The 57,671-nt window shown below is 75.6% G+C and carries 43 protein-coding genes, 3 tRNA genes and 2 pseudogenes (2 of these 48 cut by a window edge); 26 read left to right on the top strand and 22 right to left on the bottom strand.

The features are described from left to right. On the bottom strand, positions 1-2,093 hold the 5' portion of the coding sequence (locus AC067J_RS35805; RefSeq protein ID WP_478306488.1) for an ABC transporter ATP-binding protein. The gene continues 1,984 nt to the left of window position 1, outside the view; only the first 2,093 of its 4,077 coding nucleotides appear in the window; its start codon is at positions 2,091-2,093; the stop codon falls past the left edge of the window. A 465-nt stretch (positions 2,094-2,558) separates the two neighbouring features. After that, the gene (locus AC067J_RS35800; RefSeq protein WP_478306460.1) at positions 2,559-3,341 is read right to left on the bottom strand and encodes an SACE_7040 family transcriptional regulator; all 783 of its coding nucleotides are present in this window, start codon (positions 3,339-3,341) and stop codon (positions 2,559-2,561) included. Positions 3,342-3,476: 135 nt separating this feature from the next. Between AC067J_RS35800 and AC067J_RS35795 the strand changes: the two genes are divergently transcribed. The 4 genes from AC067J_RS35795 to AC067J_RS35780 all read left to right on the top strand — a co-directional run bounded on the left by AC067J_RS35795 (position 3,477) and on the right by AC067J_RS35780 (position 10,107). Then, positions 3,477-5,198, top strand: coding sequence for a carboxyl transferase domain-containing protein (locus AC067J_RS35795; RefSeq protein ID WP_478306459.1), 1,722 nt, complete (start codon positions 3,477-3,479; stop codon positions 5,196-5,198). A gap of 196 nt (positions 5,199-5,394) precedes the next feature. After that, a complete protein-coding gene (locus AC067J_RS35790) occupies positions 5,395-7,770 on the top strand; it encodes an acetyl/propionyl/methylcrotonyl-CoA carboxylase subunit alpha (protein WP_478306457.1) in 2,376 nt (791 codons plus the stop codon). After that, complete coding sequence (locus AC067J_RS35785; protein WP_478306455.1) at positions 7,767-8,774, top strand: hydroxymethylglutaryl-CoA lyase; 1,008 nt, start codon at positions 7,767-7,769, stop codon at positions 8,772-8,774. Before AC067J_RS35790 ends, AC067J_RS35785 begins: the two co-directional genes overlap by 4 nt. Positions 8,775-8,919: 145 nt before the next feature. Then, positions 8,920-10,107, top strand: a complete 1,188-nt coding sequence (locus AC067J_RS35780) for an acyl-CoA dehydrogenase family protein (RefSeq protein ID WP_478306453.1) — start codon at positions 8,920-8,922, stop codon at positions 10,105-10,107. Positions 10,108-10,198: 91 nt separating this feature from the next. Here the strand turns inward: AC067J_RS35780 and AC067J_RS35775 are convergent, their stop codons facing one another. From AC067J_RS35775 to AC067J_RS35765, 3 genes are all read right to left on the bottom strand, one after another. Beyond that, positions 10,199-11,014 (bottom strand): bestrophin-like domain, encoded by an 816-nt coding sequence (locus tag AC067J_RS35775; RefSeq protein WP_478306451.1) that lies wholly within the window; start codon positions 11,012-11,014, stop codon positions 10,199-10,201. A gap of 22 nt (positions 11,015-11,036) precedes the next feature. Continuing rightward, the gene (locus AC067J_RS35770; protein ID WP_478306449.1) at positions 11,037-12,914 is read right to left on the bottom strand and encodes a hypothetical protein; all 1,878 of its coding nucleotides are present in this window, start codon (positions 12,912-12,914) and stop codon (positions 11,037-11,039) included. A gap of 114 nt (positions 12,915-13,028) precedes the next feature. Further along, on the bottom strand, positions 13,029-13,508 hold the full coding sequence (locus AC067J_RS35765) for a universal stress protein (protein ID WP_478306486.1): 480 nt from the start codon (positions 13,506-13,508) through the stop codon (positions 13,029-13,031). Positions 13,509-14,211: 703 nt separating this feature from the next. Here AC067J_RS35765 and AC067J_RS35760 point away from each other — a divergent pair. Further along, positions 14,212-15,645 (top strand): HAD family hydrolase, encoded by a 1,434-nt coding sequence (locus AC067J_RS35760; protein ID WP_478306447.1) that lies wholly within the window; start codon positions 14,212-14,214, stop codon positions 15,643-15,645. A gap of 160 nt (positions 15,646-15,805) precedes the next feature. On the opposite strand, the gene AC067J_RS35755 is transcribed toward AC067J_RS35760, so the two are convergent. Further along, a complete protein-coding gene (locus AC067J_RS35755; RefSeq protein ID WP_478306445.1) occupies positions 15,806-16,612 on the bottom strand; it encodes a GNAT family N-acetyltransferase in 807 nt (268 codons plus the stop codon). A gap of 1,004 nt (positions 16,613-17,616) precedes the next feature. On the opposite strand from AC067J_RS35755, the pseudogene AC067J_RS35750 reads away from it, so the two are divergent. The 5 genes and pseudogenes from AC067J_RS35750 to AC067J_RS35730 all read left to right on the top strand — a co-directional run. Then, positions 17,617-18,622: pseudogene (locus AC067J_RS35750) on the top strand (helix-turn-helix domain-containing protein); the annotation flags it as partial. Positions 18,623-19,403: 781 nt separating this feature from the next. Continuing rightward, on the top strand, positions 19,404-20,006 hold the full coding sequence (gene orn / locus AC067J_RS35745; RefSeq protein WP_478306444.1) for an oligoribonuclease: 603 nt from the start codon (positions 19,404-19,406) through the stop codon (positions 20,004-20,006). Between the two features lie 125 nt (positions 20,007-20,131). Beyond that, positions 20,132-20,207: transfer RNA gene (locus AC067J_RS35740), tRNA-His, on the top strand. Positions 20,208-20,462: 255 nt separating this feature from the next. Further along, positions 20,463-20,909 carry a DUF4442 domain-containing protein gene (locus tag AC067J_RS35735; RefSeq protein WP_478306443.1) on the top strand — a complete coding sequence of 149 codons (447 nt, stop codon included), beginning with the start codon at positions 20,463-20,465 and terminating at the stop codon, positions 20,907-20,909. Between the two features lie 76 nt (positions 20,910-20,985). Beyond that, on the top strand, positions 20,986-22,107 hold the full coding sequence (locus tag AC067J_RS35730; protein ID WP_478306441.1) for a hypothetical protein: 1,122 nt from the start codon (positions 20,986-20,988) through the stop codon (positions 22,105-22,107). Between the two features lie 128 nt (positions 22,108-22,235). Here the strand turns inward: AC067J_RS35730 and AC067J_RS35725 are convergent, their stop codons facing one another. From AC067J_RS35725 to AC067J_RS35715, 3 genes are all read right to left on the bottom strand, one after another. Beyond that, positions 22,236-22,700, bottom strand: a complete 465-nt coding sequence (locus AC067J_RS35725) for a GNAT family N-acetyltransferase (RefSeq protein WP_478306439.1) — start codon at positions 22,698-22,700, stop codon at positions 22,236-22,238. A gap of 111 nt (positions 22,701-22,811) precedes the next feature. Next, a complete protein-coding gene (locus AC067J_RS35720; RefSeq protein ID WP_478306438.1) occupies positions 22,812-23,750 on the bottom strand; it encodes a spermidine synthase in 939 nt (312 codons plus the stop codon). A 143-nt stretch (positions 23,751-23,893) separates the two neighbouring features. Next, complete coding sequence (locus tag AC067J_RS35715; protein WP_478306436.1) at positions 23,894-24,394, bottom strand: hypothetical protein; 501 nt, start codon at positions 24,392-24,394, stop codon at positions 23,894-23,896. A gap of 382 nt (positions 24,395-24,776) precedes the next feature. Here AC067J_RS35715 and AC067J_RS35710 point away from each other — a divergent pair, with 382 nt between their 5' ends. Next, positions 24,777-26,318, top strand: a complete 1,542-nt coding sequence (locus AC067J_RS35710; RefSeq protein WP_478306434.1) for a tetratricopeptide repeat protein — start codon at positions 24,777-24,779, stop codon at positions 26,316-26,318. Positions 26,319-26,416: 98 nt separating this feature from the next. On the opposite strand, the gene AC067J_RS35705 is transcribed toward AC067J_RS35710, so the two are convergent. Next, positions 26,417-27,067: a histidine phosphatase family protein gene (locus AC067J_RS35705; RefSeq protein ID WP_478306432.1), complete on the bottom strand. Its 651-nt coding sequence runs from the start codon at positions 27,065-27,067 to the stop codon at positions 26,417-26,419. A gap of 212 nt (positions 27,068-27,279) precedes the next feature. Between AC067J_RS35705 and AC067J_RS35700 the strand changes: the two genes are divergently transcribed. From AC067J_RS35700 to AC067J_RS35675, 6 genes are all read left to right on the top strand, one after another. After that, positions 27,280-28,563 carry a hypothetical protein gene (locus tag AC067J_RS35700; protein ID WP_478306431.1) on the top strand — a complete coding sequence of 428 codons (1,284 nt, stop codon included), beginning with the start codon at positions 27,280-27,282 and terminating at the stop codon, positions 28,561-28,563. Beyond that, a complete protein-coding gene (locus AC067J_RS35695; RefSeq protein ID WP_478306429.1) occupies positions 28,560-30,203 on the top strand; it encodes a hypothetical protein in 1,644 nt (547 codons plus the stop codon). The genes AC067J_RS35700 and AC067J_RS35695 overlap by 4 nt, the downstream gene beginning before the upstream one ends. An 8-nt stretch (positions 30,204-30,211) precedes the next feature. After that, complete coding sequence (locus AC067J_RS35690; protein ID WP_478306427.1) at positions 30,212-31,567, top strand: AAA family ATPase; 1,356 nt, start codon at positions 30,212-30,214, stop codon at positions 31,565-31,567. Between the two features lie 252 nt (positions 31,568-31,819). Beyond that, complete coding sequence (locus AC067J_RS35685; RefSeq protein ID WP_478306425.1) at positions 31,820-32,227, top strand: hypothetical protein; 408 nt, start codon at positions 31,820-31,822, stop codon at positions 32,225-32,227. Between the two features lie 235 nt (positions 32,228-32,462). Next, entirely contained in the window at positions 32,463-32,993 is a 531-nt protein-coding gene (locus AC067J_RS35680) for a bifunctional DNA primase/polymerase (RefSeq protein WP_478306423.1), read from the top strand. Between the two features lie 220 nt (positions 32,994-33,213). Next, a tRNA-Lys gene (locus AC067J_RS35675) sits at positions 33,214-33,287 on the top strand. 211 nt (positions 33,288-33,498) lie between these two features. Here the strand turns inward: AC067J_RS35675 and pgi are convergent. Then, positions 33,499-35,160, bottom strand: a complete 1,662-nt coding sequence (gene pgi, locus AC067J_RS35670) for a glucose-6-phosphate isomerase (protein WP_478306421.1) — start codon at positions 35,158-35,160, stop codon at positions 33,499-33,501. 312 nt (positions 35,161-35,472) lie between these two features. Beyond that, a complete protein-coding gene (locus AC067J_RS35665; RefSeq protein WP_478306419.1) occupies positions 35,473-37,056 on the bottom strand; it encodes a Na+/H+ antiporter in 1,584 nt (527 codons plus the stop codon). Between the two features lie 184 nt (positions 37,057-37,240). Here AC067J_RS35665 and AC067J_RS35660 point away from each other — a divergent pair, with 184 nt between their 5' ends. Both AC067J_RS35660 and AC067J_RS35655 read left to right on the top strand, forming a co-directional pair. Next, the gene (locus tag AC067J_RS35660; protein WP_478306417.1) at positions 37,241-38,149 is read left to right on the top strand and encodes an NADP-dependent oxidoreductase; all 909 of its coding nucleotides are present in this window, start codon (positions 37,241-37,243) and stop codon (positions 38,147-38,149) included. A 149-nt stretch (positions 38,150-38,298) separates the two neighbouring features. Continuing rightward, positions 38,299-38,372 (top strand) — tRNA-Lys (locus AC067J_RS35655). A gap of 101 nt (positions 38,373-38,473) precedes the next feature. Here the strand turns inward: AC067J_RS35655 and hemC are convergent. Next, positions 38,474-39,409 (bottom strand): hydroxymethylbilane synthase, encoded by a 936-nt coding sequence (hemC, locus tag AC067J_RS35650; protein WP_478306416.1) that lies wholly within the window; start codon positions 39,407-39,409, stop codon positions 38,474-38,476. A gap of 23 nt (positions 39,410-39,432) precedes the next feature. Continuing rightward, positions 39,433-40,221 carry a DUF2306 domain-containing protein gene (locus AC067J_RS35645; protein ID WP_478306414.1) on the bottom strand — a complete coding sequence of 263 codons (789 nt, stop codon included), beginning with the start codon at positions 40,219-40,221 and terminating at the stop codon, positions 39,433-39,435. Between the two features lie 238 nt (positions 40,222-40,459). Between AC067J_RS35645 and AC067J_RS35640 the strand changes: the two genes are divergently transcribed. After that, a complete protein-coding gene (locus tag AC067J_RS35640) occupies positions 40,460-41,662 on the top strand; it encodes a sensor histidine kinase (protein WP_478306412.1) in 1,203 nt (400 codons plus the stop codon). A gap of 14 nt (positions 41,663-41,676) precedes the next feature. Then, positions 41,677-42,342 (top strand): response regulator, encoded by a 666-nt coding sequence (locus AC067J_RS35635; protein WP_478306410.1) that lies wholly within the window; start codon positions 41,677-41,679, stop codon positions 42,340-42,342. Positions 42,343-42,445: 103 nt separating this feature from the next. Here AC067J_RS35635 and AC067J_RS35630 read toward each other — a convergent pair whose 3' ends face one another. Then, positions 42,446-43,645, bottom strand: coding sequence for an MFS transporter (locus AC067J_RS35630; protein ID WP_478306408.1), 1,200 nt, complete (start codon positions 43,643-43,645; stop codon positions 42,446-42,448). Between the two features lie 65 nt (positions 43,646-43,710). Here AC067J_RS35630 and AC067J_RS35625 point away from each other — a divergent pair, with 65 nt between their 5' ends. Further along, positions 43,711-44,073: a MerR family transcriptional regulator gene (locus tag AC067J_RS35625; protein ID WP_478306406.1), complete on the top strand. Its 363-nt coding sequence runs from the start codon at positions 43,711-43,713 to the stop codon at positions 44,071-44,073. A gap of 98 nt (positions 44,074-44,171) precedes the next feature. Here the strand turns inward: AC067J_RS35625 and AC067J_RS35620 are convergent, their stop codons facing one another. Continuing rightward, positions 44,172-45,857 carry a chitinase gene (locus tag AC067J_RS35620; RefSeq protein ID WP_478306404.1) on the bottom strand — a complete coding sequence of 562 codons (1,686 nt, stop codon included), beginning with the start codon at positions 45,855-45,857 and terminating at the stop codon, positions 44,172-44,174. 224 nt (positions 45,858-46,081) lie between these two features. Between AC067J_RS35620 and AC067J_RS35615 the strand changes: the two genes are divergently transcribed. Then, positions 46,082-49,351: a S41 family peptidase gene (locus AC067J_RS35615; RefSeq protein ID WP_478306402.1), complete on the top strand. Its 3,270-nt coding sequence runs from the start codon at positions 46,082-46,084 to the stop codon at positions 49,349-49,351. A gap of 98 nt (positions 49,352-49,449) precedes the next feature. Here AC067J_RS35615 and AC067J_RS35610 read toward each other — a convergent pair whose 3' ends face one another. Further along, positions 49,450-49,716 (bottom strand): hypothetical protein, encoded by a 267-nt coding sequence (locus tag AC067J_RS35610; protein WP_478306400.1) that lies wholly within the window; start codon positions 49,714-49,716, stop codon positions 49,450-49,452. Between the two features lie 123 nt (positions 49,717-49,839). Between AC067J_RS35610 and AC067J_RS35605 the strand changes: the two genes are divergently transcribed. After that, positions 49,840-50,910 carry a helix-turn-helix transcriptional regulator gene (locus tag AC067J_RS35605; protein ID WP_478306398.1) on the top strand — a complete coding sequence of 357 codons (1,071 nt, stop codon included), beginning with the start codon at positions 49,840-49,842 and terminating at the stop codon, positions 50,908-50,910. Here the strand turns inward: AC067J_RS35605 and AC067J_RS35600 are convergent. Beyond that, positions 50,901-51,860, bottom strand: a complete 960-nt coding sequence (locus AC067J_RS35600) for an SDR family oxidoreductase (RefSeq protein ID WP_478306396.1) — start codon at positions 51,858-51,860, stop codon at positions 50,901-50,903. The two genes, AC067J_RS35605 and AC067J_RS35600, sit on opposite strands and share 10 nt — an antisense overlap. Positions 51,861-52,076: 216 nt before the next feature. On the opposite strand from AC067J_RS35600, the gene AC067J_RS35595 reads away from it, so the two are divergent. Then, on the top strand, positions 52,077-52,874 hold the full coding sequence (locus AC067J_RS35595) for a phosphoribosyl-dephospho-CoA transferase MdcG domain-containing protein (protein ID WP_478306394.1): 798 nt from the start codon (positions 52,077-52,079) through the stop codon (positions 52,872-52,874). Positions 52,875-52,924: 50 nt separating this feature from the next. Here the strand turns inward: AC067J_RS35595 and AC067J_RS35590 are convergent, their stop codons facing one another. The 4 genes from AC067J_RS35590 to AC067J_RS35575 all read right to left on the bottom strand — a co-directional run bounded on the left by AC067J_RS35590 (position 52,925) and on the right by AC067J_RS35575 (position 57,364). Beyond that, entirely contained in the window at positions 52,925-55,057 is a 2,133-nt protein-coding gene (locus AC067J_RS35590) for a phosphocholine-specific phospholipase C (RefSeq protein WP_478306392.1), read from the bottom strand. A 165-nt stretch (positions 55,058-55,222) separates the two neighbouring features. Beyond that, entirely contained in the window at positions 55,223-55,882 is a 660-nt protein-coding gene (locus AC067J_RS35585) for a pentapeptide repeat-containing protein (protein WP_478306390.1), read from the bottom strand. 337 nt (positions 55,883-56,219) lie between these two features. Continuing rightward, positions 56,220-56,846, bottom strand: coding sequence for a snapalysin (snpA, locus tag AC067J_RS35580; RefSeq protein WP_478306388.1), 627 nt, complete (start codon positions 56,844-56,846; stop codon positions 56,220-56,222). A 230-nt stretch (positions 56,847-57,076) separates the two neighbouring features. Beyond that, the gene (locus AC067J_RS35575; RefSeq protein ID WP_478306386.1) at positions 57,077-57,364 is read right to left on the bottom strand and encodes a hypothetical protein; all 288 of its coding nucleotides are present in this window, start codon (positions 57,362-57,364) and stop codon (positions 57,077-57,079) included. A gap of 214 nt (positions 57,365-57,578) precedes the next feature. Between AC067J_RS35575 and AC067J_RS35570 the strand changes: the two are divergent. Then, positions 57,579-57,671 (top strand): annotated as a pseudogene (locus AC067J_RS35570) (LysR family transcriptional regulator) (its annotated part continues 900 nt past the right edge of the window); the annotation flags it as partial.

Below are 57,671 nucleotides of genomic sequence, written 5' to 3'. Positions count from 1 at the left end.
GTCCGGGCCTCGGTTCCGGTACCCGATTCGGTTCCGGCGTCGGTACCCGATTCGCTACCGGCCGGGTCTTCGGCGTCGGTTCCGGCCGGGTCTGCGGCGTCGCCCCGGGTTCGGGCGTCGGTTCCGCCCCGTGCCTCGGCCGCGACCTTGGCCTCGGCCTCGGCGGCCGGGTCGGTGCCGTGCTCGGCGTCGGTGGCGCGCTCGGCGGCGGTGGCGTCCGGGGTGGCGGTGGAGTCCGGGGTGGCGGTGGAGTCCGGGGTGGCGGCCGTGGACGGGGTCCGGCCGGCCTCGGGATCGGAGATCAGGGCCCGGTACTGGGGACATCGGGCGTCGAGTTCCTCGTGCGTACCGATGTCCAGCAGCCGGCCGTGCTCCAGGATCGCGATCCGGTCGGCCAGCTGCAGGGTGGAGCGGCGGTGGGCGATCAGCAGGGTGGTCCGGCCGGCCATCACCGAGCGCAGCGCGTCGTGGATCTCGGCCTCGATCTGCGGATCGACCGCCGAGGTGGCGTCGTCCAGCAGCAGGATGCGCGGGTCGGTGAGGATCGCGCGGGCCAGGGCGATGCGCTGGCGCTGGCCACCGGACAGGGTGAGGCCCTGCTCGCCGACCTTGGTCTCGTAACCGTCGGGCAGCCCCCGGACGAACTCGTCCGCCTGGGCCGCGCGGGCCGCCGCCACGATCTGCTCGTCGGTGGCGTCCGGCCGGCCGTAGGCGATGTTGGTGCGGACCGTCTCGGAGAAGAGGAAGCTCTCCTCGGGCACGATGCCGACGGCCGCCCGGACCGAGTCGAGCGTCAGGTCGCGCAGGTCGTGGCCGTAGAGGCGGACGGCGCCGGCCGCGGGGTCGTAGAACCTCGGCACCAGCTGGGCCACCGTGGACTTGCCGGATCCCGAGGCGCCGACCAGTGCCAGGGTCTCGCCGGGGGCGAGCCTGAGGCTGAGCCCGTGCAGCACGGGCGCGGGGTGCTCGGGGTCGTAGCGGAACTCGACCTGGTCGAACTCCAGCGCCACGTCGGCGGTGCGGGGGCCGACGGCGGCCGGGCTGCCGGCAGCCGGGTCGTCGGCCGAGTCGTCGGCGGTCGGGGCGGCGGCGACGGCCTCGGGGGTGGCGGGAGGGGCCTCCAGGGTGAGGTCGAGGGTGACCGCGTCCGGCCGCTCCTGGACCAGCGGACGCTCGTCGACCAGCTGGAGCACCCGCTCGACCCCCGCCCGGGCCTGCTGCCCGACCGTGATGACCATGGTCAGCATCCGCACCGGGCCGGTCATCTGCGCCACGTACGTGGAGAAGGCGACGAAGGTGCCGAGCGTGACCCGGCCGTCGACCGCCAGCCAGCCGCCGAAGGCCAGCACGGCGACCTGGGCCAGCGCCGGGATCGCCTGCATCGCCGGGTTGTAGCGGCTGTTCAGCCGGATCGACCGCAACCGGGCCGCGAAGAGCCGGTGCGAGGCCGTCTCCAGCTTGTCGAGCTCCTGGGCCTCCTGACCGAAGCCCTTGACCACCCGCACACCGCCGATGGCCTCGTCGACCACGCCCGCGACGGCCGCGGCCTCCTGCTGGGCCGCCCAGGTGGAGGGGAACAGCCGCTTCCGGCTGAGCACCGAGATCCACCAGAGGGCGGGGCCCATGACCAGGGCGATCAGGGTGAGCGGCGGCGAGAGCCAGATCATCACGCCCAGCGACATGACGAACATGAGCAGGTAGCCGGTCATCATGGGCAGCATCGAGAGCAGCCCGTTGATCAGCTGGAGGTCGGAGGTGGCGCGGCCGACCACCTGTCCGGTGTCCAGCCGGTCCTGCCGGTGGCCGTCCAGCCGACCGAGCGAGCGGAAGAGGTCGCTGCGCATGTCGTGCTGGACGTCGAGGGCCAGCTGCCCGCCGTAGTAGCGGCGCACCTGCGTGCAGCCGAACACCACGGCGGCGGCCAGCAGCAGGACGCCGGCCCACGGCGCCAGCGAACGGGTGTGCGCGGTGATGACGTCGTCGATGATCAGCTTGGTGACCAGTGGCACCAGTGCGGTGACGGCCATGCCGAGCAGCGAGGCGCCGAAGGCGAGCAGCACGCTGCGCCGCGACCGCCAGCAGTAGCCGAGCAGCCGTCGGAGCCAGCCCCGCTCGTCGGCCCCGCCCGCAGGGTCGGCACCGTGCGGACCCGCCGCCGGGCCGGGGTCCTGGCCCTGTGCGGCGCGCCCGGTGCCGTTCGACGTGCTCGTGTCGCCCCGTGCGCCGTCGGTCGTGTCGGCCGCGCCCCGGGAGCCGGTTCGGGTGCCGCTCGGGGAAAGCTCCACCGTAGATCCGTGAGTCTCAGGCATATTTAGGGATGCTAACCATTCCGTCGGGTGGCCGCCATGGAGTTTCAGGCCGGGGCGGGCCGGGAGTCCCGGCCCGGCGGAGGGGCCAACAGCCCGCAACCTGCGGCGATTCCCACACCGGCCGGTCCCCCGCACCCCTACCAGGGTCGCCGACCGCGCCCGGAACCGCCCACCGCCCGCCGACGCAGCGGGCGCACCTCCATTGGTCCTAGGCCGGACGACCGACCCCGGACACCGCGGGCCGCACGGTCAGGCCCGCGCGACAGCGGCTTCGGCAGCGGCTTCGGCGGCCGCTTCGGCAGCAGCGGCAGTGGCCGCGGCGGATTCGACGACGGCGTGGGCCCGGACGTCCGCGTCCGCCCCGGCACCGGTGTCGGCGCCCGGAGCCGGAGCCGCCACCACCGCAGCGCCGGCGGCGGCGGCCGCGAAGGCGCCGTGCGCGAGACGGTGCAGCAGGGCGGCCATGGCGTCGCGCTGGAGCCCGGCCCGCTCGTCCTGGGCGGGGTTCGGGCCGAGACTGTGCGGCGTCGAGTTGATCAGCCCGAAGACGGCGTGCACGGTCGCCCGGGCGACCGGCTCCGCCACCAGGGTCGCGAGCGGGGGGTAGGCCTGGCGGACCACGTCCACCCAGAGCTCCACGTAGCCGCGCTGGAGCCGGCGGACGGTCCTGCGGTCCTCCGTCCGGAGGTTCAGCAGCTCGCGGTCGTGCAGCGTGATCAGGTCGCGGTCGTCGAGCGCGAAGTCGACGTGCCCGCCGATCAGCGCGTCCAGCGCGGCGGCCGGGCCGTCGTTGCCACCCGCACGGCGGCGCCCCTCCTCAAGGAGCCGCTCGCTGATGCCGATCAGCAGGTCGGCGAGCATCGCGTCCTTGCCCGCGAAGTGGCGGTAGAGCCCGGGGCCGCTGATGCCGACGGCCTTGCCGATCTCGTCCACCCCGACGCCCAGGAAGCCGCGGGCGGCGAACAGCCGGGCGGCCTCCCTGCGGATCTGGTCGCGGCGCGGGAGTCCTGAGGCGGATGGGGCGTTCGACATGCATCCCATCGTAGACAGTGGGGTTATCGGTCGTTAACCTGGGCGACAGAAGTTAACGTTCATTAACGTGTGGGGGCCGCAGGCTCACCCGGCTCTGCCGGCCCATCTGCCACCGAGGGCAAGGGAGCTCTTGGAATGGTCATCTCCACCGCCGGAGTACCCACCGGCGTCAACGGCGGCACGGCGGCCGGCACCCCGGCGACCGGCGCGGCCCGCGGATCCGTCCCACCCGGCACCGCCGCGCCGGCACCCCGGCTGGGCACCGCCGCCGATCCCGGTTCGGAGGCGTACCGGGCCAACAGCGCGGCACACCGCGCACTGGTCGCCGAGCTCCGCGAGAAGCTCGGCACGGCCGCGCTCGGCGGGGGTGCCAAGGCCCGGGCCCGGCACACCGCACGCGGGAAGCTCCTCCCCCGCGACCGCGTGGACACCCTGCTCGACCCGGCCTCCCCCTTCCTCGAACTGGCCCCGCTGGCGGCCGACGGGATGTACGACGGCGCCGCACCGGCCGCCGGGGTGATCGCGGGCATCGGCCGGGTCGCCGGGCGCGAGGTCGTCGTCGTCGCCAACGACGCCACCGTCAAGGGCGGCACCTACTACCCGATGACGGTCAAGAAGCACCTGCGCGCCCAGGAGGTCGCGCTGGAGAACCGGCTCCCCTGCATCTACCTGGTCGACTCCGGCGGCGCCTTCCTCCCGATGCAGGACGAGGTGTTCCCGGACCGCGACCACTTCGGCCGGATCTTCTACAACCAGGCCCGCCTCTCGGCCGCCGGCATCCCGCAGATCGCCGCCGTGCTCGGCTCGTGCACGGCGGGCGGCGCGTACGTCCCGGCGATGAGCGACCAGGCCGTCATCGTCCGCAACCAGGGCACGATCTTCCTCGGCGGGCCGCCGCTGGTGAAGGCCGCGACCGGCGAGGTGGTGACCGCCGAGGAGCTGGGCGGCGGCGACCTGCACTCCCGGACCTCCGGCGTCACGGACCACCTCGCCGAGGACGACGCCCACGCCCTCTCCATCGTCCGCACCATCGTCGCGGGGCTCGGCCCCCGCGCGGCCCGGCCGTGGTCGCTCGCCCCGGCCGAGCCGCCGGCCGTCGACCCGGCCGGCCTGTACGGGGCCGTCCCGGTCGACCCGCGCACGCCCTACGACGTGCGCGAGGTGATCGCGCGGCTGGTCGACGGCAGCCGGTTCGCCGAGTTCAAGGCCGAGTACGGCGCGACCCTGGTGACCGGCTTCGCCCGGATCCACGGCCACCCGGTCGGCATCGTCGCCAACAACGGCGTACTGTTCGCCGAGTCCGCCCTCAAGGGCGCCCACTTCATCGAGTTGTGCGACCAGCGGGGCATCCCCCTCCTCTTCCTGCAGAACATCACCGGCTTCATGGTCGGCCGGCAGTACGAGGCGGGCGGCATCGCCAAGCACGGCGCCAAGATGGTCAACGCCGTCGCCTGCACCCGCGTCCCGAAACTGACGGTGGTGATCGGCGGCTCGTACGGGGCCGGCAACTACTCGATGTGCGGCCGGGCGTACTCACCCCGCTTCCTGTGGATGTGGCCGGGCGCCAAGATCTCCGTGATGGGCGGCGAACAGGCGGCGTCGGTGCTGGCCACCGTCCGCCGCGACCAGCAGGAGGCGCACGGCGAGGAGTGGCCGGCCGAGGCGGAGGAGGAGTTCAAGCGCCCCGTCCGCGAGCAGTACGAGCGCCAGGGCAACGCCTACTACGCCACCGCCCGGCTCTGGGACGACGGGGTGATCGACCCGATGGACACCCGAACCGTCCTCGGGCTGGCCCTGACCGCCTGCGCCAACGCCCCGCTGCCCCCGCCGGGCCCGTTCGGCGTCTTCCGCATGTAGGTCGTCCGCATGCGCGCCTTCCGCCCACGGACCGCCCGCGCCCAGCCGTGCGGACCGTCGGCCCGGTGGGCGGGCCCGCCCACCGGCGGGCGGCGCCGCGCCGGCACCGGCGCGCTCTGACCGCCACCCGTTCGAGCGCCCCCGCTCGACCACCTCCTCACGTACGGCTCCCCCTCGACCCGGAGGAACGCCTCCCATGTTCGACACAGTTCTGGTCGCCAACCGCGGCGAGATCGCCGTCCGGGTGATCCGCACCCTGCGGCGGCTCGGCGTGCGCTCGGTCGCCGTGTTCAGCGACGCCGACGCCGACGCCCCGCACGTCCGCGAGGCCGACGTCGCGGTCCGGCTCGGCCCCGCCGACCGCAGCGACAGCTCGGCCGCCGAGACCTACCTGCGGACCGACCAGATCCTCGCCGCCGCCCGCCGGACCGGCGCCCAGGCCGTCCACCCCGGCTACGGCTTCCTCGCCGAGAACGCCTCCTTCGCCCGCGCCTGCGCCGACGCCGGCCTCGTCTTCATCGGTCCTCCTCCCGCCGCGGTCGAGCTGATGGGCGACAAGATCAACGCCAAGGAGGCCGTCCGGGCCGCCGGCGTGCCCGTGGTCCCCGGCAGCCGGGCCACCGCGCCCACCGACGAGGAACTCGTCGCGGCCGCCGACGGGATCGGCTACCCGGTCCTGCTGAAGCCGTCCGCCGGCGGCGGCGGCAAGGGCATGCGGCTGGTCCGCGACCCGGCCGACCTCCCGGCCGAGATCGCCGCCGCCCGGCGCGTCGCCCGCACCGCCTTCGGCGACGACACCCTGTTGCTGGAGCGCTGGATCGACCGGCCGCGCCACATCGAGGTCCAGGTGCTGGCCGACGCCCACGGCACCACCGTCCACCTCGGCGAGCGCGAGTGCAGCCTGCAGCGCCGCCACCAGAAGCTGATCGAAGAGGCTCCCTCCGTCCTGCTCAACGCCGAGACCCGCGCCGCGATGGGCGCCGCCGCCGTCCGGGCCGCCGAGTCCTGCGGCTACACCGGCGCCGGCACCGTGGAGTTCATCGTCCCCGGCATCGACCCGGACTCCCCCGGCCCCGCCGAGGGGGTGCACGACTTCTTCTTCATGGAGATGAACACCCGTCTCCAGGTGGAACACCCCGTCACCGAACTCGCCGTCTCCGTGGGCGGCCCCCGCCCCCACGGTTCGTCTGCGTCAGGTTCGACCGCGGGTGATCAGGCCACGGACGGTCCGATCACCGACGGTCCGGCCGACATCGGCCCGGCCGCGGGCCGGCCCCGGCGGCTGGACCTGGTCGAGTGGCAGCTGCGGATCGCCGCGGACGAACACCTCACCTTCACCCAGTCCGACATCTCCTTCCTGGGCCACGCCATCGAGGCCCGGATCTGCGCCGAGGACCCGGAACGGGACTTCCTGCCCACCGGCGGACGCATCCTGCTCCTCGACGAGCCCCAGGGCGAAGGCATCCGGGTGGACTCCGGGGTGGCCCCGGGGACCGTCATCACCAGCTCCTACGACCCCATGCTCGCCAAGGTCATCGCCTACGGCCCCGACCGGCCGACCGCGCTGCGACGGCTCCGCGCCGCACTGGCCGACACCCGGATCCTCGGCGTCACCACCAACACCGGCTTCCTGCGACGGCTGCTCGCACACCCCGAGGTCGCCGCCGGCCGGCTCGACACCGGCCTGGTGGAGCAGACGGCGCAGCAGCAGCCCGGGCTGCTCGCCTCGCCCTACTCCCCGGCCGCCGCACCCGGCACCGAAGCCCCCGACGCCGGAACCCCGGAGGCCGTGGCCCCCGGCACCGTGCCGCCCGAGGAACCGACACCCGCCCACCTCCTCTACTACGCCGCCGCGCTGGCACGGCACCTGGACCTCACCCCCGCCGCCGACGGCGACGGCTGGACCGACCCCTTCTCCCTTCCCTCCGGCTGGCGCCTGGGCGGCGACCCGGCCTGGACCACCCACCGACTGCGTGCCCCCGGCCAGGACCCGGTGTCGGTGCGCATCCGCTCGATCACTGCGGGCAACGTAGCCGAGGCCACTGACAATCCGCCCGGCGTCACCCCCGAGGTGGAGATCCGGCTCGGCACCGGACCGGTCCACCGCGCCCGGGCCCTCCGGTCCGGCGACCGCCTCCGCCTCACCGTCGACGGCCTGCAGACGACCTTCACGCTGACCGCCGACCACGCCCCCGGCACCGCCGCCGGCCCGGTGACGTGGCTCGGGATCGACGGCGACGCCTGGCCGGTCCACGGCCACGACGCCGTCGGCGAGGGCGCCACCGCCGGTGCGGCCCACCACGGCGCCCTGACCGCGCCGATGCCGGGCACCGTCACGGTCGTGAAGACCACGGCCGGCGAGACCGTCCGCAAGGGCCAGCCCCTGCTCGTCCTGGAGGCCATGAAGATGGAACACGTGATCGCCGCTCCGCACGACGGGACGGTGAGCGAGCTGCGGGCCACCGCGGGCGCCACCGTGGCGATGGAGGAGCTGCTGGTCGTGGTCGCCCCCGCCGAGGCCGAACCGGCCGCCGCCGAGGGCGCCGGGGCCGTCGCCGGGGTGCGGTCGTGACCGCCCCCGCCCCGGCCCCCGGGCACGAGCCCGACGCGCTCGACCTGGGCCTGCCGGCCCCGGTCCGCGCGCCCGGCCTGCCCGAGGAGGTCCGGATCCACGAGGTCGGACCGCGTGACGGGCTGCAGAACGAGGGCGCCCTGGTCCCGGTCGAGGTCAAGGCCGAGTTCATCGCCAGGCTCGCCGCCGCCGGCCTGCGCACCGTCGAGGCCACCAGCTTCGTTCACCCGAAATGGGTACCCCAGCTCGCCGACGCCGAGGAGCTGATGCCCCGGCTCGCCGGCCTGCCGGCCCGTCACCCCGGGCTGCGCCTGCCGGTCCTGGTGCCCAACGAGCGCGGGCTGGACCGCGCGCTGGCCCACCGCACCGAGGACGTCGCGGTCTTCGCGAGTGCCACCGAGACCTTCGCCCGCCGCAACCTCAACCGTTCCGCGGACGAGGCGATGGCGATGTTCCGGCCCGTCGTGGAGCGCGCCACGGCGGCCGGGGTCCGGGTCCGCGGCTACCTGTCGATGTGCTTCGGCGACCCGTGGGAGGGTCCGGTCCCGCCCGCCCAGGTGATCGGCTTCGGGGTGCGGCTGCTGGAGATGGGCTGCACCGAGCTGAGCCTCGGCGACACCATCGGCGTGGCCACCCCCGGCCAGGTCACCGCCCTGCTGGACGGTTTCGCCGCGGCGGGGGTGCCGGCGGAGCGGCTCGCGGTGCACTTCCACGACACCTACGGCCAGGCGCTCAGCAACACGCTGGCGGCGCTCCGCTCCGGGGTCACGACGGTCGACGCATCGGCCGGCGGCCTCGGCGGCTGCCCGTACGCCAAGAGCGCCACCGGCAACCTGGCCACCGAGGACCTGGTGTGGATGCTGCACGGACTCGGCATCCGCACCGGCGTCGACCTCCGCGCGCTGGTCGCCACCAGCGGCTGGATGGCCCGGCGGCTCGGCCGCCCGAGCCCGTCCCGGACGGTCCAGGCCCTGCTGGGCCCCGGCGCCGCCGAGCAGGACTGACCCCGGCTCCACCCCCGGCGGCCCGACCACCCCTCCGGACCGCATCCGCCCCTCTCACCACACCGCACGTCCGCCACACCATCGAACGGACGGCGGTCGTCCCGCTCAAGCCCGCGCCCACCGGCGGGGCCTCAGGAGGATCACCATGCTCGACCACCGGTTGGACACCGAGTACGAGGAACTGCGGCGCACCGTGGCCGAATTCGCCCAGGACGTGGTCGCCCCGAAGATCGGCGAGTACTACGAGCAGGGCGAGTTCCCCTACGAGATCGTCCGGGAGATGGGGCGGATGGGCCTGTTCGGCCTGCCCTTCCCGGAGGAGTACGGCGGCATGGGCGGCGACTACTTCGCGCTCTGCCTGACGCTGGAGGAGCTCGCCCGGGTCGACTCCTCGGTCGCGATCACCCTGGAGGCGGCGGTCTCGCTCGGCGCGATGCCGATCCACCGCTTCGGGACCGAGGAGCAGAAGCGCGAGTGGCTGCCCCGGCTGACCTCCGGCGAGCTGCTCGGCGCGTTCGGGCTGACCGAGCCCGAGGGCGGTTCCGACGCCGGCGCCACCCGCACCACCGCCCGGTACGACGAGGCCACCGACGAGTGGGTGATCAACGGCACCAAGTGCTTCATCACCAACTCCGGCACCGACATCACCGGTCTGGTCACCGTCACCGCGCTCACCGAACCGATCGCTCGTTCGAGTGAAGAGAGCGAATTCTCCTCGCCACGGCGCGAGATCTCCTCCATCATCGTGCCCACCGGGACCCCCGGGTTCCACGTGTCGAAGAAGTACTCGAAGGTCGGATGGAACGCATCCGACACCCGCGAACTGTCCTTTACCGACTGCCGCGTTCCCGCGGCCAACCTGCTGGGCGAGCGTGGTCGCGGCTACGCCCAGTTCCTGCGGATCCTCGACGAGGGCCGCATCGCGATCGCCGCCCTGGCCACCGGCCTGGCCCAGGGCTGCGTCGACCAGTCCGTTTCCTACGCCGGTACGCGCCGGGCCTTCGGCCGGACGATCGGCACCAACCAGGCCATCCAGTTCAAGCTCGCCGACATGGAGATGCGTGCCCACACCTCCCGCCTCGCCTGGCGGGACGCCGCCTCCCGGCTGCTGCACTCGGAACCGTTCAAGAAGGAGGCCGCGATCGCCAAGCTGTACTCGTCGGAGGCCGCCGTCGACAACGCCCGCGAGGCGACCCAGATCCACGGCGGGTACGGCTTCATGAACGAGTTCCCGGTCGCCCGCTTCTGGCGCGACTGCAAGATCCTCGAAATCGGCGAAGGCACCTCGGAGGTCCAGCGCATGCTCATCGCGCGCGAGCTCGGCGTCTCCTGAGCCGACCCCCGCACCACACCGCACCGCATCCGAACACCGCGGCGCACCCACGTCCGTCGACTCCCCCGCGCCCCGCCCGTCGAGCACTCGCTCACCGGCGGGCGGGGCCGGAGGACCACGGGAAAGGCGGCCCCATCGCACCACCGTCACCTGTGTCGATCTGCTCGTACCGGCTGAGCGCGAGTTCGAACGCCGTCGGCTCGACCTTCACCGTGCCGTCGAACGGACCGCTGAGCTGGAACACCAGGCAGACCGCGAACGCCACCGAGGCGCCCATGAAACCCATCAGCACCAGGTTCCGCGCGCCGGCGGTCAGGCCGACCAGCGGCGGAACGGCCAGCACGGCCACCGCTCCCACCACCAGGGCCCACAACTCCAGGGCCGGCGCCCGTGAATCAACGTCGGCCAGCCGCGCGGTCCGCCGCGCGTAGACGTCCTCCAGCCCCCTCAACGTATCCGCCTTGGCGGCGAGTTCGACCGGGTCCACGGTCCGTACCGCGTCCGCCGCACCCCGGACCCGGTCGATCGACACCCACGCCTCGGCACTGCCGTGCCCCCGGCCCAGTTGCACCCACTCCTCGTCGATCACCTGCCGGGTGTACGCCTGGAGCCGCTGCCGCACCACCGGGCGGTCCGGCCCCGGGAGCATCCGGGCGGACCAGTACACCTCGGTGAGCGCACGGGACTCCTCGTAGGTGTGCTGGCGTGCTTCGCTGAGCTCCTGCCAGGCGCCGGCGACGGCGAAGCCCGTGAAGAGGGCGAAGAAGCCGAGCACCGCCGCGCTCACGAAGCCGACCGCGGAGGAGTTCCCCTCGTCGTCCGGGGAGGAGCGGAGCCGCCCGATGACGAGACCGATCAGCAGAGCGAGAAACGCACCGGCCAGCACCGCGACGACGTTGACCCACATCTACCGGGTCCTCCTCAGGAGTTCATCGTCCACTGCGGCCTCCGGGGCCACCGCGCCGGCGCTTCCGCGCCATCACCGCGGCGGCCAGGACGACGAGGACGGGAAGCATGATCGACAACAGCAGCATCATCACTTCGCGGGTGCCCCATGCGTCCCCCCAGTCGAACGGCGAGCCCTGAGCCTGCCGGGCGACCCCGGCCGCGCCCCCTCCCGGGTTGCCGGAACCCGTGCCCGCAGCGTCAGCCCCGGGATTCTGGGAGCCGGTGCCCACGGAATCCGCACCGCTGCCGACAGCACCCGGGCCACCACCCGCGGCAGCGGCTCCGCCACCCACCCCGGCCGCGGCGCCCGCCGCGGCATTCCCTGCAGCCCCTGCAGCTCCTGCCGACGTGGTGGCCGACACGGCCTGGAAGGGGCTCGCCGGAAGTCCGAACAGCGCGGTGCCCGGGCGGTAGGGCACCGCCGAACCAGCTGCCGCTGCTGCGGCAGCGGCTGCGGCAGCGTTCTGGGCGCCGGCGGCCTGCCCTGCGGCTGCTGCAGCAGCAGCCGCAGCAGCAGCGTTGGCGGGCGCCGCATTGGCAGCCGCCGCAGCATTCGGAGCGGCGGCCGAACCGGCCGGCGGAGCAGCGGGGTTGGGCGGCGGAGCGTTGACAGCGGCGTTGGCGGGGTTGGCGGCTCCACCGGCAGCGGCCGCCGGATTGGCCGCGGCCACGGCTCCACCGGCCGCCGACCCGCCCGGAGCGCCCGAAGCACCCGGAACAGCCGGAGCACCGGGAACAGCCGGCCCACCGGGAGCCCCCGCGGTGCCCGGCGGCACCGGATTGCCGGCCGCACCGGGCTGGGCACCCGTACCCGGCGGGGCGGCCGGAGCGGGGCCCTCACCCTCGTACTCGCCCGGGGCCTCCGCGGTGAGCGGCCGGGGGGCCAGCGGGCGCCCGTCCTGACCGACCGCCCCGTCCAGCGCCAGGCCCTCGGCCCGCGCCACAGCGGTGTGCCTGCCCGGCTGCGCCTCGCCCGAGGCGGTGCAGTCCAAGGGTCGGCCCGGCTCCAGCAGGCCGGCGGCGGACTGGCCGACACAGCTGACCTGCCCCACCCCGGGAAGGAGGTCCACCACACTGACCGCGCTGATCGGCGAGTCCCCGGCGGCGTCCACCCGGTACCTCAGTCGGACGTCGCCGCCCACCCGCGCCACCACGGCCCGGCGCCCGGGAAGCACCTCGGAGGAGTCCGGGGAGGAGGAAGGGCCGGTCGGAGGAAGCGGCAGGCCGGTCGCCGGCTCCCCGGCCCCGACCCGGTCGGCGGTACGGACCGCGGCACGACCGGCGGCGCGGGTCACCACACCCGAACCCGTGGGAACTCCCACCCTGGTCAGCGTCATCGCGGCGTCCAGCCCCTGGTAGCCGGCCTCCGCGGTCGCCACGGCCTTGGGAATGCCCTTCGGGGCGTCCGCCTCGGCCCGGACCTCGGTCCGCTGCCGTCCGCTCCGCGCCGGCAGGGTGGCGGAGCACTCGACGACGCCCAGGGCGGGGAGCACCAACGGCTGCTGCCCGCCGCAGGCCACCGCCGCCCCGGAGACCTGGGCGTCCTTCAGGACCGTGACGGTCAGCGGGTACTCCGCCTGGTTCGCCAGCCGGTAGACGCGCAGCAGCTGTTCGCCGGACCGGACCCGGACTCCGGCGGCCGCAGCCCCGTTGGTGCGGACCTCCAGCCGCACGGCGCCCCGGGCCTCCCCGCCCGCCGGGCTGAGCGCCGACGCTCCGGGGGCGTCGGCGAGGACCGCGACCGGCAGGAGCACCGGCAGGGCCGTCGAGAGGGCGAGGAGGGCGACGGCGCGACGGGACGCGCGGTGGAGGGGACGTCTCGACGGCCCGGGGCCGGGCGAGGTGGGCCGACTGATCACCTTGTCATTCTTCGCACCGCGCCCCCGGCCGGACCGGAGCGAGGCGTCGACCCACCGGCGCGGTTGACACGTTCGGCCCAGCGGAAGGCCCACCGGCGAAGGGCGGACGATCCGTCAGGGAATCACGATCACCGGGCGGTTGGCCCTGCGGGCGAGGCGTCCGGACACGGATCCGAAGATCTTGCCGAGCAGGCCGTGCGTGCTGCCGACCACGATCGCGTCGGCGGCGTACTCGCGGCCGACCTCCTCGATCTCGTGGCAGATGTCGCCGCCGCGCTCGACCAGGATCCACGGAACGCCGGCGAGGAAGTCCGCGCAGGCGAGCTCCAGGCCGAGCACCTCGGTCCGGTGGTCGGGGAGGTCGACGAAGACGGGCGGTTCGCAGCCCGCCCAGACGGTGGCGGGCAGGCGGTTGGCCACGTGCACGATCACCAGGCCGCACTGCGAGCGACGGGCCATGCCCACCGCGTAGGCGAGGGCGCGCTCGCTCGACAACGAGCCGTCGAAGCCCACCACCACGCCGTGCTGGAAGGCCGGATCGCAGGAACGGCCGGGTGCCTGCCGGACCGCCGGTTCGCCCGGCGCGCTGGGCAGGCCGGACGTGCTCGGGCGGTCGGCGCCCGGACCGGGGCGGCCCGTCACCGGGGGCTCCGCACCGTCGGCCCGGTGTCCGTCCCGTCGTTGGCGGGAGCCGGAACCGGGGCGGCCGCGGCGCGCGATGTTGCGGAGGGGCCGGGTGAGACCACCGCTCCGGGCGTCCGCATCCGGTTCCACCGGTCGGTAGGACTCAGAACCAGCCATGGCACAAGGCTCTTCGAAGGGGATGGGTCGACAGGAGAGGACAACGCTGCCCGGGCAGCAGGCCCGCCCACGGGACGACGTCGGTCTGCGCCGCGCACCACCGTTTGTGACCTGTTCCTTTCAGAGTACGACGGGCCGGGGACTCAGCCCAGCCACGAGGCCTCGGGACGACGCTCTTCCCGCGAACGGGGGATGCGCCCGCCGTCGGCCGTGCGCCCCCGCCCGCGCGCGGACGCGCCCCTCCGGCGAGAGAGGTTCTCTGGAGCTTGACTGAGCGGGCCGGGCGGCGCAACAGGCCACCGGGACACCGTGACCGGACTGTCATGGATCGACGACGATCCGTTGCCACCCGGTCACCGGACAACGGGCCTCACCCGTCACGGCCGTGCCCCGGCGCCACGGCGCCCGGCATCCGTTCCGGCCATTCCGCACGGGTTCGCGACGGCCTCTGGCATTTGCCAGGTGCATAGGTGAAGCCGCTGGCACCATGCTCGGCATGCCCCTGCTCCTGCTCGACCTCGACAACACGCTGCTCCCCAGGGACGCCGCTTTCCGGGCCTGGGCTCAGGACTTCCTGACCGAACGCGGGCTGCCGCCCGGCGACGTCGACTGGCTCGCCACCATCGACGGCGGCGGCTACGTGCCGCGCAGCACCGTACTGTCCGCCGCCCGGCGCCGCTACGGACTGGACGAGTCGCTCGACCGCCTGCTCGCCCACTACCGGCGCGGCATCAACTCCCACATCCACTGCCCGTCCCGCAACATCGACGCGCTGCGGGCGGCACGGGACGCCGGATGGACGCTCGGGATCGTGAGCAACGGCGGCACCGGGCCGCAGCTGGAGAAGATCCGCCGGACCGGGCTCGGTCCGCTGGTCGACGGCTGGGTGATCTCCGAGGAGGCGGACTGCCTCAAACCGGACCCGATGATCTTCGAGATCGCCGCGCAGCGGTGCGGCATCGCGCCCGTCGGCGACTGGACCGACCACACCTGGATGATCGGCGACCACGCCCCCGCCGACATCGCCGGGGCCGAACTGGCCGGGTTGCGCAGCGTCTGGCTGCACCACGGCCGCCCGTGGGCCGAGCCCGGCTACCGGCCGACGCTGAAGGCGGGCGGCCTGCCGGAGGCCGTCGGGCAGGTGCTGTCGGCCCGCGGTGCGCCGTCCTCGCGGCCGGGGATCCGGGCGGACGGTCCGGTCCGGCGGCGGAGCGCCGGCGATGCGGGCGCCGTGGGCGGCCCCCGCTCGCGGGAACGCGGGCCCCTCGGCGTCCGGGCCGCCTCGGTGCCGGCCGGGACCGTCGTGGCTCCCGGCGGAGGCGTCGCGACGCCGATCGGAGCCGTCGTGGCGGCCGTGGGCGGTTCGGCCGCGGTGAGCAGTGCTGTCGCGGTGAGCGCCCCGGTCCCTGGAGCGGTCACCGCGTTCGGGACCGCCGGACCGGCCAGGGCCACGGTGCCGCCCGGGACCGTCGTGGTGCCGATCGGCCCGTCCCCGGCGGGCCAGGGGGCAGCGCACCAGGGGGCGGCCGGGCCGGAGGCGGCGGGGCCGGGGGCGAGGGCGCAGACCAGCGCGCGGCCCGGCGCGCAGTGCCGGCTGTCCGCCCTGGACGGCGGGCATGCGCCTGTTGCCGCGAACGCCACGGGCGGTGCCCCCCGGAGCCCGGGAGCAGGTTTCACTGTCCGAAACCGGCCCGGCGAGTTTGCCGCCGACGGCGCCGACCGTCCCACGCCCGGGGCCGCCACCGGGTCGGTCGAGCCGCCCGTCGCGTTCCCCCCGCCCGCGCCCGCGCTCCCGCCCGCGGGCGAGCCACCCGCGCGGACGAGGTTCGCGGTGCCGCCCGCCCGGTCGGCCACACCTCCGGCCGCGGCCTTCCCGGGCACCGCCGGAACCGTGGACGGGCCCGCGCACCGCACCGCCCGGACCGGCTAGGGGTTGTCTGACGATTCGCGTCGCATCAGCGCGGCGTCCGGGTGCGCGCATCGCAAGGCGGAGGATGGGGGCACCTCCCGACCGAAGGCTGGGGGCGCGTCGCGGACCCGGGCCGATCCACACGAGATGCGCCCGGGGGCGGCGCCGCGCGCGAGGCGGCTCAGCGCGTCCACCACCGGGTGCGGCCCAGTTCCGTGAAGCCGAGCTTGCGGTAGAGCGGCTCGCCGAGGGCGGTGGCGACCAGGGTGGCCGGACGGGCCGGGTGCGCGGCGGCCAGCGCCGTCCGCAGCACCGCCCGGGCCACTCCGCGCGAGCGCTGGGCGGGGAGGGTGGCGACCCAGTAGACGCCGGTCGCCCGGCCGTCGTCATGGGTCAGGCAGGCGCCGGCGGTCACGCCGTCGACCCGGCCGAGCCAGGCCCGGCAGCCGGGCTCGCCCAGGAGCGACTCGGGCAGGTGGACGCCCCTGGTCCAGGGCCGGCGGGCCGGGATCGGGAAGCCGTCGACCACCGCGCGCTCGGCTTCGGCGAAGGCCTCCGCGTCCAGGACCTCATCCACCGTCAGCACCCTTGCGGAGCCCGCGCCCCCGTTCCCGTCTACGCCCGCGCCCGCCGCCGGCGGTATCGACGGCGCCGGCGGCAGCGGGCCGGGTTCGCGCACCATCACCGCCATCTCGTGCCCGTGGCTGCAGCCCTGGCGGGTCAGGTCCAGGCCGCCGTACGGGTCCTCGACGGTGAGCCGTACGGTGTCCCATGCGGCGAACACGTCCGTCAGTTCCGCTTCCAGCGAACCCGGTTCGCCGTATGGCCTGGTCACCACCACGCGGTGGGCGTCGTCGGGGGTGCGGTCGCAGCGGACCGCGGTGAACCCCGGGCGGACGAGGTGCCGCCAGCCGTGCGCCCGTGCCTGGGCGAGCCAGAAGGCGGCGGCGTTGTCATTGGCCTGTTCGAGCCGGCTGAGGATCTTCACGGCAGGACGGTAGTCTCTACGGCCCGCCCGTGCCGTCCGGCCCCGACACTGGCCGGATGAGGCCTGGGAGGCGCACACTCGGCGGCCGTGCGCCCTCGCGTGCACCGCCGATTTTCGGTCAATCTCGCGCGGCTCCCCCGTCCTTGGGCAAATCCGCAGCCCAGACGCGCCGGCCGGGCGCGCCGGAGCCGGACGTCCCAGGACCCGTCCCGCGACAACCAGCCACCGTTGCACCGGCCCCCTTCCCAGAAGGGTCGACGGGTGCCACGCTTCGTGATCGAATGCATCACGCCAAATTGCCATGTCGACATAGCGTCGGATGGTGAACTTGTCACAACGGCAACGGTCCACCCGATAGATTCGATCTTGGCCAGCAGTGCCGCACCACCACACCACACCACCGAGGGGGCTTGAGCGCCTTGAGCAGGGTGAGCAGGAGCGACGCGGGTCCTGACAGCGGCCAGACCGCGGCCGGTATCGCGGGTCGTTCCGCGAGAGGCGCCGGCACCAAGGCCCCCGCCGCCAACACCCGCACCTCCGGCACCGCCTCGTACCCCTCCTATCCCTCGGCGGCCTCACCGGCCCCCGGCGCCACTTCCGCACCAGCCGCCCCCGGCGGCGCAGGTGTCTCCGGCGCCCCGGGGGCCCCGTCCTTCCCGGCAGCCCCGGAGCACGGTGGACGCACCGTCAGCCGACCCACCGTCAGCCACGGCGCCGGGTACGGCTCCGGACCGGACGGCCGGACCGGGCAGTCGGTTACCGGCCAACCTGGCGGCCATCCCGGCGGACACCCGGGTGGAGTGGAGAACGGGTTCACGACCTTCGCCGCCGCCCCGGCCGCCACGCTCTCCGGCCCGGCGGGCCCGGCGCTGGCCGGCACCGGAGCGGCCGGCGGGCTCCCGGGCGGACCGCTCGGCCTCGGGGCGTCCGGCCACGGCGCGCCCGGACACGGCCCCGGCGGCCACGGCGGAGGCTCCGGCCTCAACGGCTCCTCGGCGCCGGTGATGGCGGCCGCGCCGCGCAAGCTCTCCGGCCGGCGCCGCCGCGAGACCGTCGCCGTCCTGATCTTCGGCGGCGCACCGATCTTCGAGAGCTCGATCCCGCTCTCCGTCTTCGGCGTCGACCGCCAGGACGCCGGGGTGCCGCGCTACCGCCTGCTGGTCTGCGCCGGTGAGGAGGGGCCGCTCGCCACCACCGGCGGCCTCACCCTCTCCGCCCCGTACGGACTGGAGGCGCTCGCCCGCGCCGGCACGATCGTCGTACCGGCCTGGCGCTCGATCTCGCAGCCGCCGCCGGTCGAGGCGATCACGGCGCTCCGCAAGGCGCACCACGAGGGCGCCCGGATCATCGGCCTCTGCACCGGCGCCTTCGTGCTCGCCGCCGCCGGCCTGCTGGACGGCCGTCCGGCGACCACCCACTGGATGTACGCCCCGACCCTGGCCAAGCGCTACCCGCGGGTGCACGTCGACCCCCGCGAGCTCTTCGTCGACGACGGCGACGTGCTGACCTCGGCCGGCACCGCCGCCGGGATCGACCTCTGCCTGCACGTGGTCCGCAGCGACCACGGCGCCGAGGCGGCCAACGCGCTCGCCCGCCGGCTGGTGGTGCCGAGCCGCCGCAGCGGCGGCGGACAGGCCCAGTACATCGATCAGTCTTTACCGGAGGAGATCGGCAACGACCCGCTCGCCGAGGTGGTCACCTGGGCGCTGGAGAACCTCAACCAGCAGTTCGACGTCGAGGTGCTGGCGGCCCGTGCCTACATGAGCCGGCGGACCTTCGACCGGCGGTTCCGCACGCTCACCGGCAGCGCGCCGCTGCAGTGGCTGATCACCCAGCGGGTGCTGCAGGCCCAGCGGCTGCTGGAGACCTCGGAGCTGTCGGTGGACGACGTCGCGCGCCGCTGCGGCTTCCGGTCGCCGGTGGCGCTGCGCGGGCACTTCCGGCGCCAGCTCGGGGTCTCGCCGGCCGCCTACCGGACCAGCTACCGGGCCCGCCGGCCGGGCAGCGCCTCGGCCGGGCAGGTCTCGGCGCAGACCGGCGACCTCCGGCTGACCGGGGCCGTGCCGCAGCCGAGCGGGGCCCCGGCCCCGGCGGGCGGGGTGGTCCCGGGCCAGCACGGCGGGCACGGAGCGGCGACGGTGCCGGGCTTCCCCGGCGGGGCGGGCGGCGGCACGCACCCGGGCCAGCACGGGCAGCCTTCCGGGCAGGGAGTCCACGCCCGGGCCGGGCAGCCGTACCCGCACCAGTCGGCGGGGCACCAACAGCACCCCGGCCAGCCCGGGACCGGGCGCGGCCCGCGGCCGCCGATGGTCCCGGCGCAGCCCGGTCCGAACGCCGGCCGGCCGCCCCGGACGGCGGAGCACGCCGCGGCCGAGGACGGGCACCCGCAGCCGGGTGCCCGCGGCCAGGGTCAGGGTCACCGGACGTCGGCCGACCGGCCGCAGGACGAGGCCCCGTCGACCGGACGGAGCCACGGCGCGGCCGGCGGACGGTTGCCGGCAGCCGCGCCGGCCGGGACGCCCGAGGCCCGGGCGCGGCAGGCCCGGGCCGGCCAGGTCCGCCCGCAGGGCGGCCGGGCCCCCGCGCCGGACGGCGTCCGGGAGCCCCGCGACGCCCGGACGGCACGGGACGGCCGCCCCACGCACCCCGTCCACCCCGGCCGGGAGACCCGGGAAACCCGGGAAACGGACGGTCACACCCAGGACGAACACGGCTCCGAGGCGTGCGCCCCGGCGCCCCGCCCGGCTCCATCGGTGCCCGTGGCGCGTGATCGCGCCGTAGGGTGAGTGGCGTGAATGACCGTTTGGTATGGATCGACTGTGAAATGACAGGCCTCGACCTCGACCGGGACGCCCTGGTCGAGGTCGCGGCGCTGGTGACCGACTCCGAGCTGAACATCCTCGGCGAGGGTGTCGACGTCATCATCCGCCCGCCCGCGGAGGCGGTGGCGAACATGCCGGAGGTGGTGCGGGCCATGCACACCTCCTCCGGGCTGCTCGACGAGCTGGAGCACGGGGTGACGCTCGCCGAGGCGGAGGCGCTGGTCCTCGCGTACGTGCGCGAGCACGTGCCGGAGGCGGGCCGGACGCCGCTCTGCGGGAACTCGGTCGCGACCGACCGCGGCTTCCTGGCCCGGGACATGCCGGCCCTGGAGAGCCACCTGCACTACCGGATCGTGGACGTCTCCTCGATCAAGGAGCTGGCCCGCCGCTGGTACCCGAAGGCGTACTACAACAGCCCGCAGAAGGGCGGCAACCACCGGGCGCTCGCCGACATCCGGGAGAGCATCGACGAACTGCGGTACTACCGCGAGGCGGTGTTCGTCGCCCAGCCCGGCCCGGACACCGACACCGCGCGCGCGATCGCGGAGAAGTACCAGCCGCCGACCGGCTGACCCGGGAACCGTGGAGGTGCCCGCGTCCGGCTGATCGAATCCCTGGCGCGAGCACCCTCCCGGATCCTGTATTGTTCTTCCTGTCGGAACGGGAACGCGAAGAGCGCGAACGGTCCGGACAGATGGTGGGTGTAGCTCAGTTGGTAGAGCACCTGGTTGTGGTCCAGGTGGCCGCGGGTTCGAGTCCCGTCACTCACCCCAGAGTCCTCAGGGGCCGGTCTCGTCAAGAGACCGGCCCCTGAGGCGTTTTCGCGTCCCCTTCTCCCTCCGCCCCTCGCCGTCCCTCTCCGCTCCGCACTTCTCCGCGTTCCGGCGACGCGCGGCGGGGGTGGAAGGGGACGGGGGACGCCTGCGCCGGGCGGGGACCGCGGAGCCGGTCCGACGTGGCCTCCGTCTCACCTTTTTCTCCGTCCGCGGAGCTCCCGCCGGAAGCTACTGGCTAGTAACGTTGCGGCCATGACCACACCTTCGATCGGCCAGCTCCTCGACTCCACCGTGCCGATGGCACGGACCCTCAAGCTGGAGTACCTGGAGACCACCCCCGAGCGTGCCGTGCTCCGGCTGCCCGACCAGCCCGAGTACCACAACCACGTCGGCGGGCCGCACGCCGGCGCGATGTTCACCCTCGCCGAGTCGGCCAGCGGGTGCATCGTGCTGAGCGCCTTCGGCGACCAGCTCTCGCGCGCGGTGCCGCTCGCGGTGAGTGCCGAGATCTCGTACAAGAAGCTCGCCATGGGCGTCGTCACCGCCACCGCCGTCCTCGGCCGGCCGGCTTCCGAGATCGTCGCCGAGCTCGACAAGGGCGAGCGTCCGGAGTTCCCGGTGACCGTCGAGATCACCCGCGCCGACGGGGCCGTGACCGGCGTCATGACCGTGATCTGGACGCTTCGCCCCAACTCCTGAGCCTCCCGGGGGCGCCGGCCGCGGGCCGCACGTGAATCGAGGACGAGCCGACGGCCCGCGGGCACGATGACCGTCCGTGACGGCGACCGTGTCCTCACGGGCCGTCCGCTCGTTCTCGATTCACGTGCGAGCCAAACACGCGAGCAAGGACCTGTCGTCAGAGTCCCGCCGTCCGCCCGAAGGGCGGGCCGGACGCGGCGGGTGGTGGCTCCCCCGGCTGCCGCGGGCGGTCGCTGCCGCCGGGGCGCTCCTCGCGCAGCTCTGGGGGATCGGCGCGCCGGGCGCGTACGCCGCCGGCGCCGAGCCGCTCCCGGACCCGATGAGCCGGACGGCCGTCGGCCGGGCCCTGGCCGACGGGTCCGTGCCGGACGGGCCGTCAGCGGGGCGGACCACCGGAACCCCGGAGGAGGACGCCCGGACCGCGGGCGAAACGACCGGCCGGGCGACAGCCGAGGGCGCGCCCGACCCGGGGCACCCCTCGTCGGCGGAGCCGCCGCAGGACCGGCCCCAGGACCGACCGCACTCCCCCGCGCAGCAGGACGGGCCGGGCGGCGCCACCGCACCGACCACGCCCCCCGGACTCCTCGGGCACCTCGCCGGCGCCACCGCCGTGGTCGTCCCGGCGGCGCAGCTGGACAGCGCGACCACGTCCGTCAGCGGCGCGCTCCAGGACCGGATCAGGGCGGGCGGCCTCCCCCTGCCCGGGCAGCGGGCCGCCGTGCCGGACGCCTTCGCGATCGCCTCCGGGTTGCTGGGCACGGTACCCGCCCAGCCTCGCGCGGGCGGGACGCGCGCCTCGCGGGAGGGGGCGCCCGACGGGCCGTCCACGCTGGCCGGTCCGACCGGCACCGGCCCGCGGGCCACCCGGCCGGACGGGGGGCGGCGAGGGCCGGCCGCCCCGCCGCCGGCCCAGGAGGCACCGGGTCGGCCGGCCCCTGCCACCACCGACCGCACGGGTGCGGGTGGCACCGGCGAGAGCGGTCGGACCGGCGCGGAGCGGCACCGGTCGGCGCGGTCGGAGGGATCCGCCGTCAACGACCCGGCCGCCCCCGTCGTCACGGCCGCGACGACGGCCGCCGTCACCGTCGCGAACGACGCCTCGGGCACCGCCACCGCCGTCCTCGCCCCGATCGCGGCCGGGCTGGCCCTGACCGGAGCCGCGATGTACAAGCACCGGGGACTGCCGAAGGGGCACTGACCCGGGCGTGAGCCGGCCGCGACCGGATGCGGGCCGCGCCGGCCCGCGCGGGCGGCGGGAGTTCACGGCTCCGCAGACGGACCGGGAGGCGGGCGCGGGCCGGGCCGTGCACGGCGGCGGCCCGGCGGTCAGCCGTCCGACGGCCCCGTGGTCAGGGCGAGCAGCGGCAGTTCGCGGCCCGGTATCGACCCCGAGGGCACGGCGCCGACCCGGACGGCGCCCATGGCCGCGTAGAACGGCTCCGCGTTCGGGTCCGCCGCGACGAGGAGCCGGCGGAAGCCCAACTCCTCGGCCTGGTTCAGCAGGTGCTCCATCAACCGGCGGCCGACACCCCGGCCGATCGCGTCCGGTTCGACGAAGAGCATGTCCAACTCGCCCTCCGGCGGAGCCCCGACGAGGGTGACGAAGCCCAGCACCCGGCCGTCGGCCTCGGCGACCGCCGCCCGGTCGGCCTCGATCCGGTCCGGGTCCAGGGTGAGTTCGGCGCGACAGGCCTCCAGGAACTCCGCGTCGTAGCCCCAGTACCCCTTGGACCGCAGTGCCAGGGCGCTGAGCAGCCCCGCCTCGCTCGGTCGGGCCGGTCTGATCCGCATGGCGTCCACCCCTCCGGTCGGTCCCGTCCGGAATCCGGACGGGGTGCCCATTGTCAGCAGTCCGGCCGCCGCCGCCAAGCGGTTTTCCGGCGGCCGGGCGCGGCCGCCGGATCAGCGGAAGACCCCCGGGGGCGGGGCCGGGGAGGGCGCCGCCGTGGCGTCGGTCGCCGGGGTGGCCCCGGCGGCGAAGTCGGCCAGGGCGCGCCCGTGTTCGACCCGGCCGAGGGCGGCGTCGGAGGCCACCTTGCGGGTCAGTTCGGCGAGCGGGAGCGGGGTGTGGGCGGCGGCCAGGACCAGGTTCCCGAACCGCTTGCCGCGCAGCACCGCAGGATCCGCGACCAGGCAGAGCTCGGGGAAGACGGCGCCGAGGGTGGCCACCTGGGAACGGGCGAAGGGCAGCGCCGAGCCGTCGGCGATGTTGACCGCGTACCAGCCGCCGGGCGCCAGGGCGCGGGCGGCCAGGGTGGTGAACTCGACGGTGGTGCAGTGGGCGGGCACCCGCGCGCCGGAGAAGACGTCGGCGATCACCAGGTCGACGGTGCCCTCGGGGGTGCGCTCCAGCACGCTGCGGGCGTCCGCGCCGCGCACCTTGACCTGCCAGCCGCGCTCCAGCGGGAGCTCGGCGCGGACCAGTTCGGTCAGGGCGGTGTCGATCTCGGCGACCTGCTGGCGCGAGCGGGGCCGGGTGGCGGCGACGTAGCGGGCCAGGGTCAGGGCGCCGCCGCCGAGGTGGAGGACGGTGAGCGGACGGCCGGGCGGGGCGGCCAGGTCGATCAGGTGGCCGAGCCGGCGCTGGTACTCGAAGCCCAGGTGGGTCGGGTCGGCGAGATCGACCAGGGACTGCGGCGCGCCGTCGATCAGCAGCGACCAGGCGGCGGGGCGGTCCCGGTCGGGGCGGAGTTCGGCGAGGCCGGAGTCGACGGGACGGGTGAGCGGCCCCTGGGCGTGCGCGCGCCCGCCGGGGCCGGTGGCGGCCGGCCGGCCCTCCGGCTCGGTGCGGCTGCGGTCCGTGCTGCGGCCGGCTCTGCTGCTTCGTCCCATACCGGCCATTATCGCCGCCGCGCGGGGCACCACCGCAGCTCAGCGCCACCGGGACGGCCGGCGGGGGCCGGGGCCGAGGGGGGCGACGGCGCGGCGCGGGCGTGCCGGGGCGGTCGGACGGGACGAGCCGGGGCGGGGCGCTGCCGGGGCGGTCAGAACGGGCCGAGGCCGCCGGCGGTGAGGGTGCAGGCGGCCTCGCAGAGCGCCGAGCGCAGCACCCAGGCGTCGGTGGGGCGGGCGGCGCAGTCGGCGCCGGCCGGCGGCATCACCCAGCGCGGGTCGGTGGGGGGCAGCAGGAGGGCGCCCGCGGTACAGGAACTGCCGGGCAGGTGCCAGGTCGCCGAGGTGCCCGCCGGGACGAGGAAGGCGACGGTGGCCCCGCTGCGACTCTGCAGCACCGCGCCGCAGGCCCGGCGCAGCCGCAGGATGTCGACCGCCTCCAGGCCGTGCCGCAGCGCGACCGTCACGGTGTCGTACGCGGTGGCGACGGTGCCGCCGGGGTCGGCGCCCAGGCGGCGGGACGGTCCGCCGCCGTACGGGGCGCGGCCCGGGCCCCGCTCGTCGGCCGACTCGGGGAGCAGGGCGGGGGCGGCGGCGGCGAGCACCCCTCCGGCGACCAGGCGGTGGTACTGCGGCACTCCGGTGGCCGTCATGGGGCCCTCCTGTCACCTCGTCGGGATGGAAGCCGAGCCGCCCGGGGTGGGGGCGCCGCTGGGGGGCGGCGGGGGCGGCGGGGCCGGGCCACGGCCGGGCTTCCACGTATCAGGACAACGCCGAGGGTGCTCCTCAGGCCACGGGGCGCCTTACAGCAAGGCATGGCATTTCATGGCGGATCCAGGCAACAGTGCCCGCTTTGACCCCAATTGACCACACATCATCCACAAACTCGCTGTGCCCGTCCGGTGACTCCCGGTACTGTCGGTGGCGCCCGGCGACCACCGGGCCCCACCGGACCCACCCGTGGCCGGGCGCCACCGCCGCCCCACCGCCGCCCGAGCCCTCGCACCACCACCCCGCACGACCACGGAGCGCACCATGGCAGCCACCCCACCGGCCAAGCCGAACCGCCCGTCACCCAACACCGTGATGCGCGCCCTGCGCGGCGACCGCTCTCCGGGCGAGTTCGCCATGGCCGTGCGCCGGGCCGCCCGCGAGATCGGCGAGCACGTCTCCTGCGACGCCCGCTACGTCGGCCGGGTCGAGTCCGGCGAGATCCGCTGCCCCAACTACGCGTACGAGCGGGTGTTCCGGCACATGTGGCCGGACCGCTCCCTCACCGACCTCGGCTTCGCCCCCCGGGACGCCGTCCGACGCCGCCCGACGGACGGCGTCGGTGCCGAGGACGGGGCCTGGACGCCACCCCCGCTCCACCCGCCGTTCCCGTCCGTGCCCGCCCCGCGCACACCGCTCTCCATCCGACTCCCGTACGCTGCCTCGCCGTACGCGGAACCGCCCCCACCGGTCGGAGCCCCGGTGCCGAGGTTCGCGGCGGTGCCCGGGAGGCCCGACGAACCGCACCATTCCGACGAGGAGAACGACGACGTGCGTCGCCGTACGTTCCTGGCCGGCGGCCCTGCCGCGCTGGCCACCGCGGCAGGCATCGACCGCCCCGGCACCCCCTTGGCCGCAGTCGCCTTCGTACCCGGCCGCCCGGGTGCCGTTCCGCCGCCCCGCAAGGTCGGCACGGCCGAGGCGCTCGGCGTCGAACAGGCGGTCCGGGAGATCCGGTTGGCGGACGACGCGCACGGCGCCGACGCCCTGTTCGAGCTGGCCGGGCGGTCACTGCGGACGGCCTACCTGCTGCTCGACGCATGCGAGTACTCCACCGAGACCGAGCGGAGGCTCCAGGCCGGAGCCGGCGAACTGGCCGTCTCGGTCGGCTGGTTGGCGCACGACTCGAACCGGCTGGCGGACGCCCGCTCGTTCTACGCGGAGGCGCTCGCGACCGCCCGGATGGCGGGCGACGCCGCGCTGGAGGCGCACGTCTTCTGCAACAGCGCCTTCCTCGCCCGGGACGCCGGCCGCCCCCGCGAGGCCCTGCGGGCCGCCCAGGCCGGGCAGTCCGCGGCCCGTCGGCTCGACTCCGACCGGCTGCGCGCCCTGCTCGCCATGCGCGAGGCCGGCGGCTGGGCCCTGCTGCAGGACCGCGCCGCCTGCGAGCGGGCGGTCTCCCGGGCCTGCCTGCTGTTCGACCGCGGCCCCTCCGAGGCGGACCCGGAGTGGATGTCGTTCTTCGGCGAGGCCGAACTCGCCGGGCTGCGGGCCCAGTGCTGGTCCGCCCTGGGTGACTGGGACCGCGCCAGCGAGCAGGCGGGGCTGGCCATAACGCTCCAGGAACCGCACTTCGTCCGCAACCGGGTGCTGTACACCGCCGAGCTGGCCCACGACCGGCTCGGCCGGGGGGACCTCTCCGGCGCGGCCGAGCACGGGTCGGCCGCCGTCGCGCTGTTCGACGAGGTCCGCTCGGCCCGGATCCGCTCCATGCTGGCGGACACCGCGCAGCGGCTGCGCCCGCACCGGGGCGTGCCGGAGGTGGGGCGGTTCCTGGCCGAGTACGACGTGGCGACTGCGGCCTGACCCGGAGGCGGCCCGACCCGACGGCGGCCTGACCCGACGGCGGCCTGACCCGGAGGCGGCCTGACCCTGCGTCGGCCCGCCGCCGGCCCGGCGTCAGGTCAGTGCTTCAGGCCCTCCAGGTGCCCGAGGTCGTTCCAGACCTCGACGGCCGGCGCGCCGTACTCCCAGGAGAGGACGCAGAGCGCGGCGGTGCCGAGCTTGAACCGCTGGGCGTACTCGGGCGGCAGGCCCAGCCAGCGCGCGGTCAGGATGCGCAGCAGGTGACCGTGGGCGAAGAGCACCACGTCGCGGTCGGCGCAGTGCATCACGGTGGTGTCCGGGTGCGGCACGCCGTGCGTCTCGTTGAGGTCGGCGAGGAGGGCGTCCACCCGGGCCGCGACGTCGGAGAGCTTCTCGCCGCCGGGCACGCCGTCGCGCCAGATCAGCCAGCCGGGGTGGTCGGTGGCCCGGATGTCGGCGCCGGTCCGGCCCTCGTACTGTCCGTAGTCCCACTCCAGCAGTTCGGGGCGCTCCACGGCGCGGTCGCCGAGGCCGGCCAGCGCACAGGTCTCCTTGGCGCGGTCCAGCGGGCTGGTGTAGACGAGGGCGTCGGGCAGACCGCCCCAGGGGGCCTTGGCCAGCCGGGCGCCGAGCGCCCGGGCCATCGCCCGGCCCTCCTCGGTCAGCGGGATGTCGGTACGGCCGGTGTGGCGGCCGGTGGCGGACCACTCGGTCTCGCCGTGGCGGACCAGCAGGATTCGGGCGGGCATGGCAGGCTCCTCGCGCACGGGACGGAGTCGACGGTCGGCCTCACCATTGAGCACCGGTCTCCATGATCCCTCACCCGTGCGCCGCCCACGATCCCGGCCGCCCCGCAGGACTCCCCGGGCCCCGGGCCCGACACCGCCCGGATCCGGGTCGCGGCCGCCAACGGCCGGGCCCCGCCGCTTTGTCGGACCCGGATGCGACACTGGGCCGCACCATGAACGTCTCGACGAACGCCCCGTCCGGCGGGCCCGCGGAGCCGCTCGCCCAGCGGCTCGCCACGCTGCGCGGACCGGCGCCGCAGCGCAGTCTGAACGCCCGCGCCCTCGCCGCGCTGGCCGCCAACCCGGGGTGCCACCGCCGGGCCGTGCTGGACGCGGCCGGGGTGGACAAGTCCGCGCTGGCCGCCCGGCTCGGCCACCCCACCCCGTTCGGACAGTCGCCGTTCGCCCTCGCGCGCGGCGTCATCTTCGAGTCCCGGCTGAAGGAGGACGGTTACGCGGCACTGCTGGAGCCGCTCCGCCACCGGCTGGGCCTCCCGGACGACGGCGGCACCCCGCTCGCCGTGCCGGACCTGCTGCGCTCCTCCGGTCCGGCGGTCCGGGCCGACCGGACGGCGGCGGCGCTGGCGGAGGCCGCCGCCGACCCGGACGCCTGGACCCTGCTCGACCACCCGCTGCTGCGGCTCACCGTCGCCGGATCCACCGCCTACCTGGAGCCGGACGCCGTCGTGGTGCACGGCGGGCGGTGCACCGTCGTCGAGATCAAGTCCTTCCCGGTGCTGGACGGCAGCGCCGACCCGGCCAAGGTGGGCGCCGCCGCCCGGCAGGCCGCCGTCTACGTGCTGGCGCTCCAGGAGACCGCCGCCGCGCTGGCCGGGCTCGACCCCGACCCCGACCCGTACGCCGAGCAGCGGCTGCCGGGCAGCCCGCGGTCGACCGTGCTGCTGGTCTGCCCCAAGGACTTCGGCAACCGGCCGACCGCCGTCCCGGTGGACGTCCGCCGGGAGCTGGCCACCACCCGCCGCCAGCTCAGCCGGATGACCGGCATCGACCGGCTGCTGGACGCGCTGCCGCCCGGGGCGGACTTCGACCTCTCCCCCGACGGGAGCGGCGCCCCGGTGCGTTCGGCCGAGGAGCTGGCCGGGTCGGTCGAGGCGGTGCCCGCGGCCTACAGCCCGGACTGCCTCTCCGCCTGCGAACTGGGGTTCCACTGCCGTGCCCGGGCCCGCTGCGACGACCGGGTCGAACAGCTGGGCCGGGGTGTGCGCGGCGAGCTGGGCACCATCCGCACGGTCACCGAGGCACTGACCGTCGCCCACGACGGCCCGCCCGCCGGGCGCGGCGCCGAGGCCGGGGGCTCCCGCGACGGAGCCGCCGGGGGCGGCGGCACCCGGGACGGGCACGCGGAGGACGAGGCCGCCGCCCGGCTGGCCTACGCCGCCGCGCTGCGCGCCGAGGCCCTGGGCCGCCCGCTGCCCGCCGCCGGAGGCGCCCGGTGAGCCTGCTGACCACCCTCGCCCGGCTGGAGGCCGTCCGCAGCAGCCGGGCCGAACCGCTGGCGACCGTCCGCCACCGCCACCTGTCCGACCGGCCGATGGTGGTCGTCCCGCTGACGGCGGCCGGCGAGGCAGGCGCGCCGCTGGCCGTGCTGCTCGGCACCGACCGGGACGCACCGCGGCTGCACATCGTCCCGCAGCCGCTCAACCGCACGCAGCGCTTCGACTTCCTCGCCGAGCTGGCCGCCGACCTGCTGCCCTACCTGGAGTCCTTCGGCGACGACGTGGAGCAGATCGAGGGCTCCGAGAAGGACCCGGAGACCGGGGAGAAGACCCAGGTCTTCCGCGAGCTGTGCGCGGACGCGCCGCAGGTGATCGTGCCCAACACGGGCGGGGTCCGCCACCTCGCGCTGCTCGGCCGTTCGACCCGGTTCCGGCGCACCGCCGAGGACGAGGAGCCCGGCCCGTACCCGGCGCCGGTGCGGGTGCCGCTGCTCGGCCGCTGGCTGACCCACCTCACCGACCGCGCGATGGTCCCCGGCTCCAGCCTGCTGCTGCCGGTGACCGGCCTGCTCGCCCGGCACTGGGCGACCGGCCAGAGCCACCTGGAGGACCAGCACCTGGCCGCCCTGCTCGCCTGGCACGCGCCGCCGCCCGGGCTGACCGGCGCCGAGGCGGCCGAGCGGGCCGAGACCGCGCGGGACGCCGAGGGCCGGCTGCTCCACCCGCCCGCCGGCCCGGCCACCGACCCGGTCTTCGACGCGAAGGCGCTCGCCCCGGCGATCGCGCGCTACGACGCCGCCGCGGCGGCCCTGGCCGCGCTGTCGGACGGCCCGGCGGCCGGCGACCCGGCCGCCGCCGAGCGGGCCCGGGAGGCCGTCCGGGTCGCGGTCGAGCAGCTGCGCGCCGTGCACGCCGAGCAGCTGCTGCCCACCTGGCACGACGTCTGGCACGGTCTGGACCTGCTGCGCACGCTGCCCCCGGGGGGCCACCTGGCGGAGCGCTGGACCGGCGACCGCTGGTCGTACACCGGCCACCGGGACCGGCTGGCGGCCGGCGAGCCGCCGCAGCCCCGGGTGGACGACGCCGTGACGGCCGCCCGGAAGCTGGCCCAGCGCGAGCGCGAGCAGTCCCGGCTGGACGTCCAGGAGGCCCTGGACGACCCGCTGGCGATGGCCGAGCACCGGCTGGCCGGTGAGGCGTTCACGGGCGTGGTGACCGAGGTGGTGCCGGACTACGACACCTCGGGCCGGTCGCCGAAGCCCCGTCCGCTGGTGACGGTCCGCACCGACGACCGCCCGCACGCCGACCTCGGCCGGGAGGCGCACCGGGTGCGGACGTCCCCCGGGCCGGAGTCCGGGGGAGGACCGGCGGCGCAGAAGGCGCAGATCGCGGCGGTCGACCGGACGGCGGGCACGATCACCGTGCGGATGCTCTCCGGGATGGGGCGCAGGAAGGAGCCCGAGCCGGGGAGCCTGCCCGAACCGGGCGAGCGGGTCACCTTCACCCTGTTCGAACTGACGGTCCGGCAGGCCGCGCCGCTGCCCGATCCGGACGACACCCCGTGGACGCACGGCGGCCCGCCCGGTGCCACCGTCACCCTGACGGCGGCCGCCCCCGCGGCCACCGAGGATTGGGAGTGATCCGGCCGATGAGTACCGAGCAGACCCCCGGCGCGGCCGCCGACGCCGCGGTGGCGCGGATCCTGGCGGCGACGATCCACCCGGCCGTCGGCGCACCGCGCGGGGTGGTGGTGGACTCGCCGCCCGGCGCCGGCAAGTCGACCCTGGTGGTGCGGGCCGCCCGGGAGCTGGTCGCGTCCGGCGAGCGGCTGATGATCGTCGCCCAGACCAACGGCCAGGTCGACGACCTGGTGGACCGGCTGGCCGCGAAGGCGTCCGACCTGACGATCGGCCGGCTGCACGCGGCGGACTCCCGGCCGGGGCCCGAGGTGCTGCGGCACGCCAACGTCACGCCCTCCGACAAGGTCGCCGACCTCGCCGAACTGGACGTGGTGATCTCCACCTCCGCCAAGTGGCAGTGGGTGCGGGCCGAGCAGCCCTGGCGGCACGCGATCGTCGACGAGGCGTACCAGATGCGCTCGGACGCGCTGCTCGCCGTGGCCCGGCTGTTCGAACGGGCCCTGTTCGTCGGCGATCCGGGCCAGCTGGACCCGTTCACGGTGGTCGGCACCGAGCAGTGGGCCGGCCTGTCGTACGACCCGTCGAGCAGTGCGGTGGTCACCCTGCTGGCGCACAACCCGCAGATCGAGCCGCACCGGCTGCCGGTGTCCTGGCGGCTGCCCGCCAGCGCGGCGCCGCTGATCTCCGGCGCGTTCTACCCGTACACGCCGTTCCGCTCGGGCACCGGCCCGGAGGACCGCCGGCTGACGGCGGCGGTCCGCCCGGACGGCACCCCGCTGGACGCGGCGATCGACCGGGCCGCCGAGCACGGCTGGGCACTGCTGGAGCTGCCGGCCCGGCACACCGTGCGGACCGATCCGCAGGCGGTCGCCGCCGTCGCGGCGACCGTCCGCAGACTGCTGGAGCGCGGGCTGACGGCCCACTCCGAGCAGGGGTCCGCGCCGCTCACACCGGGCCGGATCGCGGTCGGCACCGCCCACCGGGACCAGGCGGCGGCCGTCCGGGCGGCGCTGGTCCGGGCCGGGGTGCCGGTCGACCCGACGGCCGGGGCCGCGGTGACGGTGGACACCGCCAACCGGCTGCAGGGGCGGGAGTACGACGTCACCGTGGTGCTGCACCCGCTCTCCGGGCGGCCCGACGCGACCGCGTTCCACCTGGAGACCGGCCGGCTCTGCGTCCTGGCCTCCCGCCACCGGCACGCCTGCATCGTGGTGGCCCGGGCCGGGATCGCGGAACTGCTGGACGAGCACCCGGCCACCGAACCGGTGCAGTTGGGCGTCCCGGTCACCTTCCCCGACGGCTGGGAGGCCAACCACCGGGTGCTGCACCACCTGGCCGACCACCGGGTGCGGCTGGGCCGCTGAGCTCCCCCGCACCCGATCGCCCGCACCCGGGCGCGGCCGCCGGGGAGGTCGCCGGAGGTCACCGAGGAGGGTCGCCGGGCGCCGGCACCGCAGGTGCACGCCCCCGGCGCACCCGGTGGGAATAGCGCCCGGACTCGCACCGTTCCGTTACCGGCCGCCGCCGCGAGACAATGGACGGCGGCCACGACCGGGCGGCGCCCGTCCCGAGCAGTCCGCCGCCCGCCCCTACCGAGCACCCGGAGGTGTCCGTCCATGCCCGACTCCCATGCGCAGGCGTCCGACCCGAGCGGCCCGGCCGCGGCGGCCGGTCCCGGCGCGGGTGCCGGTACGGCGCCCGGCCGGCGGCAGCGCCCGGTGCAGCTGCTGTTCGAGCCGCAGGCCGACGAACCGGAGCCGGAGCGCTTCTTCGATCTGGAGTCCATAGACGACCCGGCCGAGCTGCTGCGCCGCTCCACCGAGCTGGCGCTGGCCTTCCGCGCGGCCGCCGAGCGGGCCACCGACTTCCAGGCGGTCGCCGCGGCGCAGCTGGCGGACCCGCGCCGGTTCGACGCGCTCTCGGAGGCCGAGATCGCGGGCCGGGCGGACTGGACGCCGGACTACGCGGCGAAGATGGTCGAGTACGGCCGCAGCCTGCTCCAGCCCCGCCGGCACGAGGACTGAGACCGGTCCGGGCCGGGGGGACACCGGCCCGGACCCGCGCCGCGGGCCCCGTTCCGGGCCTCGTTCCGGGCCACGTCCCGGGCCGGATCCCCGGCCCCGCGCGTCGGCGCCGCCCTCCCCGCCGCCGCTGGCATATGCCCGGGGAAAGCGGAAGAGTACGCCCCCGGCCGCTCCGCTGTCCGGTAAACCGCGCTTTCCCTCCCGGCCACGCCGCGGACACCCCACCCTGCTGTGCGTGGACATCTGGACGTATCAGTCGGTGGAGTACGTGACCGTGGCCGGGGAGGCCTGGCTCGCCTCCGCCAGCGAGTACCCGCGCAGCATGCGCGCCCTCTGGGAGTCCCGCCCGTGGGCGCCCTCGGTGCTGCCCTGCGGGCGTGCCTTCGACGTGATCAGCATGCCCGCCCTGTTCGGGCGCCGGGTGCTGGACGAGCTGTGGGCCTCGGGGCCGGGCTGCGGTCCGGTGGCCGCCTACCGGGGTCGGACGCTGCTGTTCGTCCGGCCGGGGGCGGCGGCCCGGCTGCGCCGGCTGCTGGCCTGGGAGGAGTGGGCCCGGGACGTACCGCCCCTGCTCTGCCACGGGCAGGGCGACGCGGTGACCGTCCCGCCGGTGCAGCGGATGGTGAACAGCCCGGACTCCCCCGGGCTGGGCGCCGGCCGGTGGATCGTCGCCCCGGACAGCCGGGAGCCGTGGCTGCCGGGCGCCCCGGTGGTGCTCTGGGCCTGTGTCCGGGCGGCCCGGGAGCCGGCCGCCGCCCTGCGCTGAGGTCGCGGAGGCGGCCGCGCCCCGTCCCCGGGCGCGAAGCGGGGCCTCTCGGGGCGGGGCCAGGCGAAGCGGTGCCTCTCAGGGCGGGGCGGGCACGGTCCCGGGCGGCACGGTCCCGGGCGGCGCGGTCCCGGGCGGCGCGGGGCGGGCCCGGCGCCGGGTGCGGGTATTCGATTTTGGCCGGGCCGCGCCCCGCTGCTAAAGTCTTCTCTGTCAGCAGGCGCCGCTAGCTCAGTTGGTTAGAGCAGCTGACTCTTAATCAGCGGGTCCGGGGTTCGAGTCCCTGGCGGCGCACAGACAGCCGGAAGGCCCTTCGCGAGAGCGAAGGGCCTTCCGGCGTTTCCGGACACCGCCGGGCCCAAGCCGGGCCCACCCCGCGCGGGCCTCCGGGGCGCGGGCCTCCGGGGCGCGGGCCTCCGGGGCGCGGGCCTCCGGGGCGCGGGCCTCCGGGGCGCGGGCCTCCGGGGCCGGCCGGGGTGGAGCCCCCGGCCGGCCCCGGGCGGTGTCAGCGCCCGCGCAGCGCGCGGTAGCGGGCGACCAGCTCGGCGGTGGAGCTGTCCAGCGCCTCCGCGCCCTCGCCGGTCAGCAGCACCGGCTCGATCCGCTTGGCGAGCACCTTGCCGAGTTCGACGCCCCACTGGTCGAAGGAGTCGATGTTCCAGATCGCGCCCTGGACGAACACCTTGTGCTCGTAGAGGGCGACCAGCTGGCCGAGCACCGACGGGGTCAGCTCGCCGGCCAGGATCGTGGTGGTCGGGTGGTTGCCGCGGAAGGTCTTGTGCGGGACCAGCTCGGCCGGCACGCCCTCGGCCGCGACCTCCTCCGGCGTCTTGCCGAAGGCCAGCGCCTGGGTCTGCGCGAAGAAGTTGGCGAGCAGCAGGTCGTGCTGGGCGACCAGGCCGGGCAGGAGGTCGGCGACCGGCCGGGCGAAGCCGATGAAGTCGGCCGGGATCAGCTTGGTGCCCTGGTGGAGCAGCTGGTAGTAGGCGTGCTGGCCGTTGGTGCCGGGGGTGCCCCAGACCACCGGGCCGGTCTGCCAGTTCACCGGGTTGCCGTCGCGGTCCACCGACTTGCCGTTGGACTCCATGTCCAGCTGCTGGAGGTAGGCGGTGAACTTCGACAGGTAGTGCGAGTACGGCAGCACGGCGTGCGCCTGGGCGTCGAAGAAGGCGCCGTACCAGACCCCGAGCAGGCCGAGCAGCAGCGGGACGTTCTCCTCGGGGGGCGCGGTGCGGAAGTGCTCGTCGACCAGGTGGAAGCCGTCCAGCATCTCGCGGAAGGCGTCCGGGCCGATGGCGATCATCAGCGAGAGGCCGATCGCCGAGTCGTAGGAGTAGCGGCCGCCGACCCAGTCCCAGAACTCGAACATGTTGGCGGTGTCGATGCCGAAGTCGGCGACGCCCTCGGCGTTGGTGGAGAGCGCGACGAAGTGCTTGGCCACCGCGTCGGTGTCGGCGCGCAGGCCGGTGAGCAGCCAGTTGCGGGCGGAGACCGCGTTGGTGATGGTCTCGATGGTGGTGAAGGTCTTCGACGCGACGACGAAGAGCGTCTCGGCCGGGTCGAGGTCGCGGACGGCCTCGTGCAGGTCGGCGCCGTCCACGTTGGAGACGAAGCGGACGTCGATGCCGCGGTCGGTGTAGGAGCGCAGCACCTCGTAGGCCATGGCGGGGCCGAGGTCGGAGCCGCCGATGCCGATGTTGACGACGGTGCGGATCCGCTCGCCGGTGTGGCCGCGCCAGGCTCCGCTGCGGACCTGCTCGGCGAAGGCGGCCATCTTGTCGAGCACGGCGTGGACGCCGGGCACCACGTTCTCGCCGTCGACCTCGATCACGGCGCCGCGCGGGGCGCGCAGCGCGGTGTGCAGGACGGCCCGGTGCTCGGTGGTGTTGATCTTCTCGCCGCGGAACATGGCGTCCCGCAGGGCCGCGACGCCGGTGGCGTCGGCCAGCTCGCGCAGCAGCGCCAGCGTCTCGTCGGTGACGAGTTGCTTGGCGTAGTCGACGTGCAGGTCGCCGACCTGGAGGGTGTAGCGGCGGCCGCGCTCCGGGTCGGCGGCGAACAGGTCGCGCAGGTGCGTCTCGCCGAACTCCTCCCGGTGCTTGGCGAGGGCGGCCCACTGCGGGGTGCGGTCCAGCGGGGTTCGGGCGTCGGCGCGGGTCTCCGACATCGGTTGCTCCTCGTTTCGTCTGGGTGCGGATACCGGCAGGGCCAGGCGGGAGGGTTTCGCGAGGTCGTGCAGGTTCCGGGGGTGCGCCGACTCCGTTGGCGGCCTTGCCCGGGGCAAGCCTATGCAACGTCGGGACCCGGGGTGCGCATTCCGTTCGTCGGCGTCCGGTCGGCGGTCGCCGCTGTTCAGGCGCGCGCCGCGGTGCGGCCGCCCGGATGTCACGGCCCGTCCGACCGGGCGTCACGGCCCCGGTGTCCGGGCTTCACGGCCCCCGGCGTCCGGGCGGGCGGCGGGGCCGGCCCGGACGGCCCGTCACTTCCGTTCGGAGCGCAGGTCCAGGCCGCGGAGCACCTGGTCGACGAGTTCCGGGTCGGCGCCGGTCTCGGCGCGGGCGACCAGCATCTCGCGCCGGGAGGCGGCGATCATCTCCTGCTCGACGCTGTGGGCGGCGCGCCACTGGGCGAGGCGCTGCTTGGCCTCGGTGGCCTCCTCCTCCGCGTAGTTCTCGGGGCAGAGCCGGGCCAGCCGGTCGTGCTGACGGTCCCGCAGTCGGTCGGCGACCTCGGCGGGCAGCTTGTCCTCGTCCTCCAGTTCGCCGAGCCGGACGAGGCCGGCCTTGGCGGCGCGCCACCAGAGCAGGCGGACCTGCTGCTCGTGCTTGTCGTGGTCGAGGTCGAGGTGGAGCCACTTGGCCAGCCAGGGCAGGGTGAGGCCCTGGACCAGCAGGGTGAAGAGCACCACGCTGAAGGCGATGAAGACCAGCCGGCCGCGCTCCGGGAAGGCCTCGCCGGAGTCGAGGGTGAGCGGGACGGCCAGGGCCAGCGCGACGGTCGCCACCCCGCGCATCCCGGACCACCAGAGCACCACGCTCTCCTGCCAGCTGATCGGGGTGTCCTCCTCGGAGCCGGCCCGCAGCTTCTGGGAGAGCCAGCCGGCCGGCAGCAGCCAGAGCAGCCGGACCACGACGACCACGGCGATCACCACGGCGGCGTCGCCGAGCATGCTGGTCCAGCCGGAGCCGGCCTCCTTGAGGACGGTGGCCAGTTCGAGCCCGATCAGGCCGAAGGCGACGCCGGTGATCAGGATCTCGACGATCTCCCAGAACGCGTTGCCGACCAGCCGGTAGGAGACGGCGTCGGCGTCGGCGGCCCGTTCGGCCAGGTAGAGCCCGCAGACCACGACGGCGAGGACGCCGGAGCCGTGGATCTCCTCGGCCAGGCTGTAGGCGGCGAACGGCACCAGCAGGTTGAGCGCTACCTGCTGGGTCGGGTCCTCCAGGTAGGAGGCGAGCTTGGTGTTGGCCCACCCGAGGGCGATGCCGATGAGGACGGCGAGCACGGCCGAGAGGACGAACCGGAGCACGGCGTGGCCGGCCGAGAAGTCGCCGCCGACGACCGCGTCGATGGCCAGCGAGTAGATGACGATCGCGGTGACGTCGTTGAACAGGCCCTCGCTCTCCAGGATCGCCACCAGGCGCCGGGGCAGGCCGACGCTGCCGGCCACCGCGACGGCGGCGACCGGGTCGGGCGGTGAGACCAGGGCGCCGACCGCGATGGCGGCGGCGACCGGGAGCGCGGGCAGCAGCCAGTGCACGGCGCCGGCCACCGCGGCGGTGGTGACCACCACCAGGGCGACGGCGAGCAGCAGGATGGAGCGGATGTTGGCCTTGAAGTAGCGGACCGAGGAGCGCCGGGCGACGGCGAAGATCAGCGGCGGCAGGACCAGCGGCAGGATCAGGTCGGGGTCGATGGCGATGTCGGGGATCTGCGGGACCACCGCCATGACGATGCCGAGCAGGGTCATCAGCACCGGTTGCGGCACGCCCGTCCGGCGGGCCAGCGGCATGGTCACCACGGAGGCGAGCAGCACCAGGAAGAGCAGGGGCAGCTGGCCCACGGGGAGGTTCCTCTCGGCGGCGGACGGGTGCGGCGGCGGTTCCGGACGTGATCCGGGCCGCCGTCGAGGATAAATCTGACAATGCTCTCAACTGTGGCAACGCGCCGGGGATAGGGGTTGACCTCAAGCAGGCTTCATGTCTGATGATCGAGGCCCGATGACCGAGCAGGCAGGAGCTCCCCCCATGAAGGCAGTCACCGTCCCCCGGTTCGGCGGTCCCGAGGTGCTGCGGGTGACCGAGGTGCCCGACCCCGTCCCCGGGCCGGGCGAGGTGCGGGTCCGGGTCTACGCGGCGGGGGTGCAGCCGGTCGACCTGTCCATCCGCGAGGGCCACGCCCCGGTCGGTGTCGACATAGCGCCCGGACTCGTCCCCGGCAACGAGTTCTCCGGGGTGATCGACCGGATCGGCCCCGGCACCGAGGGCTGGGAGACGGGTGACGAGGTGCTCGGCTTCCGGCTGCTCGGCTGCAGCGCCGAACTGGTCGTCGCGGACGCCGCCCGGCTGGTCCGCAAGCCGGCCGGGATGCCCTGGGAGCAGGCCGGGGCGCTCTCCGCCTCCGGGCAGACCGCGCACATCGCGCTCGGCCAGCTGAAGGTCGGCGAGGGCGACACCGTGCTGGTCCACGGCGCCGCCGGCGGCGTCGGCACGGTCGCCGTCCAGCTGGCCCGGGCCTGGGGCGCCACGGTGATCGGCACCGCGAGCGAGCGCAACCACGACTACCTGCGGGAGCTCGGCGCGATCCCCGTCACCTACGGCGAGGGGCTGGTCGAGCGGGTCCGGGCCCTCGCCCCGCAGGGCGTGGACGCGGCCTTCGACGCGGCCGGGCGCGGCGCGCTGGAGGCCTCCGTCGAGCTGGTCGCCGACCGGGACCGGATCGGCACCGTGGTCGACTACCCGGGCGCCGGGCGGCTGGGCGTCCAGGGGATCCGCGGGGAGCGGACGGCGGCCCGGCTGGCCGAACTGGTCGGCCTCTGGGAGTCGGGCGTGCTGCGGGTGGAGATCGCCGACGCCTTCCCGCTGGGGCGGGCGGCCGACGCCCACCGGCTGGTCGGCGCCGGGCACGTCCGGGGCAAGGTCGTCCTCGTGCCGTGACGGCGGGGAGCCGGGACCGCGGCCGCCGCGGGTGCGGGGGGCCGGGACCGCGGCCGCCGCGGGTGCGGGGTGCTGCGGGTGCCGGGGGCGGGCGCCGGGCCGATTGTGCGTTTCGGCCGCTGACCAGGTAATGTTCCTGCCGTCAGCAGGCGCCGCTAGCTCAGTTGGTTAGAGCAGCTGACTCTTAATCAGCGGGTCCGGGGTTCGAGTCCCTGGCGGCGCACAGACAGCCGGAAGGCCCCTCGTGAGAGCGAGGGGCCTTCCGGCGTTTCCGCGCCCCGCGGCCGCCGGGCGCCCCCGCGGGGGCGCGGCCCGGCGCCGGGGTCAGTGCGGGATGGCGGCGATCAGCTCGGAGGCGCCCTGCCGCTTCAGGGCGAGGGCGGTCGCCGTGCCGAGGTCCTCCGGGCTCAGCGAGCCGGCCCACTCGTGGGCGTCCAGGATCTGCTTGCCGTCCGGGGTGAAGACCCGCCCGCGCAGCGAGAGGCGGCCGTCCGCCTCGGCCCGGGCGTAGCCGGCGATCGGCGAGTTGCAGTGGCCCTGCAGCACGTGCAGGAACATCCGCTCGGCGCTCGCCTCGCGCCAGGTCGGGTGGTCGCCGAGGCCGGCGACGGCGCCGATGGTGGCGGTGTCCTCGATGCGGCACTGGAGGGCCAGGATGCCGGCGCCGATCGGCGGGCACATCGTCTCGACCGGGAGGACCTCGCTGATCCGCGCCGCCTCGCCGATCCGCTCCAGCCCGGAGAGCGCCAGCAGCAGGGCGTCCGCCTCCCCCGCCGCCAGCTTGGCCAGCCGGCTGTTGGCGTTGCCGCGCATCGGCACGCACTCCAGGTGCGGGTGGGAGGCGGCGAGCTGGGCCCGGCGGCGGACCGAGGAGGTGCCGATCCGGGCGCCGGCCGGCAGCTCGTCGAGGGTGAGGCCGCCCGGGTGGACGAGCGCGTCGCGGATGTCGTCGCGGCGCAGGTAGGCGGCGAACACCGTGCCGGTCGGCAGCGGGCGGTCGGCCGGCACGTCCTTGAGGCAGTGCACGGCGAGGTCGGCCTCGCCGGCGAGCAGCGCCTCGTCCACCTCCTTGGTGAAGGCGCCCTTGCCGCCGAGCCGGGCGAGGTCGCCCATCCACCGGTCCCCGGAGGTGGTCACCGGCACCACCTCGGTGCGCAGTCCCGGGTGTAGGGCGGCGAGTTCGGCCCGGACCCGCTCGACCTGGGCGAGCGCCATGGGTGAGGACCGGGAGACGATGCGGATCAACTCTGCGCTGGTCATGTCTGGATGATAGGCAGTCAGTCTTAAGCGTCCGTTGTCCGGTCACCCGGACGGAGGTGGCGCGCCGGGGCCGGCGCGGGGGCCCGGGCGATCAGGTACTCGGCGACCACCAGGTTGATCAGCCAGCTCGTCCAGGCGGCGGCCGCGTACGCCTGGTCGAACGGGACGCCGACGGCGTCCGCCACGACGAGCCAGACCCGCAGGGTCGCCCCGGCGAAGATCAGCGCGTAGGAGCGGGTCATCCAGGCGCGGTGGCGGGCGATCTCGCCGCGCCGGACGGCCCGCCAGGCGACGGCCGTGGAGAGCAGCAGCAGGACGTCCAGCGTCCCGAAGCCGATCGGCGCGATCGGGCCGACCAGCGCCTTCGGCACCAGCACCAGGCCCCCCGCGCCGGTCACCAGGACGGTGGCCAGGTAGACCCGGCCGATCGTCCGGTGCAGGCCCGGGCGGCGGGCGCGCAGCCGGGGCAGGAACTGCCAGGGGCCGAGCAGGATCGCCAGCACGCCGCCGCCGACGTGCAGGACGAGCGGGAGCCGGTTGGCCAGGTAGACCGCCCGCTGCTCGTCCAGGAAGACCTCGGGGTCGAGCGTGAGGTAGCGGGAGGTGAGCAGGGCGGTGGCGGCGGCCAGCGCGGTGACCGCGAACCAGCCGGCCCGGCGCGCCCGGCCGGTGCCGGCCCGGCCCGGGGCCCCGGCGGCTGCGGGCGGCGGCGAAGGAGCGGTCGGCGCGGACGGTCCGGGCGGCACGGGCGGCCAGGACGGCGCGGGCGGCGCGGGGGTGCCGGTCGGGGCACGGGGGTCCGGAGCGTTCATGCCCCGGACGGTACGGATCCGGGCCGGTCGCGCACGTCCGCCCGCCGGGGTGGTCCGGCCTGCTCCGGCCGGTCGGCCGGGCACCCCCGGAGGCGGTACCGGCGGGCGCCGCACCACCCGGCGGAGGGTGCCGGAATACCCCGGCAGGGCGATGCGCGGCCCGGCCGGCCGCCGCTACCGTTCGGCCCGTGCGCCCGCACCACCGCGCGGCGGTCACCGCCCTGACCCGGGAGCCGCCATGAGCCCTCCGTCCGTGATCCGGCCGATCAGCGCGGTCCGGACGGGCCTGCCGAACCTGCTGGGCCGGCTGGTCCCGGCGGCCTGGTCCGACCGGGCGGGCCTGCCGGCCCGGCTCCGGACCAACCCCAGGGACGCCGCGCTGGCGAGCGTGGCCCTGGTCGCCATGGCCGTCGACCGGTTCCAGGCGGCCGACGCGCTGCGCGGCGGGCTGCCCGCCGCGCTGGTGCTCAGCACGGTCGTGGCCGGCGCGCTGGCCGTCCGGCGGACCCTGCCGCTGGCCGGCTACCTGGTGGGCTCGGCGGCGCTCTCGGCGGAGGCGCTGTTCGTCCTGCCCAGCGCCGTCTCGCCGTACGCGAACCTGGTCGGCCTCTACTCGCTCGGCCTGCACGGGACGCGCCGGCGCGCCTGGCTCGGGCCGTTCGCCGCCCTGCTCGGCATGGCCGCCTACTTCACCGACCTCGCCCGCACCTACCCCGCCATCCCCGCCGGCGTGCTCTTCCTCTGGCTGCTCGGCTGGGCCGTCGGCTACGGGACGGCCCGGCGGGCCGAGGACCGGGAGGCCGCCCGGCTGCGGCTGCGCCAGCAGGTCGTGGCCGAGGAACGGGCCCGGCTGGCCCGCGAACTGCACGACCTGGTCGGGCACACCCTGAACGTCGTGCTGGTCCAGGCCGGCGCCGCCCGCCGGCTGCTCGACCGGGAGCCCGAGCGCACCCGCGAGCTGCTCTCCGGGATGGAGCACAGCGGCCGCGAGGCGCTGGACGACCTCGACCGCGTCCTCGGGCTGCTGCGGCGGGGCGCCGAGCTGCCCGGCGGGCCCGCCCTGCAGCCGGGCCTGGCCGACCTGGACCGGCTCACCGGACGGCTGGAGCAGGCTGGCCTGCAGGTGGACGTGCGGGTCGACCCGGGTGCCCGGCGGGTGCCGCGCAGCCTCGACGTGTCGGCGTACCGGATCGTCCAGGAGGCGCTCACCAACACCGTCAAGCACGCCCGGGCCCGGACGGTCTCGGTCACCGTCCGGTGCGCCGGGGGCTCGCTCGACATCGAGGTGAGCGACGACGGCCGGGGCGCCGACGGCGGGTACACGCCCGGCCGGGGCCTGCTGGGCATCACCGAGCGGGTCTCGATGCTCGGCGGCAGTGTCGAGCACGAGCGCGGCGAGCGGGGCGGCTTCCGGCTCCGTGCCGTGCTCCCGATCCCGTGACCGTCCGGGTCGTCGTGGCCGACGACGACGCGCTGCTGCGGGCGGGGGTGGCCCTCGTGCTGGAGACCGACGACCGGATCGAGGTGGTCGGCCAGGCCGCGGACGGGCTGCGGGCGGTCGAGCTCTGCCGGCGGCTGGAGCCGGACGTCGTCCTGATGGACGTCCGGATGCCCGGCATCGACGGGGTGGAGGCGACCCGGCGGATCACCGCCGCCGCGCTGCCCACCCGGGTGCTGGTGCTGACCACCTTCCACCACGACGACTACGTGTGGGGCGCGCTGCGGGCCGGGGCGGCCGGCTTCCTGCTCAAGCGGGCCTCGGCCGAGCGGCTCATCGACGCGGTCCACACGCTCGCCGGGGGTGAGTCCGTGCTGGACCCCGCGGTGACCCGGGACCTGGTGGCGCAGGTGGTCGGCCGTGGTCCGGAACGGCCCCCGCCGACAGCGGAGGACGCCCGGCTCGCCCAGCTGACGGCGCGCGAGCGGGAGGTGCTGCGGCTGGCGGCGGAGGGGCGGTCCAACCGGGAGATCGCCGCGGTGCTGGTGCTCGCCGAGTCGACGGTGAAGACCCACATGAAGCGGATCCTGGCGAAGATCGACGCCCGGGACCGCGCCCAGGCGGTCGCCATCTCGTACCGGAGCGGGCTGATGCCGCCCCGGGACCCGCTGGGCGGGTACTGACGGCGGCCGGGCGGGGCCGGCCGGAGCGCGTGGTCCTCCCCGGTCGGCCCCGCCGGGCCGACCGGGGAGGAGCTGGCACCGCCGGTCCTGACGGGAACGGCGGTCAGGACGCGCCTTCCCGGCGCGCCGGGAAGGCGTGGGTGCGGGCGGCGAGGACGACCGCGAGGACGGGGAGCAGCAGGAGCAGCACGGCCCAGGGGAAGGAGTCCGCGCCGAGCCCGTCCAGCAGCAGGCCCCCGGCCACGCCCCCGCCGGCCATCGCCGCGTTCCAGAGGGTGACCAGCATGGCCTGCGCGGCGTCCGCCTGCCCGCCGCCCGCGTCGCCGGCGGCGGTCTGCAGCAGGGTCGGGATGCCACCCCAGCCGAGGCCCCAGAGCACCGCGGCGGCGTAGACCGGGGCGGCGCTGTCGGCCAGCAGGCCGAGGACGGCGGCCGCGGCGGCCACCAGCAGGGTGGCGGCGACGGTCAGGGTGCGCAGCCTGCGGTGGATGTGCGCGCCGGTGAACCAGATGCTCACCAGTGAGGCGACGCCGAAGGCGAGCAGCACGGCGTCGGTGGCGTCGCCCATGCCGCGCCGGTCGAGGTAGGGGGCGATGTAGGTGTAGAGGACGGTGTGCGCGAGGACGAAGACGAAGGTCACGGCCAGGACCGGGGTCACCCCGGGGACGGCCAGGGCGCGCAGCACCGGGGTCCGTTCGGCCCGGGCCCGGCCGGGGTGTTCGGGGACGGTCGCGGCGATCCAGGCGGTCACGGCGACGGCCAGCGCCGTCATGATCAGGAACGGCGCCCGCCAGTCGAGCACCTTGCCGAGGAAGGTGCCGGCGGGCACCCCCAGCGACAGGGCGAGCGGGACGCCGGTCATCGCGACGGCGATCGCCCGGCCCTGGAGCTCGGGCGGTGCGAGGCGGCGGGCGTACCCGGCCAGCAGCGCCCAGGCGAGGCCGGCGGCGACCCCGGCGACGAACCGGGCGGCCATGGTGAGCGGGTAGCTGCCGGAGAGCGCGGTGACGGTGTTGGCGACGGCGAACCCGGCCATGGCGGTGAGCAGCAGGCGGCGGCGCCCCCAGCCGGCGGTGGCCGCGGTCAGCGGGAGGGCGGTGGCGGCGGTGCCGATCGCGTAGACGGTGACGGCCTGGCCCGCGGCGGACTCGCCGACGCCGAGGTCGGCGCTCATGGCGGGCAGGACGCCCGCGGGCAGGGTTTCGGTGAGGGCCGTGACGAAGACGGCGGTGGCGAGCGCCAGCAGGGCGGGCAGGGGCAGTTTCCGCTGCTCGACGGCGGCGGGAGGGGCGATGGTCGGCATGGCCGATATGCTCAAACCCTCACACTGATGTGAGGGTCAATCAGGCCGGCTGTGAGGTGGGGCACATGCGGATCGGCGAGCTGTCCGAGCGGACCGGGGCGTCCCGGCGGCTGCTGCGGTACTACGAGGAGCAGGGCCTGATCCTGGCCGACCGCTGTGCCAACGGCTACCGCGCCTACGACGAGCCGACCGTGGACCGGGTGCTGCAGATCCGGGGGCTGCTCGACTCGGGGCTGCCGACCAGGATCATCAAACAGATCCTGCCCTGCCTCGACAAGCCCCGGGCCATCCACTTCCCGGACGCCACCCCGGAGATGATCGCCACCCTGGAGCAGGAGCTGGCCGGCATGAGCGAGCGGATCCGCTGCCTCACCCGCAACCGGGACGCGATCGCCGAGTACCTGGAGGCCGTCCGGGTGGACCGCTGAGCGGCGGGGCGGCCCGGGTGGACCGCTGAGCGGCGGGGCGGCCCGGGTGGACCGCTGAGCGGCGGGGGCCTTCCCGCCGCCGCCCAGCGGCCGTCCGGTCAGCGGCGGAAGTAGGAGTCGAAGTTCTTCGAGAACTCCCGGCCGCCGAACTGGTCCCAGTTGATCGACCAGGTCATCAGGCCGCGCAGGCCCGGCTGGGCGCCGGCCCTCGGCACGTAGCTGCCGCAGTTGGTGAGCTTGGTGAGGCAGTCCAGCGCCTTGTTGACCTCGGCGGGGGCGACGTAGCCGTTGCCCGCGTTGGTGGTGGCCGGCATGCCGATGGCGACCTTGGAGGCCGGCAGCGGCGGGAAGACGTTGTTCGCGTTGCCCGCCACCGGGAAGCCCTTGAGCAGCAGGTCGGTCATCGCGACGTGGAAGTCGGCGCCGCCCATCGAGTGGTACTGGTTGTCCAGGCCCATGATGGAGCCGGAGTTGTAGTCCTGGACGTGCAGCAGGGTGAGGTCGTCGCGCAGGGCGTGGATCACCGGCAGGTAGGCGCCGGCGCGCGGGTCCTGGCCGCCCCAGGGGCCGGAGCCGTAGTACTGGTAGCCCAGCTGGACGAAGAACGTCTCCGGGGCCATGGTCAGCACGAAGTTCGGCCCGTACTTGGCCTTCAGCGTCCTGATCGCGGAGATCAGGTTGACGACGACCGGGCTGGTCGGGTTCTTGAAGTCGGTGTCGCCGGTCTGCAGGGACAGCGAGTGGCCCTCGAAGTCGATGTCCAGGCCGTCCAGGCCCCACTTGTCGATGATCGCCGAGACCGAGCTGACGAAGGCGTCCCGGGCGGCCGTGGTGGTGAGCTGGACCTGGCCGTTCTGGCCGCCGATCGAGATCAGCACCTTCTTGCCCTTGGCGCGCTTCGCGGCGATGGCGGCCTTGAAGTCGGCGTCGGACTCGACGGTCGGGCACTCGGTGACCGGGCAGCGGTTGAACCGGATGTCGCCGGAGGTGACGGAGGTCGGCTCGCCGAAGGAGAGGTTGATGAAGTCCCAGGAGTCCGGGACGTCGGCGACCTTCGTGTAGCCGGCACCGTTGGCGAAGCTGGCGTGCAGGTAGCCGACCAGGGCCTTGCCGCCGGGCGGCGGCGAGGTGGGGGTGACGGTGGGCGTCACCGTCGGGGTCACGGTGGGCGTCACCGTGGGCGTCACCGTCGGGGTGACGGTCGGGGTGACGGTGGGCGTCACGGTCGGCGTCGCGGTCGGGCTGGGCGCGCCCGGGCCGTCCAGCGAGACGTCGTCGGCGTAGTACGTGCCCTGCCCGTACCAGCCGTGCGTGTAGACGGTGGCGCTGGTCTGCGTGGCGCCGGTGGTGAAGCTGACGCTGAGCTTCTGGTACGCGCCGCCGGTGCCGGGCGTCCAGGTGGAGGTGCCGCCGTCCACGCCGAGGTAGACGTACGAGCCCTTCAGGTACGCGCTGAGCGTGTAGGTGGTGCCGGGCGCGACCGTGACGGTCTGCGCGCAGCGGGCGGAGTCGCTCGCCGAGGCGGCCGCCGCCAGGGCGTAACCGCCGCCGTGGGACTGGCCGGTGACGACGCTGCCGGTCGACGCGGAGCAGCTCCACGGACCGAGGGCGCCGCTCTCGAACCCGCCGTTGACGAGGAACTCGCCGGCGGAGGCGGAGGGCGCGAGGCCCAGGGTGAGGCCGACCATGGTGGCGGCGGCGACCGCGGACGCGGTGCCGGCGGCCAGCAGCGTGCGCGGGCGGCGGCGGGTGGCGGGCACGGCGGGCACAGGTGATCTGCGCATGTGGGGGACTCCTTGCGGAGGCGCGGGTGTGGGGGACGTCCGGGGCAGGCCGGGGCGCACCGGTGGTGGGGGAACGGCGCGGCCAGGCATACGAGTTGGACTAGACCACTGAAGTGGATACGGCGGTTCGGTGTCAATGGTCCAGACCGGTTCCGGCCGCGCCCGCGGGCCCTCCGCGGCCTCCCCCGGTTGCCGTCCGTGACACCCCGTCGAAGCATGGAGGGGTGACGTCCACCGGTTACCTCCGCTACCCCCACCTGCGCGGGGACCTCCTGGCGTTCACCGCCGAGGACGACGTCTGGCTCGCACCGCTCGACGGCGACGCCGCCACCGGCCGGGCCTGGCGGGTCACCTGCGACCGCACCCGGGTCAGCCACCCCCGCCTCTCCCCCGACGGCCGCACCCTCGCCTGGACCGGCTGGCAGAGCCTGGCCCCCGAGATCTGGACCGCCCCCGTCGACGGCGGCGAGGCCCTCCGGCTCAGCCACTGGGGCAGCCAGGACACCCGGCTGCGCGGCTGGCTGCCGGACGGCGAACTGCTCGCCGTCACCTCGTACCACGAGCCCTTCGGCCACTACACCTGGGCGCACGCCCTGCCCGCCGACGGCGGACCCGGCCGCCGGATGCCCTGGGGACCGGTCGGCGACGCCCAGGCCGGCCCCGTCCACACCGTGCTGCTCACCGGCGCCGCCCCGCACGAGCCCGCCGCCTGGAAGCGCTACCGGGGCGGCGCCACCGGACGGCTCTGGGTGGACGGCGAACGCATCCTGGAGGGCCACCCCGGCCACCTCGCCTCACCGATGTCCGTCACCTCCGCCGACGGCGACCGGATCGCCTTCCTCTCCGACCACGAGGGCATCGGCAACCTCTACTCCTGCCGCCCCGACGGCACCGACCTGCGCCGCCACACCGACCACGCCTCCTACTACGCCCGCGAGGCCGCCACCGACGGCACCCGGATCGTCTACCAGCACGCCGGCGACCTCTGGCTGCTCGACGGCCTGGACGCCCCCGCCCCGCGCCGGCTGGACGTCCCGCTCGGCGGCGCCCGGGCCGGCCGGCGCCCGTTCCAGGTGAACGCCGCCTCCCACGTCAAGGACCTCGCCTGCGACCAGACCGGCCGGGCCGGGGTGATCACCGTCCGCGGCAGCCAGTACTGGCTCACCCACCGCGACGGCCCCGCCCGGGCCCTCGCCGACACCCCCGGCGTCCGCACCCGGCTGCCGGTCGTCCTCGGCCACACCGGCGAGGCCGCCTGGATCACCGACGCCCTCGGCGAGGACGCGGTCGAGATCATGCCGCTGCCCGGCCACGAGCAGGCCCCCGCACAGCGCGGCCACCGGGTGGTCGCCGCCGGCCTGCTCGGCCGCGTCCTGGAACTCACCGCCTCCCCCGACGGCGCCCACCTGGCCGCCGTCGCCTCCGACGGGCGACTGCTGCTGCTCGGCACCGCCGACGGCACCGTCCGCGAACTCGCCGCCTCCGGCCACGGCCCGGTCGCCGGAGCCCGGTTCTCCCCCGACTCGCACTGGCTCGCCTGGTCCCAGCCCGCCGCCGGCCGCTCGCTGCGCCGCATCCGGCTCACCCGCACCGACGTGCCCGCACCGGTCACCGACGTCACCGACGGCCGCTTCGAGGACGAGCAGCCGGTCTTCACCCGGGACGGCCGCTACCTGGCCTTCCTCTCCTGGCGCGGCTTCGACCCGGTGCACGACGTGCACACCGGCGACCTCTCCTTCCCGCTCGGCTGCCGCCCCTACCTCGTCCCGCTCACCGCCGACACGCCGTCCCCGTTCGCCGCCCCCGCCGAGGACGGCGCCCCGCGCGGCGACGGCGGCGGCGACGGAACCGTGCACGTCGACCCCGAGGGCATCGGCGAACGGCTGCTCCCCTTCCCCGTGCTCGCCTCCAAGTACTCGGCCACCGACAGCGTCCGGGGCGGGCTGGTCTGGCTGCGCTGGCCGATCTCCGGCACCCTCGGGCAGACCTTCACCAACCCCGACGACACCTCCGGCCGCCCCTCCCTGGAGTACTTCGACCTGGCCCGCGGCAGCCGCACCACCCTCGCCGACAAGCTCGACGGCTACGCCGTCTCCGGGGACGGCGGCTCGGTCGCCGTCTACTCGGCCGGCACCCTGCGGATCCTCCCGGTCACCGCCCCCACCGCCGCCACCTCCGTCGACCTGCGCCGGATCACCCACACCGTGCGCCCGGCCGCCGAATGGCGGCAGTCCTACGCGGAGGCCGCCCGGATCGTCCGCGACCAGTTCTGGGACGCCGGGATGTCCGGGCTGGACTGGCCCGCCCTGGTCGCCCAGTACGAGCCGCTGCTGGACCGGATCGCCGGCCCCGACGACTTCGCCGACCTGCTGCGCGAACTCCTCGGCGAACTCGGCACCTCGCACGCCTACGTCACCCCCTCCCGGCGCGGCGAGGGGCCCGCCCTCGCCCAGCAGCCGCTCGGCCTGCTCGGCGCCAACGCCCACCGCTCCCCCGACGGGCGCTGGCTGCTCGACCGCATCCTCCCCGGCGAGTCCTCCGACCCGCGCGCCCGCGCCCCGCTCGCCGCCCAGGGCGTCCGCGACGGCGACGAGCTGCTCGCCGTGGCCGGCCGCCCCGTCGACCCGGTGCGCGGACCGCTCCCGCTGCTCGCCGGCACCGGCGGGACCAGCGTGGAGCTGACCCTGCGCAGCGGCGGGGCGGGCGGGGACGGCCCGGGCGCTCCGGGCGGGGAACGGGGCGGCCCGGGCGGCCCGGTACGGCGGATCACCGTCACCCCGCTCACCGACGAGCGGCCCGTCCGCTACCAGGACTGGGTGGCCAAACGGCGCGCCCTGGTCCGCGAATTCAGCGACGGCCGCTGCGGCTACCTGCACATCCCCGACCTCGGCGGCTCCGGCTGGGCCCAGTTCAACCGGGACCTGCGGCGGGAGCTGGACAAGCCCGCGGTCGTCCTCGACGTCCGCGGGAACGCCGGCGGCAACGTCTCGGAACTGGTGCTGGAGAAACTCACCCGACGGGTGCTGGCCTGGGACTTCAGCCGCGGCCGGGAGCCGGTCCGGTGGCCGCGCGACGCGCCGCGCGGGCCCGTGGTGGCGCTCGCCGACGAGGCCACCAGCTCCGACGGCGACGTCATCATCGCGGCGATCAGGCTGCTCGGGCTCGGCCCGGTGGTCGGCAACCGGACCTGGGGCGGCGTGGTCGGCATGACCGGACGGCACACGCTCGGCGACGGGACCCAGATCTCGGTGCCGAAGAACGCCTCCTGGTTCACCGGCGGGCTCGGCTGGTCGGTGGAGAACCGGGGCGTCGAACCGGACGTGCACGTGCTGCGCGCGCCCCGGGACTGGGCCACCGGCCGCTACCCCGAGCTGGTCACGGCGGTGCGGCTGGCGCTGGACCTGCTGGACGACGCACCGGCCGCCGTCCCCCCGCCCGCCGACACCCCCCGGCCGGACCTGCGCCGCCCGCCGCTGCCGCCCCGGGATCGGTGACGGGACGGCGGCGGCGGGCGGCGGATCGGGGGGGGGTAGCGGGAACGGGTGCAGGGGGCTCCCGGCGGGCGGGGCCCCCTACGGTGCTCCCGGTGCGGTCAGTCCCAGGGGTCGCCCTCGGCCGTCATGTCCTCACGGGCCCGCTCCTCGGCCTCCCGCTCGGTGATCGTGACGGACTCCCGGGCCTCCCGGGCCCGTTCGGTCTCGGGGCTGAACGCGTCGGCGGCCTCGTCGTGGGCGAGCGCAGCGCGCCGGGCGGACTCCGTCATCGCGGTGCCGTCCTGCTCGTGGCCCCCGCCCAGCGAGGACCTGGCCTCCTCGGCGGCGTCGTGCCCCTTGTGGCGGAACCTGTCGAAGATGCCCATGACTCCTCCTCCGGACGACTTCCGGGCTGGTCCCACTCTCACACCGGCACGCGGCGGGCGCATCCGCTGCGGCCGGGCGGAGCCGGTCCCGCGGCCGTTCGCCCGACTGGCGATCATTGACGCATGCGTGCCGCCCGCCTGATCCGCATGGCCTTCCTCGTCCAGTCGAACCCCGGCGTGACCGCCGCCGCGCTCGCCCGGGAGCTGGAGGTCTCCGAGCGGACGGTGATCCGCGACGCCCAGGCCCTGCAGGAGGCGGGTGTCCCGGTCCGTTCGGAGCGCGGCCGGGCGGGCGGCTACCGCCTGCCGCCGGGCTACCGCACCCGGCTCACCACGCTGCACCCCACCGAGGCGGAGACCCTCTTCCTGTCCGGCCTGCCCACGGCCCTGCGGGACCTCGGGCTGTCGGACGCGGCGAGCGCGGCCAGGCTGAAGCTGACGGCCACCCTGCTGCCGTCGGTGCGCGCGGCGGCCGAGTCGTCGGTGCGCCGCTTCCACCTCGACGCCCCGGCCTGGTTCCGCGAACCGGAGGCACCGCGGCTGCTGCCGGAGCTGGCCCGGGCGGTGTGGTCCGACCGGACCGTGGAGCTGGCGTACGCGCGGCCGGGCGGGGACGGCGCCCCGCCCTCGGCGGTGACCCGCGTGGTGGAGCCGTACGGGGTCGTCCTGAAAGCGGGCGTCTGGTACCTGGTGGGCCGTGTCCCGGGTGAGCCGGGCGAGGCGGGTGGGGCGGGCGAGGCGGCCGGCCGTGGCCGCGGCGGCGCCTGGCGGACCTACCGTGTCGACCGCGTCACGGCGCTGGCCCCCGCACCGGGCGCGGACGAGCCGTTCGTCCGCGACCCGGCCTTCGACCTGGCGGCGCACTGGGAGGCGCACTCGGCCGGGTTCGCCCGGGCGCTGCTGCGCACGCGTGTCACGGTGCGGCTGACCGGGGAGGGCCTGCGGCGCCTGCCCGCCGTGGTGGACGAGGCGGCGGTCGAGGAGGCGCTCGCCTCGGCGACCGCGCCGGACGCCGCCGGGCGGGTCACGCTCGACGTGCCGGCGGAGTCGGACGAGGTCGCGTTCGACCAGCTGTCCAGGCTGGGCGCGGAGGCGGAGGTGCTGGCCCCGGCGGGCCTGCGCGCCCGCTTCCGCGGGCGCGCGTCGGCCCTGGCCGCCCTGTACGGGGCGGAGGAGCCCGGGGATCAGCGGTAGTCCTCGGGTGAGCCGTCCTTCCCGCCGTAGGTGACGTCCTCGAAGTAGGCCCAGGCGTCGGGCCGGCTGCCGTCCACGTCCCGTACGCCGTAGGCCCTGGCGAGCTCGCCGCTGGAGGTGGACCTGCCGTTCCAGCGGGCGGCCCGGTCCGGGTCGGCGGCCAGCGCCGCGACCGTGCGCGCGAGGTAGTGCGGCGACTCGGCGATCGCGAAGGCCGGTTCCTGCGCGACGGCGTCGCGCCAGTTCTCCTCGCCGACCCCGAAGTGGGCGAGCATCTGCTCCGAGCGCAGGAAGCCCGGCGAGACCGCCACCGCCGTGCCCCCGTACTCCGCCAGTTCCTGGCCCAGCCCGAAGGCGAGGCGGATCGGGGCGTTCTTGGCGAGGTCGTAGTACATGTTCTCGCGGTAGCGGCGGTTGGAGACCGCCGTGCCGTCGGTGACCTCCACGTGCAGCGGCGCGTCGGAGCGGATCAGCAGCGGGAGCAGGAGTGCCGCCGTGATCACGTGCGAGCGGGCCCCGAGCTCCAGGATGCGCAGGCCGTCGGCGAGCGGCGTCTCCCAGCTCTTCCTGCCGAAGACGGAACGGACGAGCAGGTGTTCGCCGCCCCACAGGTCGTTGACGAGGATGTCGAGGCGTCCCTGTTCACGGTCGATCCGCTCGGCGAGGGCACGGACCCGGCCCTCGTCGAGGTGGTCGGTGGGGACGGCGATCCCCGTACCGCCGGCCGCCGCGACGAGCTCCGCGGTCTCCTCGATGGTCTCCGTGCTCCGGCCGACCTCGCTGAGCCGGGTGCGGGTGGTGCGTCCGGTGACGTAGACGGTGGCGCCGGCGCGGCCGAGCTCGACGGCGAGTGCGCGCCCCGCGCCGCGGGTGGCCCCGGCCACGAGCGCGATCCGACCGGCGAGCGGGCCGTCCGGGCCGACCTGAGGAGTGGTGGTTTCCCGATTCATGCGATCCATCGTCCAGGCCAAAAGTGACAGAACACGTCACCCTTTTCCGGCCTTCCCGTCCTGTCCTCCGGCCCGGGCCGGCCACCGGCCCGGGCGGTGCGGGGCGGTGGGGTCGTTGGTCCCGGGCAGGAGCGTCGAAAGGCCGTATCCGCCGCGACGGACCGGGAGAAGGGTGGGACCCGTCAGCCGGTCCCGATCCCACCCCAGGAGCCCGCCGTGACCGTCGCCGCCCACACCGGTGTCCACCGTCCGAGTGAGGAGCCGCACGGCGGGCCGCGCCGCCTGGTCGGGCCGCTGGCCGCGCTGGACGGACGGCTGCCCGGCGTCCACGACCTGCTGCTGGTGCAGTGCCCGAGCTCGCTGCGCCCGCTCGGCGGCGGCGGGCTGCCGGACTGGGCGCGGCAGGTGCTGCGGGCCCATCCGTGGGTGACCGTCGGCCGGGCGCCCGTCGTGGCGGGCTCCCCGGTGGACACCCCGTACCCGGTGCGCTGCACCCGGGACGCGTCCGCCGCGCCCGAGACCTGGCTGCCGGTGACGGTGCGCGGCCCGGAGCGCGGGCAACGGCTGGACGCGCTGGCGCCCCGGGCGGCGGTGGCCCGCACGCTCCGCCCCGAGCAACTGCCCGGCCGGATCGGGCTGCTGCCGCCGGAGCGGTCGGCGGCGGTGCCGGCACTCGCGGTGCTGGCCCTGGCCGGGCAGCTGGTGTCGGACCACCGGCTGGCCTGGGGGCCGATCGGCGCGGTCGGCTACGAACTGGGCAGCGGCGAGCCGGTGGCCGGACCGCTGAGCCCGCTGCGGCTGGTGCTGCGCGCCCCGCAGCCGGTCAGTCGGCGGGACGCGCTGCAGCTGCGGCGGGCGCTGAGCCGGCTGCGGGTGCCGGTCCAGGCGGAGTTGGAGACCAGGTACGGCGCGGTGCTGCTGGCCGAGTACGCGGCCGCGCCGCCGACGGTGACCCTGCTGACCCCGGACGGGCCCCGGGAGGTCCGCGACCCGTGGTTCCCCCGGGGCCTGTGACACCCGCGCCGCCCGCGCGGTGCCGCCCGCGACGGCCGGGCGGCTCAGGCTCAGCCGCTGATGCTGGGGGCGCCGGTCTCCAGGTGGCCGATGAAGCGCTGGGACCAGGTGCCGTCCGCGTCCACCGTCACCGTGAAGTCGTACCAGCCGTCGGTGTAGGCCGCGGCGTTGAAGTGGTCGGTGACGCTGCCGCCGGCCGGGACCTGGTACGTCCAGGGGCCGTCGACGCGGTAGTGGTTGGATGTGATGGTGAAGGTCATCGGCGTGCTGCCGGAGTTGGCCAGCTTGAAGTAGAGGGCCAGCTTGCCGGTGCCGGGCTCGACCGCGTACGAGGCGGTCACGGCCGCGTTCTTGCCCGCCTTGGTGGCGTCGCCCTTGAAACGGCGCAGGAAGCGGTTGGGGCCGACCACGCTCAGGTCGTACTGGCCCCCGCCGTAGCCGCTGCCGCAGTTGAAGAAGTCGCTCTGGCTGCCGCCCGCGTCGACGGTGTACTGCCAAGGCCCGCCGCCGCGGTGGGCGTTGGCGTACGCGGCGAAGTGGGCCGTCCGGACGGCGGCGCCGTCGTTCGCCATCTTCAGCCAGACCTTGATGGTGCCGCCGGAGCCGTACTCCAGCCGGTCCAGGTTGGCGTTCGGCTGGTACGGCAGGGCGCGGGCCGGGCGGACGCCGATCTCCTGGGCGGGCAGCCTGTTGTCGACCGGCGCCGGGTTGGGCAGCGGGCCGCAGTTGGACATGCCGACCACCGCGCCGGCCGTGTCGGGAAGTGCCGGCAGGCCGTAGACCGGGTTGGCGAAGTCGAAGACGCCGGTGAGGTCGCCGCAGACGCGCCGCCGCCAGTCGCTGATGTTGACGCAGGCGGCGGGCTTGCCGATGGCGCTGGTCCACCTCTCCAGGAAGCGCAGCACCGAGGTGTGGTCGAAGACCTCGGAGGAGACCCAACCGCCCCGGGTCCACGGCGAGATCGCGATCAGCGGGACGCGGAAGCCGAGGCCGATGTTGGTGCCCTTGAGGAACTCTCCCGGGGTGTCGGCCGGGGCCGCGGGTGGCGGGACGTGGTCGAAGAAGCCGTCGTTCTCGTCGTAGTTGAGGAAGAGGACGGTGGAGTCGAAGACGTCCGGGTTCGCGCCGAGCGCGTCGATCACCTTGTGGACGAAGTGCGCGCCGTCGGCCGGGGTGGCATACGGGTGCTCGGAGACCTCCTGGTTGGGGACGATCCAGGAGACCTGCGGGAGGGTGCCGGCCAGCACGTCGGCCTTGATCGCGGCGACGATGTCGTCCGGCGTCCGCCCGGTGACCTTGGGGACGGAGCCCATGCCCTTGACGGCGAGCGGGCTGCCGGCCGGGGCGGAGGTGAACCGGGTGAAGTAACCCAACGCGTTGTCGCCGTAGTTGTCGGCGGCGTTCTGGTAGACCCGCCAGCTGACGCCGGCGTTCTCCAGCGCCTCGGCGTAGGTCTGCCAGCGCAGGCCCTTCTCGTCGCCGCCGTCGTACGCCGGGCCGCCCGCGACGCCGGCCGGGTCGATCTGGCCGGACCAGTGGTAGGTGCGGTTGGGCCCGGTGGCGCTCAGCGCCGAGCAGAAGTAGGCGTCGCAGACGGTCCAGTTGTCGGCGAGCGCGTAGTGGAACGGGATGTCCTGGCGGGTCAGGAAGCCCAGCGGGCGGACGTTGCCCTTGGCGGCGACCCAGGAGTCCATCTTCCCGCCGTTCCAGGCCTTGTGCTGGTCGCTCCAGCCGTGCGCGAGGTCCCCGTTGCACTGCGCGAGGCGCTGCGGGTCGGCGCCGCCGGCCGGCTTGGTGAGGCTGAACTGCCACGGGTACTGGCGGCCGAGGCCGTTGGGCTGGTTGAAGACGGAGTAGCCGCCGGCGATCTGGATCGCGGAGCGGTCGGCGAAGCCGCGCACACCGCGCAGGGTGCCGAAGTAGTGGTCGAAGCTGCGGTTCTCCTGCATCAGGATGACGATGTGCCGCGCGTCGGCGAGGGTGCCGGTCTGCGACAGCGCCGCCGCCCGCACGGCGGCGGGAACACCGGAGGGTGCACCGGCGGGTACGCCCGCGGGTACGCCGGTCGGGGCGTCGGCGGCGGGTGCCGCCCCGGCCCCGGTGGTACCGGCTCCTGCCGCGGCGAGCCCCGCGGCGGCGGCGCCGGACAGTGTCACGAACTTCCTACGGCTCAGCTCGGCCATCAGCCCAGCCCGTCCCTTCACTGGCGATGTTGTGCACACAAGTCGGGCCGACTCGATCGCGCAGCATCCTCCACCCGCCGCGAACGGCCCCACCAGGGCCGCGCGGCAGGGTTGGCGGACTGTTCTCCCGGCCGTCACCGAACGACCGGGAGCTGAACGGCGGCCTCAGCCGTCCTTCACGGTGATTCCCAGGGCCTGGGCGAACTGGGGCGCCAGCTCCATCAGTTGGACCGAGCTGATCAGGGCGCCGCGCAGGCCCTGGTGGCCGTCCGGCAGGCCCAGGGCGGCGGCACCGCGCAGGTCCACCTGGCCGAGGGCGGCGCCGCGCAGCCGGACCTCCTCCAGGGTGGAGCCGGGGAAGGCGACGTCGGTGAGCCTCGCGTCCCCGAAGTCCACGTCGCGCAGCAGGCAGTCCTCGAAGACGACGTCGCGCAGGACGGCGGCGCGCAGGTTGACCGCCTCCAGCTTGCAGCCGCGGAACACCACCCGGCGCAGCGCCGAGCCGTGCGCGGTGACGCCGGCCAGGACGCCGCCGGTGACGGTGGCGTCCTGCCACTCGCTGTCGGCGAGGTCGCAGGCCACCCAGCGGCCGGCCTGCACCCAGGCCTCGTTGAACCGGGCCTGCCGGAGCTTGACCCTGCTCAGCGCGACGCCGGTGAAGGCGCACTCCAGGAAGGTCGCGCCGGAGGCCCGCTGGTCCGTGTACTCGCCGCCGTCGAAGTGGACGGTGTCGTAGCGCGCGTCGCTGCGCAGCGGCCCGGTGTGCGGGCGCAGCAGGTCGGCGTACGGCAGGTCTTCCAGGCGGTCGGGGGCGGGCTTCGGCATGGCGGGGCACCTCGCGGTCGGCGGCAGACGGCTCTCGCCCGCATGCTCGCACGCGGCACCGACAGGTCCGGGCGGCCCGCGCGGGCGGCGCGGTGCGGGCGGCGCGGCGTGGTGCGAGCGGTCGGCGCGGTGCGGGCGGTCGGCGCGGCGTGGTGCGGGCCCGGTGGGCGGGTGCGGTTCCGGGCGGACGGGTGCCGGCGAGCGGGCGCGGCGGTGGCACGGTGGGGCGCCCACCGCCGGCCCTGCTCGTGTTCGCCGTCATGGGCGGGCACGCGCACGGACCGGCCCGGCCGCTGGGGTCCAGCGGCCGGGCCGTCCGGTGCGGTGCGAGGGGGCGTCAGCCCGCCAGGCCGTTCCGCCACAGGCTGTTGACGCGGCTGCGCTCGGTGCTGTTCGGGTTGGGGTTGGTGCAGGAGGTGCCGGGGCCGCCACCGGACATCAGCTCGCTGCACGGGCCCGAGTAGTGGTCCGGCAGGCCGAGCACGTGCCCGGTCTCGTGCGCGACGACGCGCAGCGAGCTGTACTGACGGTTCTGCGCGTAGTCGAGGAAGATGTAGCCGCGCCCGTGGCCGTCGGTGCTCGCGTACGAGCCGCGGGAGTCGTTGCCCTCGTAGTAGCGGAAGTCGGCGGCCGAACCCGACCGCAGCTGCACGTTGGTGACCGAGCTGTTCCAGATCTGCGCGCTCTGGGCTATCTGGTTGCGGAAGGTCGGCGCGCTGCTGGCGTCGTAGGTCACGGTGACGGCCAGCAGGTACGGGTTGGCGGCCTGCTTGGCGCGGGCGGACTTCATGACGGCCTCGTAGAACGCCTTGTTGTCGGCGTCCTCGGCGACCGAGTTCGTGCGCGCGGCGGTGGCCGTGTAGCCCTGGGCGGGCGCGGCGGTGGCCGTGGTGGGCAGGGCGGCCAGGCCGGCGGCGAGCGCCAGGCCGACGGCGGCCGAGAAGGTGCGCGAGACACGGTTCATGTGGGGGGCTCCCGTTCACGGGTGGAGGGGTGGTGGGGGTGTACGTGGCACCGGTGGTGCAGGCAGTGCAGGCGGTACCGGTGGTGCGGGCGGTACCGGGGTTCCGGGTGGTGCCGGGGGCGGTACCGGGGTGGTGCGGGCGGTACCGGGGTGGTGCGTGCCGCCCGTCACGCCGACCGGCCGGAGGGGGCCGTCCGGTGGGCCGCGCCGGGGGCCGTCAGGAGGCCGGGTCAGCCGGCCAGGCCGTGCCGCCGGAGGGGGTCGACGCGGCCGCGGCCGGCGCCCCTCGGGTACGGGTCGGTGCGGGACGGGCGGGAGCCGCCACCGGACCTCGGCTCGCTGCGCGGCGCGGCCGCGCCCGGGGTGCGGCGCGGGACGGCGCCGGCCACGGGGGCCGCGGCGGCGGTCGCGAGGGCGTCCGCCGTACCGGGCGGGGTGCCCGGGCCGGCGGCCGGCACCGGGTCGGCGGCCGGCACCGGGTCGGGCACGGTGGAGAGCGTGCGCAGGAGGCGATCCATGTGGGGGCTCCGATTCGCGGAAGCGCCGTGGTCCGGTGGGGGCCGGGCCGCGGGCATCGGATGAATGCTTTGCTGCCCCCAGAGCTTCGGCCAGGCCGACGGCCCGGCGGATGATGTCAACCGGCGATAGCACGGACCAATCACCCGCCGGGCGCGGACCGGACGCCGGGACCGCCGCCCGGCTCCGGCGCCCCTGCCGACCCGACAGCCTGTCATGTCCCTGGCGTCAGACGGTTTCGACCGTTACGCTCCCGATGTGGAGCTCGACGTGAGACACCTCCGGGTGCTGTGCGCCATCGCCGACACC

The sequence above is a fragment of the Kitasatospora sp. NPDC042419 genome (genome assembly GCF_056437345.1).
This window is presented reverse-complemented; position numbering and strand designations above follow the sequence as displayed.

Excerpts from the sequence above, each read along its gene's own strand:
- AC067J_RS35800 (WP_478306460.1), bottom strand. The coding sequence starts at position 3,341 with ATGTCGAACGCCCCATCCGCCTCAGGACTCCCGCGCCGCGACCAGATC.
- AC067J_RS35795 (WP_478306459.1), top strand. The coding sequence starts at position 3,477 with ATGGTCATCTCCACCGCCGGAGTACCCACCGGCGTCAACGGCGGCACG.
- AC067J_RS35790 (WP_478306457.1), top strand. The coding sequence starts at position 5,395 with ATGTTCGACACAGTTCTGGTCGCCAACCGCGGCGAGATCGCCGTCCGG.
- AC067J_RS35780 (WP_478306453.1), top strand. The coding sequence starts at position 8,920 with ATGCTCGACCACCGGTTGGACACCGAGTACGAGGAACTGCGGCGCACC.
- AC067J_RS35775 (WP_478306451.1), bottom strand. The coding sequence starts at position 11,014 with ATGTGGGTCAACGTCGTCGCGGTGCTGGCCGGTGCGTTTCTCGCTCTG.
- AC067J_RS35760 (WP_478306447.1), top strand. The coding sequence starts at position 14,212 with ATGCCCCTGCTCCTGCTCGACCTCGACAACACGCTGCTCCCCAGGGAC.
- AC067J_RS35735 (WP_478306443.1), top strand. The coding sequence starts at position 20,463 with ATGACCACACCTTCGATCGGCCAGCTCCTCGACTCCACCGTGCCGATG.
- AC067J_RS35725 (WP_478306439.1), bottom strand. The coding sequence starts at position 22,700 with ATGCGGATCAGACCGGCCCGACCGAGCGAGGCGGGGCTGCTCAGCGCC.
- AC067J_RS35720 (WP_478306438.1), bottom strand. The coding sequence starts at position 23,750 with ATGGCCGGTATGGGACGAAGCAGCAGAGCCGGCCGCAGCACGGACCGC.
- AC067J_RS35715 (WP_478306436.1), bottom strand. The coding sequence starts at position 24,394 with ATGACGGCCACCGGAGTGCCGCAGTACCACCGCCTGGTCGCCGGAGGG.
- AC067J_RS35710 (WP_478306434.1), top strand. The coding sequence starts at position 24,777 with ATGGCAGCCACCCCACCGGCCAAGCCGAACCGCCCGTCACCCAACACC.
- AC067J_RS35705 (WP_478306432.1), bottom strand. The coding sequence starts at position 27,067 with ATGCCCGCCCGAATCCTGCTGGTCCGCCACGGCGAGACCGAGTGGTCC.
- AC067J_RS35700 (WP_478306431.1), top strand. The coding sequence starts at position 27,280 with ATGAACGTCTCGACGAACGCCCCGTCCGGCGGGCCCGCGGAGCCGCTC.
- AC067J_RS35690 (WP_478306427.1), top strand. The coding sequence starts at position 30,212 with ATGAGTACCGAGCAGACCCCCGGCGCGGCCGCCGACGCCGCGGTGGCG.
- AC067J_RS35685 (WP_478306425.1), top strand. The coding sequence starts at position 31,820 with ATGCCCGACTCCCATGCGCAGGCGTCCGACCCGAGCGGCCCGGCCGCG.
- pgi (WP_478306421.1), bottom strand. The coding sequence starts at position 35,160 with ATGTCGGAGACCCGCGCCGACGCCCGAACCCCGCTGGACCGCACCCCG.
- AC067J_RS35660 (WP_478306417.1), top strand. The coding sequence starts at position 37,241 with ATGAAGGCAGTCACCGTCCCCCGGTTCGGCGGTCCCGAGGTGCTGCGG.
- hemC (WP_478306416.1), bottom strand. The coding sequence starts at position 39,409 with ATGACCAGCGCAGAGTTGATCCGCATCGTCTCCCGGTCCTCACCCATG.
- AC067J_RS35645 (WP_478306414.1), bottom strand. The coding sequence starts at position 40,221 with ATGAACGCTCCGGACCCCCGTGCCCCGACCGGCACCCCCGCGCCGCCC.
- AC067J_RS35640 (WP_478306412.1), top strand. The coding sequence starts at position 40,460 with ATGAGCCCTCCGTCCGTGATCCGGCCGATCAGCGCGGTCCGGACGGGC.
- AC067J_RS35630 (WP_478306408.1), bottom strand. The coding sequence starts at position 43,645 with ATGCCGACCATCGCCCCTCCCGCCGCCGTCGAGCAGCGGAAACTGCCC.
- AC067J_RS35625 (WP_478306406.1), top strand. The coding sequence starts at position 43,711 with ATGCGGATCGGCGAGCTGTCCGAGCGGACCGGGGCGTCCCGGCGGCTG.
- AC067J_RS35620 (WP_478306404.1), bottom strand. The coding sequence starts at position 45,857 with ATGCGCAGATCACCTGTGCCCGCCGTGCCCGCCACCCGCCGCCGCCCG.
- AC067J_RS35610 (WP_478306400.1), bottom strand. The coding sequence starts at position 49,716 with ATGGGCATCTTCGACAGGTTCCGCCACAAGGGGCACGACGCCGCCGAG.
- AC067J_RS35605 (WP_478306398.1), top strand. The coding sequence starts at position 49,840 with ATGCGTGCCGCCCGCCTGATCCGCATGGCCTTCCTCGTCCAGTCGAAC.
- AC067J_RS35600 (WP_478306396.1), bottom strand. The coding sequence starts at position 51,860 with ATGAATCGGGAAACCACCACTCCTCAGGTCGGCCCGGACGGCCCGCTC.
- AC067J_RS35590 (WP_478306392.1), bottom strand. The coding sequence starts at position 55,057 with ATGGCCGAGCTGAGCCGTAGGAAGTTCGTGACACTGTCCGGCGCCGCC.
- AC067J_RS35585 (WP_478306390.1), bottom strand. The coding sequence starts at position 55,882 with ATGCCGAAGCCCGCCCCCGACCGCCTGGAAGACCTGCCGTACGCCGAC.
- snpA (WP_478306388.1), bottom strand. The coding sequence starts at position 56,846 with ATGAACCGTGTCTCGCGCACCTTCTCGGCCGCCGTCGGCCTGGCGCTC.
- AC067J_RS35575 (WP_478306386.1), bottom strand. The coding sequence starts at position 57,364 with ATGGATCGCCTCCTGCGCACGCTCTCCACCGTGCCCGACCCGGTGCCG.